This window comes from Shigella sp. FJ200513 (genome assembly GCF_040495915.1).
In the GTDB taxonomy this organism is placed as follows: domain Bacteria; phylum Pseudomonadota; class Gammaproteobacteria; order Enterobacterales; family Enterobacteriaceae; genus ECMA0423.
The window spans coordinates 1-57,671 of the sequence record NZ_JBDYCV010000011.1 but is presented as its reverse complement, the minus strand read 5'-3'; the positions used below and the strand labels follow the sequence as shown (position 1 = coordinate 57,671).

Here is a 57,671-nt window from a genome sequence, read left to right as displayed (position 1 = left end):
TCAATCACAACATGCAGATAACCGGGATTGCCCTGCATTTGCATGGAATAGAGCACGTCCGTGCTGTGACCTTTCAGGCACTCTTCAATGAAACTCCCCGACTCTAAATGAAGCGTGTTGAGATCACAAAGTTCGCGTAATTCCACTGGCAAATGTATCTCCAGAAAGTCGCGAGCCGTCTCCGCATGCATTAAAAATTGTTTAAATACCGCGTCATGCGGTGTGGTACTCGGTGCATCCATCTTCCCTGTCTTCCGTGTGGCCTTGCGTGAAGGCAGTATCCAGTCAAGGCGTGCTATCGTCAGCCACCTCTTTATTGTTTACCGAGCAGCGTTCATAAAAATATCAATTCGTTACAGGCGTTACATGGCACGCTTCGGCGCGGTACGCAAACTGCTGACGCAAATGCCATCAGATGAGTAGACACTCATCAAAAATCGGGCAATACTGCGTGAGAATTTCCTCAAAGCAGGCACCGCCTGCTTCGTTAACGACAGGGTAGAAAGGTAGAAGTTATGATTCGCACGATGCTGCAGGGCAAACTCCACCGCGTGAAAGTGACTCATGCGGACCTGCACTATGAAGGTTCTTGCGCCATTGACCAGGATTTTCTTGACGCAGCCGGTATTCTCGAAAACGAAGCCATCGATATCTGGAATGTCACCAACGGCAAGCGTTTCTCCACTTATGCCATCGCGGCAGAACGCGGTTCGAGAATTATTTCTGTTAACGGTGCGGCGGCCCACTGCGCCAGCGTCGGCGATATTGTCATCATCGCCAGCTTCGTTACCATGCCAGATGAAGAAGCTCGCACCTGGCGACCCAATGTCGCCTATTTTGAAGGCGACAATGAAATGAAACGTACCGCGAAAGCGATTCCGGTACAGGTTGCTTGATTGTTATCCCTGCGGCTGGTTACTCACCAGCCGCGACATCTTCTCCAGCGAATCCGTTCTTAAGATATAAAGTCGTTTTAGTAACAACGGATTATCCCCCGGTTTTACTTTGCCTTTCATGGTTGTCACCGCCAGGTGAAATCCGGCATCGTTTGCTGCCTTCACGGCTTTGTCATTAAAGCCGCCAAACGGATACGAAAGATACCAGACATGTGGATTAAATTGCGCCAGAGCGCGGCGTGAACGTGCAAAATCAAACAGAATATTGTGCTCACTACGGCTCAGTAATATGGGTCGGCGATAACCATCTACCCGATGCAAAAAATGGGTATGTGACTGGAAATCAAAAACATCGCGAATTTCGTTAAGCTCAGAAACGCTCATAAATTGCAGCGATTTTGGGTTCCACTTCTGCGGGTGACGTTTGATGCGTGAGGTAACAATAAACACCGTCGCCTTCATGCCATATTGTTTCAACACAGGATACGCATAGCGGCTCACCGACTTGAGGCCATCATCAAAGGTAATCACCACCGCTCGCGCAGGGAGATTGATCGTATTCTTCACGTAACCTTCCAGCTGAGCCATGCTCAGTGTCGCGTATCCCCTGTCGCGCAGCCAGGCCATTTGGTTATTGAAAGCGCGTACCGAGGTGGTCGTCGAAGTATGGCGAAAACGGGTGTTTTCTTCGTCGCGCAGAATATGGTGATAAGTTAGCACCGGCAGGCCATTATCGGGTTGGGCATCCAGCGCGCTGATATAGGCCAGTCGATCGCCAATACGGATCTGATACCAGGTTTGATTTAACCTGTCTTTCAGTTTATGCAAAATCGGGTAGCGCAAATTGTCCGCCAGTACCCCAAATGGCGCACTGCCCACACTCGGCGCGTTGTAGACCGGCGTATCTTTCCAGGTAATTAAGTTCTGATTACTCAGCGGCTTGTTGAGGTCACCCAAACCGTCTTCAACTTTTTGTCGTCCCTGAACTGGCTCGAGATGCCCTTTATCGATAAACCCTTTACCAAAGCCAAAATTAAATGCGTAATAACTTGCGGCAGTGGGCTCCACGGCAATGATTTGTCCGGCCCGAATATTCCCCACGGTCACCATCTTGTCACTAATTTGCGCCCAGACCGCAGCATTTTCGATGGTTTGCATATAACGGGCAGGTAACGCGGCACTGACACTTGCGGTAAACAGCATCAGCAGGAGAATAACAGCTTGTTTATACATGAAAAAATAACCGAGGGTGAAACAACGCTTTTATTGTAGCAAAAGCGCCATCAGAATCGCGGGTTAATACTCATACAAATTATGTTTGAGGACGAAAGGCGGATTTTTTTGTTGTTGGTGCCAAAGACTACTCACCTCCGGCCCACCCAGTTCGACAATACACTCACGAAACTCTGAACTGGTCATGGTTTCACGGCAAGCCATCATCTGTTCAATTAACGGTAACGTGACACCAGAAATCACTTCGCAACGGGAGTGTTTGTGGCTTAATAATGAAGCCACGCGATACGGTGGCGCTCCGGCTATATCGGTTAAGAAGATGACACCCTCACCAGAGTCCGCTTCATGCAGAGCATCGCACATCATGCGGCTGAGCATATTAGAGCTTAATCCGCGCCAGAAATTCACGGCCCGGCACTGAAGAAGTGCCCCATGTTTTTTCTCCAGCGCATCCAGTATCTCTTGCGCCCGGTCATCGTGACAGGTAATTACCCAACCTAACATCGCCTTCCTCCTTAGCCGAAAATCAGCCTACCCTGACCATTGTTGATAAAGGGTGATAGCCGTCAAAACTCCTCTCCCCCGAATCCAGAGGAGAGGAAATAGCCTTAGCTACGCAAACCACGTCCACGTTGGATCAGCGACCAACAGATCAAATAAAACGCCACAATAAAGACCACCAGTACGCCAAAGGTAGTGACCAGCGGCACATCATTTATACCGAGGAAGCCGTAGCGGAAACCACTGATCATATAAACGATTGGGTTCAGGTGCGACAGCCCTTGCCAGAACGGCGGCAACAAAGTCAGTGAGTAAAAGACCCCGCCCAAATACGTGAGTGGCGTTAACACAAAGGTTGGCACCAGGCTGATGTCATCGAACGTTTTGGCAAACACGCCGTTCAGCAAACCCGCAAGGGAGAATAGCACCGCCGTGAGCACCAGGGTTAAGGCAACGAATACCCACGAATGCACCTGAAACGGCACAAAAAACAGTGAAATTGCCGTCACAAGAATGCCAACAAACAGACCACGCGCCACGCCACCGCCGACATATCCGGCAATAATGACGTGAGTCGGAACCGGCGCTACCAGCAGCTCTTCAATATTACGCTGGAACTTGGCACCAAAAAATGATGACGCGACGTTAGCGTAGGCGTTGGTGATCACCGACATCATGATCAGCCCCGGTACGATGAACTGCATATAGCTGAAGCCATGCATATCGCCAATACGCGAACCTATCAGGTTACCGAAGATAATAAAGTAAAGGGTCATGGTGATGACTGGCGGCACCAGCGTCTGCACCCAGATACGCATAAAGCGATGGATCTCTTTCGCCCAGATGCTTTTTAGCGCCACCCAGTAAAGATGCATCATGCGCGATCTCCTTGTTTTTCATTAACCAGTGAAACAAACAGCTCTTCCAGACGGTTAGCTTTGTTACGCATACTTAATACCTGAATGCCCTGCTCACTTAACTGCGTAAATACGCTGTTGATCCCCTGCTCACGTAGCACTTCAACTTCCAGCGTCGCGGTATCGACCAGTCGATACTGATAGCCATCGAGCTTCGGTAACGGACTTTTCGGTGCGAGATCGAGAATAAAGGTTTCCGATTTCAGCTTCGCCAGCAGCGCCTTCATCGAGGTATTTTCCACCAGCTCACCATGTTGAATAATGCCGATATTGCGGCACAGCATTTCTGCTTCTTCCAGGTAGTGTGTGGTAAGAATGATGGTGGTGCCTTTGTCGTTTAAATCCTTCAAAAAGCCCCACATTGAGCGGCGAAGTTCAATATCCACGCCTGCGGTCGGTTCGTCGAGAATCAGTAGTTTAGGTTCATGCATTAACGCACGGGCAATCATTAAACGGCGCTTCATCCCGCCAGATAACATACGCGCACGTTCGTTGCGTTTTCCCCATAAATCGAGCTGCTTAAGATATTTTTCGCTGCGGATGTACGCCTCTTTGCGCTCCACACCGTAGTACCCTGCCTGATTCACCACAATTTGCTGCACGGTTTCAAACGGGTTGAAGTTAAATTCCTGCGGCACCAGTCCCAACTGACGTTTAGCGTTCACGACATCTTTCTCGAGATCGTAACCAAATACGCTGACCCGCCCGGAGGTTTTATTTACCAGAGAGCTGATAATACCGATAGTGGTCGATTTCCCGGCCCCGTTCGGCCCGAGAAGCGCATAAAAATCACCCGCTTCGACCTGCAAATCTATTCCACGAAGCGCCTGAACGCCGCCTGGATAGTTTTTTTTAAGCTGTTGAAGTTCCAGTGCAATGGTCATAAATTTTTACTTACCTTACGTTCTTACACTTTATCTGTGGTTTAAATCGTCCCGGAGTTGCCCTATATTAGCCAAACGTAATTATTTGGTTACAGGTCGTTAACCTCCATGAAAGACATAGATACACTCATCAGCAACAATGCACTATGGTCAAAAATGCTGGTGGAAGAGGATCCCGGGTTTTTTGAGAAACTGGCACAAGCGCAAAAACCGCGCTTTCTATGGATTGGATGTTCCGACAGTCGCGTTCCTGCAGAACGTTTAACCGGTCTTGAGCCGGGCGAACTCTTTGTTCACCGTAATGTTGCTAACCTAGTCATTCACACCGACCTGAACTGCCTTTCCGTGGTTCAGTATGCAGTGGATGTACTCGAAGTTGAACACATTATTATCTGTGGCCACTACGGTTGCGGCGGCGTACAAGCCGCCGTTGAAAACCCGGAACTGGGGCTTATCAACAACTGGCTGCTGCATATCCGCGATATCTGGTTCAAACATAGCTCATTGCTCGGCGAAATGCCGCAAGAGCGCCGTCTGGATACCTTGTGTGAACTGAACGTCATGGAACAGGTGTATAACCTGGGCCACTCCACCATTATGCAATCAGCGTGGAAACGCGGGCAGAAAGTTACCATTCACGGCTGGGCCTACGGCATTCACGACGGCTTGCTGCGTGATCTGGATGTTACCGCCACCAACCGCGAAACCCTTGAGCAACGTTACCGTCACGGGATTTCCAACCTCAAGCTGAAACACGCCAACCACAAATAAAAATGCCATGCCGGATGCAACACATCCGGCAACTTCACACTTACTCGTCCAGCAGAATCACTTTGCCAATATACGGCAGATGACGGTAACGCTGTGCGTAATCAATGCCGTAACCCACCACAAACTCATCCGGGATCGAGAAACCGATAAATTCAACCGGGACGTTCACTTCACGACGGGACGGTTTATCCAGCAGCGTACAAATCGCCAACGACTTCGGTTCGCGCAGGCTTAAGATCTCACGCACTTTCGACAGTGTATTCCCCGAGTCGATGATATCTTCAACAATCAGCACGTCCTTGCCACGGATATCTTCATCCAGATCTTTGAGGATTTTCACATCACGGGTGGTGGACATGCCGCTACCGTAGCTGGAGGCGGTCATAAAGTCGACTTCATGAGATACCTGAACTTCACGGCACAGGTCCGCCATAAACATAAATGAGCCACGCAGCAGACCCACCAGCACCATATCGCTGCCGCTGTCTTTGTAACGCTCAGTAATCTGACGACCCAGTTCGGCGATACGCGCTTTAATCTCCGCTTCGGGGATCATTACTTCTACAGTATGTTTCATATCTCTAACCATATGATTTAAAAACAAATCACTTCGCACGGGCAGGTTTTGGCACCGCAACAAAGCGCAAGACGCGCAGTATACCAGTAAAACTATTCATTCGCGGAATCTGTTAATAAAGCTCGAATTGTGATGACGGTCACACATGTTAAAACCTATAATTAATTGCTACTAAAATATTAATGAATTGAAATGGTGTCTCTTTATGGCAATTAACAATACAGCCTCGCGACGATTACTCGTCACGCTAACAGCCCTTTTTGCAGCGCTTTGCGGGCTGTATCTACTCATTGGCGGAGGCTGGCTGGTCGCGATTGGCGGCTCCTGGTACTACCCTATCGCTGGCCTTGTGATGCTCGGCGTCGCCTGGATGCTGTGGCGCAGTAAACGCGCCGCGCTTTGGCTATACGCAGCCCTGCTGCTCGGCACCATGATTTGGGGCGTCTGGGAAGTTGGTTTCGACTTCTGGGCGCTGACTCCGCGCAGCGATATTCTGGTCTTCTTCGGCATCTGGCTGATCCTGCCGTTTGTCTGGCGTCGCCTGGTCATTCCTGCCAGCGGCGCAGTTGCCGCACTGGTGGTCGCACTGCTGATTAGCGGTGGTATCCTGACCTGGGCCGGATTTAACGATCCGCAGGAGATCAACGGCACCTTAAGCGCCGATGCCACACCTGCCGAAGCTATCTCCCCCGTTGCCGATCAGGACTGGCCTGCGTATGGCCGCAATCAGGAAGGTCAACGCTTTTCACCACTGAAGCAAATTCACGCCGATAACGTCCACAAGCTGAAAGAAGCCTGGGTGTTCCGTACTGGCGATGTGAAGCAGCCGAACGATCCGGGTGAAATCACCAATGAAGTGACGCCGATTAAAGTGGGCGATACCCTTTACCTGTGTACCGCTCACCAGCGCCTGTTTGCGCTTGATGCCGCCAGCGGCAAAGAGAAATGGCATTACGATCCTGAGCTGAAAACCAACGAGTCTTTCCAGCACGTAACCTGCCGTGGCGTCTCTTATCATGAAGCCAAAGCAGAAACGGCTTCGCCGGAAGTGATGGCGGATTGCCCGCGTCGTATCATTCTTCCAGTGAATGATGGTCGCCTGATTGCGATTAACGCTGAAAACGGCAAACTGTGCGAAACCTTCGCCAATAAAGGCGTGCTCAATCTGCAAAGCAATATGCCAGACACCAAACCGGGTCTGTATGAGCCGACTTCTCCGCCAATTATCACCGATAAAACCATCGTGATGGCCGGTTCAGTCACCGATAACTTCTCAACCCGCGAAACGTCTGGCGTGATCCGTGGTTTTGATGTCAACACCGGGGAGCTGCTGTGGGCTTTTGATCCGGGCGCGAAAGATCCGAACGCAATCCCGTCAGACGAACACACCTTTACCTTTAACTCACCAAACTCGTGGGCACCAGCGGCCTATGACGCGAAGCTGGATCTGGTCTATCTGCCGATGGGCGTGACCACGCCGGATATCTGGGGCGGTAACCGCACACCGGAACAGGAACGTTATGCCAGCTCGATTCTGGCGCTGAATGCCACTACCGGGAAACTGGCGTGGAGCTACCAGACCGTTCACCACGACCTGTGGGACATGGATCTTCCGGCACAGCCGACGCTGGCGGACATCACCGTTAATGGTCAGAAAGTGCCGATTATTTACGCTCCGGCGAAAACCGGTAACATTTTTGTGCTCGATCGTCGTAATGGCGAACTGGTGGTTCCGGCCCCGGAAAAACCGGTTCCCCAAGGTGCTGCCAAAGGCGATTACGTTACCCCTACTCAACCATTCTCGGAACTGAGCTTCCGTCCGACGAAAGATTTGAGCGGTGCGGATATGTGGGGAGCCACCATGTTTGACCAACTGGTGTGCCGCGTGATGTTCCACCAGATGCGCTATGAAGGCATTTTCACGCCGCCATCTGAACAGGGTACGCTGGTCTTCCCGGGTAACCTGGGGATGTTCGAATGGGGCGGGATTTCCGTTGATCCAAATCGTGAAGTGGCAATTGCCAACCCAATGGCACTGCCGTTTGTTTCGAAACTGCTCCCGCGTGGTCCTGGCAACCCGATGGAGCAGCCGAAAGATGCCAAAGGCACGGGTACGGAATCCGGCATTCAGCCACAGTACGGTGTACCGTATGGTGTCACGCTCAACCCGTTCCTCTCACCATTTGGTCTGCCATGTAAACAGCCAGCATGGGGTTATATCTCGGCGCTGGATCTGAAAACTAATGAAGTGGTGTGGAAGAAACGTATTGGTACGCCGCAGGACAGTATGCCGTTCCCGATGCCGGTTCCGGTGCCGTTCAATATGGGTATGCCGATGCTGGGCGGGCCAATCTCCACGGCGGGTAACGTGCTGTTTATCGCCGCTACGGCAGATAACTACCTGCGCGCTTACAACATGAGCAACGGTGAAAAACTGTGGCAGGGTCGTTTACCGGCGGGTGGTCAGGCAACACCGATGACCTATGAAGTGAATGGCAAGCAGTACGTGGTGATCTCCGCAGGCGGTCACGGTTCATTTGGTACGAAGATGGGCGACTATATTGTGGCTTATGCCCTGCCGGATGATGTGAAATAACCATAATGCCCGGAGAGATCCGGGCATATTTCCGAATACGGTCTTTTTATACCGTAAACCCTAACATCATCCCCGTATCTTCATGCTCCAGCAGATGGCAGTGCGCCATATAAGCATGTTCTTTCGGTGCGTTGTGATTAAACTTCACCAGCACTTCACTGACATTGCCTTCTACCTTAACGGTATCTTTCCAGCCCGCGCGATGAGCCGCTGGCGGTTTGCCATTTTCTGACAAGATACGGAACTGCGTGCCGTGAATATGGAACGGATGCAGCATCATGTCGCCCACGCCAGAGATAACCCAACGTTCGTACTGCCCTTTCGCCGCCGCAAACATCGGCTTATTCATATCAAACGCCTGACCGTTGATTTTATTGGCATGGTGGAAATCGAACTTCCCGCCGTGGTTCATATGATTCATATTGCCGTGCCCCATATGGCCCATCATCTGGCTGTGATCCATTCCGGCCATCGCCTGATCGCCATATTTCTCCATTAGCATCTGCATCCCCATCATATCGAGCATCGGGTCCATAGAAAGTTGCAGCTTGCGTACCGTCAGCCCTTCCAGCGAAGGTAACGCAGGCAGGCTACTTAATGTGTCAGGCAAAGCACCGGAGGCACTAATAGCAATCGGCTGAATCCGCATTACCGGATGCGGCTTGTCAAACGGTGCAATCGCCATCCCCATCTGGCTGACCGGCAGCGTCACCAGGTCAAAGGGTTTGTTGTCGTTAACCTCCACCAGCACTTCAAAACGCTCGCCCATCAGCACCGGCAGCTCGCTCACCTTCACCGGTTCAGGTAGCAGACCACCGTCGCTGGCAATCACATACAGCGGGCGATTGTCGCTGGTGGCGAAATTGAGCGAGCGGGCATTACAGCCATTGAGCAAACGCAGGCGCAGCCAACCACGCGGGGCAGCGTGTTGTGGGTAGATTGCACCGTTGGTCAGCAGCGTATCGCCAAACCAGCCCACGGCGGCGGTCATCACATCCAGTTGATAATCAATCTGCCCGTCGGCGCTAAATTTCTTATCCTGAACGATCACCGGAACATCATCGATACCCCACTGTTTTGGCAGCATTAATTTCAGGATCTCGTCATCTTCAATCACCACCAGACCAGCCAGCCCCATCGCCACCTGTCGCCCGGTCTTGCCATGTTGATGTGGATGGAACCAGCAGGTAGCGGCAGGTTGATCAACGTTCAACGTCACCGAGCGCTTGCCACCTGGCGGAATAATTCCCTGTGGGCCGCCGTCGACGTCACCCGGTACTTCCAGCCCGTGCCAGTGCAACGTCGTCTCTTCCGCCAGTTGGTTGTAGATATCAACCGTTACCGCTTTGCCGCGCTGTAATTTCACCGCCGGCCCCAGCAGATTGCCGTTATAGCCCCAGGTAGTTGCAGTTTTCTCGCCAAAGGTGGACTGACCTGCGCCAATAGTTAACTGAATGCGATTACGGGCATCGGTCGTGAGCAAATCAGGGATCGGTAACGTTGGGCGTTCCGCCGCAAAGACTGCACGGCTCCACAGTGGCAAGGCTGAAGCCACACCCAGTGCGACGGAATATTTCAAGAAATCACGACGTTGCATAGTTATTTCCTTATTCTTAAGCAGGCGAAACAAAATCAAACGTTGAGCATAGTCCTTCCCCTTACGGGAAGGTCAAGCCGCAGACACAATTTAATCGACAATAATGGTCGTCGCCTCGCTCGCAGTGTGCTAACGTTTATCTTCTTTAAGCCCCTGGTAGAAGCAATGAAGACGTTTTTCAGAACAGTGTTATTCGGCAGCCTGATCGCCGTTTGCGCAAACAGTTACGCGCTCAGCGAGTCTGAAGCCGAAGATATGGCCGATTTAACGGCAGTTTTTGTCTTTCTGAAGAACGATTGTGGTTACCAGAACTTATCTAACGGGCAAATTCGTCGCGCACTGGTCTTTTTCGCCCAGCAAAACCAGTGGGATCTCAGTAATTACGACACCTTCGACATGAAAGCTCTCGGTGAAGACAGCTACCGCGATCTCAGCGGCATTGGCATTCCCGTCGCTAAAAAATGCAAAGCCCTGGCCCGCGATTCCTTAAGCCTGCTTGCCTACGTCAAATAATCCCTGATACCTTTTTGTAGAAATATTGACCGTGCATCCGCGGTCAATGTTAGCTATTATGTTGCGCCCTTTTTTTACGGGTGTTAACAAAGGAGGTATCAACCCATGGCCGAAAAAAAACAGTGGCATGAAACGCTACACGACCAGTTTGGGCAGTACTTTGCGGTAGATAACGTTCTGTATCATGAAAAGACCGATCACCAGGATCTGATCATTTTTGAGAACGCTGCATTTGGTCGCGTAATGGCGCTGGATGGCGTAGTACAAACCACCGAGCGCGACGAGTTTATCTATCATGAGATGATGACCCATGTTCCGCTACTGGCCCACGGTCACGCGAAACATGTGCTGATTATCGGCGGCGGCGACGGTGCCATGCTGCGTGAAGTAACCCGACATAAAAACGTTGAGTCAATCACGATGGTGGAAATCGATGCGGGTGTCGTGTCGTTCTGCCGTCAGTATCTGCCCAACCATAACGCCGGTAGCTACGACGATCCGCGCTTTCAACTAGTGATCGACGATGGCGTCAATTTCGTTAATCAAACCAGCCAGACCTTTGATGTCATTATCTCCGACTGCACCGATCCTATCGGTCCCGGCGAAAGCCTGTTCACCTCAGCATTTTATGAAGGCTGCAAACGTTGCCTGAATCCTGGCGGTATCTTCGTCGCACAAAACGGCGTCTGCTTTTTACAGCAGGAAGAAGCCATCGACAGCCATCGCAAACTCAGCCATTACTTCAGCGACGTTGGCTTTTATCAGGCGGCGATCCCGACCTATTACGGCGGTATCATGACTTTTGCATGGGCGACAGATAACGACGCCTTACGCCATCTCTCAACCGAAATTATTCAGGCGCGTTTTCTCGCTTCTGGCCTGAAATGCCGTTATTACAATCCGGCAATCCATACGGCAGCTTTTGCCTTACCTCAGTATCTGCAAGACGCACTGGCTTCACAGCCGTCCTAAGGAGAAGATAAGAAATTGAAAAAACTGAAACTGCATGGCTTTAATAATCTGACCAAAAGTCTGAGTTTTTGTATTTACGATATCTGCTACGCCAAAACTGCCGAAGAGCGCGACGGTTATATTGCTTATATCGATGAACTCTATAATGCCAACCGTCTGACCGAAATCCTGTCAGAAACCTGTTCCATTATCGGGGCCAATATTCTTAACATCGCCCGCCAGGATTACGAACCACAGGGTGCCAGCGTCACTATTCTGGTGAGTGAAGAACCGGTTGACCCGAAACTCATCGACAAAACAGAACACCCCGGCCCACTGCCAGAAACGGTGGTTGCTCATCTCGATAAAAGTCATATTTGCGTACATACCTACCCGGAAAGTCATCCTGAAGGCGGTTTATGTACCTTCCGCGCCGATATTGAAGTCTCTACCTGCGGCGTGATTTCTCCGCTGAAGGCGCTGAATTACCTGATCCACCAGCTTGAGTCCGATATCGTAACCATTGATTATCGCGTGCGCGGTTTTACTCGCGACATTAACGGTATGAAGCACTTTATCGACCATGAGATTAATTCGATTCAGAACTTTATGTCTGACGATATGAAGGCGCTGTATGACATGGTGGATGTAAACGTCTATCAGGAAAATATCTTCCATACCAAGATGTTGCTTAAAGAGTTCGACCTTAAGCACTACATGTTCCACACCAAACCGGAAGATTTAACCGACAGCGAGCGCCAGGAAATTACCGCTGCGCTGTGGAAAGAAATGCGCGAGATTTATTACGGGCGCAATATGCCAGCTGTTTAACGGCTCTGGCGGAGCTCCCAGGCTCCGCCAGATTTATTTACTTCTGCTGCACGAAATTGCGGTAAGCCGCCACGACCTGCAGAAAATCCTCAACGCCGCATAGCGACAGGCTTTCTTCGTCGTAGTAGTTCATCCCCTCTTCCATTTCATCGCCAGCGAATTCCAGTTGATTGGCGCGAACCATCACCTCTTCAGCGTCCATCCACAGGGTGTATTCATGCCCTGCCCGTTGCCAGGACCGTTCGCTACCTTTCAGTGCGTGCGCTGCTTGTTCCACTTCATCAAGCAAGGCCAGGTTTTCTTTCACCTCTTCATTAAACCAGTGCCCGACCACTTCATGCCCCATGGACATACGCACCTTTACCACTCCGGTAATATCGCGCAGAAATTCGTAATCCATAGTGTGTTCCTCTGCTCCCGGCAATGCGCCGAAATCGCATCGCGCCATTGATGTAATTATCGCAGCCTTACCGGAGAAAAACAGCGGAACGGCGATAGTTTAGAAATAAAAAATGCCCGGGAATCTCATTCACCGGGCATTGTGTCGTTTATGCGCAGCGCGTGCGCTTACTTATTACACCGCAGTCTGGAAAATCACCCCATCGGCTTTTTCGGTGTACTGAGAAAGCTGGTTGAAGTTCAGATAACGATAAGTATCAACGGCAGTTTTATCTACTTGCGCAACGTAGGTCTGGTACTCTTCCGGCGTCGGCAGTTTGCCAATCAGCGCCGCAACAGCCGCCAGTTCTGCAGAAGCCAGGAAGACATTCGCGCCAGTACCCAAACGGTTCGGGAAGTTACGGGTAGAGGTGGAAACCACCGTCGCACCGTCTGCTACACGCGCCTGGTTACCCATACACAGGGAACAGCCCGGGATCTCGATACGAGCCCCGCTCTTACCGAAGACGCTGTAGTAGCCTTCTTCCGTCAGTTGCGCGGCGTCCATACGGGTTGGCGGTGCCACCCACAGGCGGGTCGGCAACTGACCTTTGTGCGCATCCAGCAGTTTACCAGCGGCACGGAAGTGACCGATGTTAGTCATGCAAGAACCGATAAATACTTCGTCGATCTTCTCGCCCTGTACCGCAGACAGCGGACGTGCGTCATCCGGATCGTTCGGAGCACACAGGATTGGCTCTTTAATCTCCGCCAGATCGATGTCGATCACTGCCGCGTATTCCGCATCTGCATCGGCTTCCAGCAGCTCAGGATTCGCCAGCCATTTTTCCATGCCCTGAATACGGCGTTCCAGGGTACGACGATCGCCGTAACCTTCCGCGATCATCCACTTCAGCAGGACGATGTTGGAGCTCAGGTATTCGATGATCGGTTCTTTGTTCAGCTTGATAGTACAACCAGCGGCAGAACGCTCGGCGGACGCATCGGTTAGCTCAAAGGCCTGCTCAACTTTCAGATCCGGCAGACCTTCAATTTCCAGAATGCGACCAGAGAAGATGTTTTTCTTGCCTTTCTTCTCAACGGTCAGCAGACCTTGTTTGATCGCATACAGCGGAATGGCGTGTACCAGATCGCGCAGGGTGATGCCCGGCTGCATTTTGCCTTTGAAGCGCACCAGAACGGATTCCGGCATATCCAGCGGCATTACGCCAGTTGCGGCAGCAAACGCCACCAGACCAGAACCCGCCGGGAAAGAGATACCGATCGGGAAACGGGTATGGGAGTCACCACCGGTACCGACGGTATCCGGCAGCAGCATACGGTTCAGCCAGGAGTGAATGACGCCGTCACCCGGACGCAGCGACACACCGCCACGGTTCATAATGAAGTCCGGCAGCGTGTGGTGCGTGTTCACGTCAACTGGCTTCGGATACGCCGCGGTGTGGCAGAAAGACTGCATCACCAGGTCAGCCGAGAAGCCCAGGCACGCCAGGTCTTTCAGTTCATCACGGGTCATCGGGCCGGTGGTGTCCTGAGAGCCTACAGAAGTCATTTTCGGTTCGCAGTACGCGCCCGGACGAATGCCTTTCACGCCACAGGCACGGCCTACCATTTTCTGCGCCAGCGAGAAGCCGCGATCGCTCTCAGCGACATCTTTCGCCTGACGGAACACATCACTGTGCGGCAGACCAAGTGCTTCACGCGCTTTGGTGGTCAGGCCACGCCCGATAATCAGCGGAATACGGCCGCCAGCACGCACTTCATCAATCAGCACGTCGGTTTTCAGTTCGAAGGTCGCCAGCAGTTCGCCTGTTTCGTGGTTACGCACTTCACCTTTGTACGGGTAAACGTCAATCACGTCGCCCATGTTCAGGTTAGAGACGTTGACTTCGATTGGCAGTGCACCCGCGTCTTCCATCGTGTTAAAGAAGATGGGTGCAATTTTACCGCCGAGGCACAAACCACCGCCGCGTTTGTTCGGCACATGTGGAATATCATCGCCCATAAACCACAGAACGGAGTTCGTGGCGGATTTACGCGATGAACCCGTACCCACAACGTCACCGACGTACGCCAGCGGGAAACCTTTCTGTTGCAGAGCTTCAATCTGTTTGATCGGGCCAACAACACCTGGCTGGTCTGGCTCAATACCTTCACGGGCGTTTTTCAGCATCGCCAGCGCGTGCAGTGGGATATCCGGGCGTGACCACGCATCCGGTGCCGGAGAAAGGTCATCGGTGTTGGTTTCGCCAGTGACTTTAAAGACGGTAACGGTCAGTTTTTCAGCCAGCGCCGGGCGATTCAGGAACCATTCGGCATCCGCCCAGGACTGCATTACCTGCTTCGCATATTCGTTGCCTGCTTTCGCTTTCTCTTCTACGTCATAGAAGTTATCGAACATCAGCAGCGTGTGAGAAAGTGCTTTGGCAGCAATAGGTGCCAGTTTGGCATCATCCAGCGCGTCGATCAGCGGATGAATGTTGTAACCACCCTGCATGGTGCCCAGCAGTTCGATAGCTTTTTCCGGAGTCAGCAGAGGGGATTTAGCTTCGCCTTTAGCGATAGCAGCCAGGAAGCCTGCTTTTACATAGGCGGCTTCATCGACGCCTGGGGGAACACGGTTGGTTAACAGATCTAACAGGAATTCTTCTTCGCCCGCGGGCGGGTTTTTCAGCAGCTCTACAAGCGCGGCCATTTGGTTTGCATCCAGGGGTTTGGGCGCAATCCCCTCAGCGGCACGCTCAGCTACGTGCTTACGGTATTCTTCTAGCACGACGGTTCTCCTCGCTCTCATTGTCATAGTGCGGCAGGCGATTCTCTTCACGCTCCTGTGAGACAGCAGTTTGTAGGGTAAATGCCCAGTACCGCAACGGGCAGAATAGCAGGATTTTGACGACGTGTTAATCTGTTTACAAAAAAGCAACATAAAAAAGTGGCTGAATCGTTAAGGATGGTCTAGAGATTGTTTCCCTCCGTAAAAACTTCGTTAATTCGCATGGTGATAATCACCTTTCTCAACGAATCCCAAGATTAGTCAAAATTTAAACTACCGCCTCTTTATACTCGGATTCACAGCACCTGCGGGTGGCAGTTCGCCGACCATTGCGATTTCCTTGAGATCCGAATTATGAAAATGACTTTGCCGTTTAAACCCCATGTGCTGGCGCTAATTTGCAGTGCCGGGCTTTGTGCTGCCTCTGCCGGGCTATATATAAAAAGCCGCACAGTGGAAGCGCCTGTAGAACCGCAATCGACACAACTGGCTGTGTCTGACGCTGCCGCTGTTACGCTTCCTGCAACGGTTTCCGCACCTCCCGTAATACCCGCAGTCGTCAAATCCGCATTCAGCACTGCACAAATAGATCAATGGGTCGCACCCGTCGCGCTGTATCCCGACGCCCTACTTTCGCAGGTGCTGATGGCATCAACCTATCCGACAAACGTTGCTCAAGCAGTGCAATGGTCGCACGATAATCCACTTAAACAAGGCGATGCTGCTATTCAGGCGGTATCTGACCAGCCGTGGGACGCCAGCGTTAAATCACTGGTGGCCTTTCCACAATTGATGGCATTGATGGGCGAAAACCCGCAATGGGTGCAAAACCTGGGCGATGCTTTTCTGGCGCAGCCGCAGGACGTGATGGACTCGGTACAGCGATTGCGGCAACTGGCGCAACAAACCGGCTCGCTGAAGTCATCAACCGAACAGAAAGTTATTACCACAACGAAGAAAGCTGTACCGGTAAAACAGACAGTCACGGCACCCGTCATACCATCCAATACCGTTTTAACTGCCAACCCCGTCATTACAGAGCCGGCAACAACCGTCATTTCCATTGAGCCCGCCAATCCTGATGTGGTCTATATTCCCAACTACAACCCAACCGTGGTTTACGGGAACTGGGCCAATACTGCGTATCCGCCGGTTTATCTGCCACCACCAGCCGGAGAACCGTTTGTTGACAGCTTTGTGCGCGGATTCGGCTATAGCATGGGCGTTGCTACCACGTACGCACTATTCAGCAGCATCGACTGAGATGACGACGATCATGACCATCATCATCATGACGATGATGATTATCATCACCACGATGGCGGTCATCGTGACAGTAATGGCTGGCAACACAACGGCGACAACATCAATATCGACGTCAACAATTTCAACCGTATCACCGGTGAGCATCTTACTGATAAGAATATGGCATGGCGGCACAATCCAAACTACCGTAATGGTGTGCCCTATCATGATCAGGATATGGCAAAGCGGTTTCATCAAACCGATGTCAACGGCGGAATGAGTGCCACGCAGCTACCTGCTCCAACACGCGACAGCCAGCGTCAGGCGGCAGCAAGTCAGTTTCAGCAACGAACACACGCCGCCCCCGTCATTACACGAGATACCCAACGTCAGGCAGCGGCACAGCGGTTTAATGAAGCTGAACACTATGGGAGCTATGACGACTTCCGCGACTTCAGCCGTCGCCAACCACTGACCCAGCAGCAAAAGGACGCCGCTCGTCAGCGTTATCAGTCGGCCTCTCCTGAGCAGCGCCAGGCAGTCCGCGAGAAAATGCAGACTAACCCGCAGATCCAGCAGCGAAGGGAGGCGGCGCGCCAGCGTATTCAGTCCGCCTCGCCTGAGCAGCGCCAGGCGGTTCGCGAGAAAATGCAGACTAACCCGCAGAACCAGCAGCGAAGAGAGGCAGCGCGTGAGCGTATTCAGTCTGCAACTCCCGAACAGCGCCAGGTGTTTAAGGAAAAAGTACAGCAGCGCCCACTGAACCAACAGCAACGTGATAACGCCCGCCAGCGTATACAATCGGCATCACCTGAACAACGTCAGGTTTTTCGGGAGAAAGTTCAGGAGAGCCGCCCACAACGTCTAAACGACAGTAACCATACTGTCAGGCTGAATAACGAGCAACGGTCAGCAGTACGCGAACGTCTCTCTGAACGTGGAGCAAGAAGACTGGAAAGGTAAATTGCAGACGTAAAAAAAGCGGCGTGGTTAGCCGCTTTTTTAATTGCCGGATGTTCCGGCAAACGAAAAATTACTTCTTCTTCGCTTTCGGGTTCGGCAGGTCGGTAATGCTACCTTCGAACACTTCTGCCGCCAGGCCCACAGACTCGTGCAGAGTCGGGTGCGCGTGGATGGTCAGTGCGATGTCTTCAGCATCACAACCCATTTCGATTGCCAGGCCGATTTCACCCAGCAGCTCGCCGCCGTTGGTACCAACAATCGCACCACCGATCACACGGTGAGATTCTTTGTCGAAAATCAGCTTGGTCATACCGTCTGCGCAGTCAGAAGCGATAGCACGACCAGAAGCAGCCCACGGGAAGGTGGCGGTTTCATAGCTGATGCCTTTCTCTTTCGCTTCTTTCTCAGTCAGACCTACCCATGCAACTTCTGGTTCGGTATAGGCGATGGACGGGATAACTTTCGGATCGAAGTAGTGTTTCTTACCGGCGATAACTTCAGCGGCAACGTGACCTTCGTGAACACCTTTGTGTGCCAGCATCGGCTGACCGACGATATCGCCGATAGCAAAGATGTGCGGTACGTTGGTACGCAGCTGTTTGTCAACGCGGATGAAACCACGGTCGTCAACTTCCACGCCAGCTTTGCCTGCGTCGAGGTTTTTACCGTTCGGCACACGACCAATCGCTACCAGCACGGCGTCGTAACGCTGCGGTTCAGCTGGTGCTTTTTTGCCTTCCATCGTCACATAAATACCGTCTTCTTTCGCTTCAACGGCGGTAACTTTGGTTTCCAGCATCAGGTTGAATTTCTTGCTGATACGCTTGGTGAAGACTTTAACGATGTCTTTGTCAGCTGCCGGGATAACCTGGTCGAACATTTCAACCACGTCAATCTGTGAACCCAGCGCGTGGTAAACGGTGCCCATTTCCAGACCGATGATACCGCCACCCATTACCAGCAGGCGTTCTGGTACTTCTTTCAGTTCCAGCGCGTCAGTGGAGTCCCAGATACGCGGATCTTCATGCGGAATAAACGGCAGTTGGATCGGGCGAGAACCCGCTGCAATGATCGCATTGTCGAAGTTGATCACGGTTTTGCCGTTCTCACCTTCAACTTCCAGGGTGTTAGCCCCGGTGAATTTACCCAGACCGTTGACCACTTTGACTTTGCGGCCTTTCGCCATACCAGCCAGACCACCGGTCAGCTGATTGATCACTTTCTCTTTCCAGGTACGAATCTTGTCAATATCGGTTTTCGGTTCGCCGAAGACGATACCGTGTTCAGCCAGCGCTTTGGCTTCTTCGATAACTTTTGCTACGTGCAGCAGTGCTTTAGAAGGGATACAGCCGACGTTCAGGCAAACACCGCCAAGGGTGTTGTAACGTTCTACGATTACGGTTTCCAGACCTAAATCAGCGCAACGGAAGGCAGCGGAGTAACCTGCGGGGCCTGCCCCAAGTACCACGACCTGAGTTTTGATTTCAGTACTCATCATGACCTCTATATATTTATCTCCGGCGGTCATACCCGTCGTCTTTCAGGCCGCAGCGGCGTTAGCTTCACGCCCTCACCCCAGTCACTTACTTATGTAAGCTCCTGGGGATTCTGGCGCTTGCTACCTTGCTGCACCCAGAAATCCATAGGGTATGTGAAGTAATACCCTAACCACCACCGGGTCGTTCTATCCGTCGGTATTTTACAAAATTGTTAACAATTTTTAAACAACAAACGGCAACCGATTTGTCTATTCGCTAATAACCTCAATACATTCATGAGATTACCAGAAAAAAGCCGGCCGTTGGGCCGGCTCTTTTACTTACATCACCAGACGGCGAATGTCAGACAGCGTGTTGTTAATGATGGTAATGAAACGGGCACTATCAGCACCGTCGATCACGCGGTGGTCGAAGGAGAGAGAAATCGGCAGCATCAGACGCGGCACGAACTCTTTACCATTCCACACCGGCTCCATCGCGGACTTGGAAACGCCGAGGATAGCCACTTCCGGCGCGTTCACAATCGGCGCGAAGTGGGTAGTACCCAGGCCGCCGATGCTGGAGATGGTGAAGCAACCGCCCTGCATTTCGCCCGCAGTCAGCTTACCGTCACGCGCTTTCTTAGAAATAGTCATCAGCTCGCGAGACAGCTCGATGATGCCTTTCTTGTTGACGTCTTTGAATACCGGAACAACCAGACCGTTCGGGGTATCCACCGCCACACCGATGTTGATGTATTTCTTCAGGGTCAGACGCTGACCGTCTTCCGACAGCGAACTATTGAAGCGAGGCATCTGCTCAAGAGCTGCAGCAACGGCTTTCATGATGAAGACAACCGGGGTGATCTTCACATCCAGCTTACGTTTCGCCGCTTCTTCGTTCTGCTGTTTACGGAACGCTTCCAGCTCGGTGATATCGGTTTTGTCGAAGTGGGTAACATGCGGGATCATCACCCAGTTACGGCTCAGGTTAGCACCAGAAATTTTCTGGATACGGCCCAGTTCCACTTCTTCGATTTCGCCAAACTTGCTGAAGTCCACCTTCGGCCACGGCAGCATGCCAGGGATACCACCGCCAGTCGCCGCCGGAGCTGCTTCTGCACGTTTGATAGCTTCTTTCACGTAAGCCTGAACGTCTTCGCGCAGGATACGACCTTTACGGCCAGTGCCCTTCACTTTCGCCAGGTTAACGCCAAACTCGCGTGCCAGACGGCGGATCAGCGGGGTCGCGTGAACGTAAGCGTCGTTTTCAGCAAATTCAGATTTGCCTTCCGCTTTCGCAGCCGGAGCTTCAGCTTTTGCTGCCGGAGCCGGCGCTGCCGCTTCCTGTTTCGCAGGAGCTGCCGCAGGCGCTGCGCCTTCAACTTCGAAGATCATAATCAGCGAACCAGTTTTCACTTTATCGCCAACGTTGACTTTCAGTTCCTTCACGACGCCTGCAAACGGAGCCGGAACTTCCATAGAAGCTTTATCGCCTTCTACGGTAATCAGTGACTGTTCAGCGGCAACTTTGTCGCCCACTTTCACCATCACTTCGGTCACTTCAACTTCGTCACCGCCGATATCCGGAACGTTAACTTCTTTCACGCCAGCTGCTGGTGCAGGGGTCGCTGCCGGAGTCGCTTCCTGTTTAGCCGCCGGAGCTGCCGCGCCTGCTTCACCCGCGACTTCGAAGACCATAATCAGCGAGCCGGTAGACACTTTGTCACCCACGTTCACTTTGATCTCTTTCACGGTACCTGCAAACGGAGCCGGAACTTCCATAGAAGCCTTGTCGCCTTCTACGGTGATCAGCGACTGTTCAGCTTCAACTTTATCGCCAACTTTCACCAGGATTTCGGTCACTTCAACTTCGTCGCTGCCGATATCCGGAACGTTAACGTCTTTTGCCGCCGCAGCCGCGGGTGCTGCTGCCGGAGCTGCTTCTTTCTTCTCTTCTGCCTGAGCAGGTGCAGCGTCTGCTGCACCGTCGGCGGAATCGAAAATCATAATCAGTGCGCCGGTCTGGGTTTTATCGCCAACAGAGACTTTGATCTCTTTAACGATACCCGCCTGCGGAGATGGAACTTCCATAGAGGCTTTGTCGCCTTCTACGGTGATCAGCGACTGTTCGGCTTCAACTTTGTCGCCCACTTTGACCAGGATCTCGGTGATTTCAACTTCATCAGCCCCGATGTCCGGTACTTTGATTTCGATAGCCATTATTCTTTTACCTCTTACGCCAGACGCGGGTTAACTTTATCTGCATCGATGTTGAATTTGGCGATTGCGTCAGCAACCACTTTCTTATCGATTTCGCCACGTTTAGCCAGTTCGCCCAGCGCCGCAACCACGACATAAGAAGCATCAACTTCGAAGTGGTGACGCAGGTTCTCACGGCTGTCGGAACGACCGAAGCCATCAGTACCCAGTACGCGATAGTCGTCAGCCGGTACGTAAGTACGGACCTGCTCAGCGAACAGTTTCATATAGTCGGTAGATGCCACTGCCGGCGCGTCGTTCATCACCTGAGCGATATACGGAACGCGCGGAGTTTCCAGCGGATGCAGCATGTTCCAGCGTTCACAATCCTGACCATCACGCGCCAGCTCGGTGAAGGAGGTCACGCTATAAACGTCAGAACCTACGCCGTAATCTTTCGCCAGGATCTCTGCCGCTTCACGGACGTGACGCAGGATGGAACCGGAGCCCAGCAGCTGAACTTTACCTTTGCTACCTTCAATGGTTTCGAGTTTGTAGATACCTTTACGGATACCTTCCTCAGCACCTTCCGGCATTGCCGGCATGTGGTAGTTTTCGTTCAGCGTAGTGATGTAGTAGTAAACGTTCTCTTGTTTTTCACCGTACATACGCTCCAGACCGTCATGCATAATGACAGCAACTTCGTAAGCGTAAGCCGGGTCGTAAGAGATACAGTTCGGGATAGTCAGCGACTGAATGTGGCTGTGACCATCTTCGTGCTGCAGACCTTCACCGTTCAGGGTGGTACGACCGGAAGTACCGCCGATCAGGAAGCCACGCGCTTGCTGGTCTCCAGCCGCCCAGCACAGATCGCCGATACGCTGGAAGCCGAACATCGAGTAATAGATGTAGAATGGGATCATCGGCAGATTGTTCGTGCTGTAAGAGGTCGCCGCTGCCAGCCAGGAACACCCTGCGCCCAGCTCGTTGATCCCTTCCTGCAGAATCTGACCTTTCTCGTCTTCTTTATAGTAAGCAACCTGCTCGCGGTCCTGCGGGGTGTACTGCTGACCGTTCGGGCTGTAAATACCAATCTGACGGAACAGACCTTCCATACCGAAAGTACGCGCTTCGTCGGCGATGATCGGTACCAGACGATCTTTGATCGACTTGTTCTTCAGCATCACGTTCAGAGCACGAACGAAAGCGATAGTGGTAGAGAGCTCTTTGCTCTGCTCTTCCAGCAGCGCGCCGAAGTCTTGCAGGCTCGGCAGCTCAAGCTTCTCGGTGAAGTTCGGCTGACGGCTTGGCAGATAACCGTGCAGTTTCTGACGCTGAGCGTGCAGATAGGTATGCTCTTCAGAACCTTCCGGGAAGGTGATGTACGGCAGTTTTTCGATATCTGCATCAGACACCGGCACATTGAAACGGTCGCGGATGTGACGCACGCCGTCCATGTTCATTTTCTTAACCTGGTGCGCGATGTTTTTACCTTCAGCCGCGTCGCCCATGCCGTAACCTTTAATGGTATGAGCAAGGATTACTGTCGCTTTGCCTTTGGTTTCCTGCGCTTTCTTGAATGCAGCGTAGATTTTCTTCGGATCGTGACCACCACGGTTCAGTGCCCAGATCTGCTCGTCAGTCCAGTCTGCAACCAGTGCTGCGGTTTCAGGATATTTACCGAAGAAGTGTTCACGAACGTACGCACCATCTTTCGATTTGAAGGTCTGGTAGTCGCCGTCAACGGTTTCGTTCATCAGCTGGATCAGTTTACCGCTGGTATCTTTACGCAGCAGTTCATCCCAACGGCTACCCCACATCACTTTGATCACGTTCCAGCCAGCACCTTCGAAGATGCCTTCCAGTTCGTTGATGATCTTGCCGTTACCGGTGACCGGGCCGTCAAGACGCTGCAGGTTACAGTTGATAACGAAAACCAGGTTATCCAGTTTTTCACGGGTAGCGATGGTGATCGCACCTTTGGATTCCGGTTCGTCCATTTCACCGTCGCCGAGGAACGCGTAAACGGTCTGTTTAGAGGTATCTTTCAGGCCACGGTGTTCCAGATATTTCAGGAATTTAGCCTGGTAAATAGCACCAATCGGACCCAGACCCATAGATACGGTCGGGAACTGCCAGAATTCCGGCATCAGTTTCGGGTGCGGATAGGAAGAGAGGCCATTGCCGTGAACTTCCTGACGGAAGTTATCCAGCTGCTCCTGAGTCAGACGACCTTCCAGGAAAGCACGGGCGTAAACGCCCGGGGAGATGTGGCCCTGGAAGTAAACCAGGTCGCCGCCATCCTGCTCGTTGCGTGCACGGAAGAAGTGGTTAAAGCACACATCATAAATGGTTGCGGAAGACTGGAAGGACGCCATGTGGCCGCCCAGTTCGAGGTCTTTTTTCGACGCACGCAGCACCGTCATGATGGCGTTCCAGCGGATAGCTGAACGAATACGGCGTTCCAGTTCCAGATTACCCGGATACTCCGGTTGTTCTTCAACGGGGATGGTGTTGATGTAGTTGCTGATACCTGTGCCTGCGGCTACGTTTACACCGCCTTTGCGGGCTTCAGCAAGCAGTTGGTCGATCAGATACTGAGCACGCTCAACACCTTCTTCACGGATGACCGATTCGATCGCCTGGAGCCAGTCGCGAGTTTCGATCGGATCCACGTCATTTGGGAAACGTTCTGACATGGGTTATTCCTTATCTATCTAATAACGTTGAGTTTTCTGGAACCTGTCCCATTGAACTCTCGCCAGAAAGCTCAATAAGACAGGTTCTACGTTTAGTTACCGCGCTTTTATATGCGCTTGATTTACAACATCTTCTGGATAATTTTTACCAGAAAAATCACTAATTCTTTCGTTGCTCCAGACGACGCAGAGAACGCTCACGGCGGCTCTCTTCACGGCTTCTGTCGAGCAAAATTTCTTCGATAAAGGCCAGATGGCGATGCGATGCTTCGCGCGCTTCTTCCGGCTTACCGACCATAATCGCTTCAAATATGCGGGTGCGGTGACTACTCACCAGCGGCAGCATCTCGCGACGCGAATAGAGCAATTCGAAGTTCTGGCGGACATTCTGGGCCAACATCGGCTCCATACACCTTAGCAGATGAAGCAGAACCACATTGTGGGCCGCTTCGGTGACGGCAATCTGATACTGGAGTACGGCGTTTGATTCCGCGTCCAGATCGCCAGACTGCTGCGCCAGCTCTATGGCGTGGTGGAGTTCACGGATGCGTTCCTTGTCTTCATCGGTACTACGCAGCGCGGCGTAATAAGCGGCGATACCTTCCAGGGCGTGTCGTGTTTCGAGCAAGTCATACTGTGATTCAGGATGGTCGGAGAGCAGCTCCACCAGCGGATCGCTGAAGCTTTGCCATAGGCTGCTCTGGACAAAAGTGCCGCCACCCTGGCGACGAAGCAACAAGCCCTTCGCTTCGAGACGTTGAATCGCCTCACGCAAGGAGGGACGGGAGACGTCGAACTGTTTTGCCAGTTCGCGTTCCGGTGGGAGTTTTTCGCCCGGGCGGAGAGTGCCTTCGAGGATCAAAAACTCCAGTTGCTGCTCAATCACATCGGAGAGTTTTGGTTGGCGGATTTTGCTGTAGGCCATGAGTTCCTGTCTTAAGCCACTTGCCGAAGTCAATTGGTCTTACCAATTTCATGTCTGTGACGCTAAAGTAACAAAGTATTCACCTTATGTCCATACAGGTTTTGATTGAAATCATGAAACTGTGCACATTTTAACAACTTGACATATATAACGTTTCAAAGTTGTAACTATGCACAAATGTAGACTTTACGTAGGAAAGGGATTTTTTAACGATTATTAAACTATAAAAATCCGAATTGAACCGATTCACTTACCAATTTTTTGATTTTTAAGTCAATAAAAACGAATTTAAATTCACTCTGCATATTGAGAGGGGTTGAGGCTGAGCTTTACAAACGGTTTCTTTTTAAGCAACTCATCTTCAACCATGCATAAAGCGGGTGCATTCGCTGCCGCATACCATTATTCTTGATCTGACGGAAGTCTTTTTGTAACAATTCAAACCTCCTTGATGTAAACAAATCAATACAACAAACGGAATTGCAAACTTACACACGCATCACTGCGTAGATCAAAAAAACAATCACCGCACGAGGTTTCATGATGGAAGGTCAACAGCACGGCGAGCAGCTAAAGCGCGGCCTTAAAAACCGCCATATTCAGCTTATCGCGCTGGGTGGCGCGATAGGGACAGGGCTATTCCTAGGTAGCGCCTCCGTAATACAGTCCGCAGGGCCAGGGATTATCCTGGGTTACGCCATTGCTGGTTTTATCGCCTTTCTGATCATGCGTCAGCTGGGTGAAATGGTGGTCGAAGAACCTGTCGCAGGCTCCTTTAGCCACTTTGCTTATAAATACTGGGGCAGTTTTGCCGGTTTCGCCTCTGGCTGGAACTACTGGGTACTGTACGTTTTAGTTGCCATGGCAGAGCTGACTGCCGTGGGTAAATACATTCAGTTCTGGTATCCGGAAATCCCAACCTGGGTTTCTGCCGCCGTATTCTTTGTGGTGATTAACGCCATCAACCTGACCAACGTTAAAGTGTTTGGCGAGATGGAGTTCTGGTTTGCCATTATCAAAGTTATTGCGGTAGTAGCGATGATCATCTTCGGCGGCTGGCTGCTGTTCAGTGGCAACGGCGGCCCGCAGGCGAGCGTTAGCAACCTGTGGGATCAAGGTGGTTTCCTGCCGCACGGCTTCACCGGACTGGTGATGATGATGGCGATTATCATGTTCTCGTTCGGTGGTCTGGAACTGGTGGGGATCACCGCAGCAGAAGCTGATAACCCGGAGCAAAGTATCCCGAAAGCAACTAACCAGGTTATCTACCGCATCCTGATTTTCTATATTGGTTCGTTAGCCGTTCTGCTCTCACTGATGCCGTGGACCCGCGTTACCGCCGATACCAGTCCGTTTGTGCTGATCTTCCACGAGTTAGGCGATACCTTTGTGGCGAATGCGCTGAACATCGTGGTACTGACTGCGGCGCTCTCCGTGTACAACAGCTGCGTATATTGCAACAGCCGTATGCTGTTTGGTCTGGCACAACAGGGGAACGCGCCAAAAGCGCTGGCGTCTGTCGATAAACGCGGCGTACCGGTTAACACCATTCTGGTGTCTGCGCTGGTTACAGCATTGTGCGTATTGATTAACTATCTTGCTCCGGAATCCGCATTTGGCCTGTTAATGGCACTGGTGGTATCCGCACTGGTGATCAACTGGGCGATGATCAGTCTGGCGCATATGAAGTTCCGTCGCGCCAAGCAGGAACAAGGCGTGGTAACTCGCTTCCCTGCTCTGCTTTATCCGCTGGGTAACTGGATCTGCCTGCTGTTTATGGCGGCGGTACTGGTGATTATGCTGATGACCCCAGGAATGGCGATTTCGGTATACCTGATCCCGGTATGGCTGATCGTGTTAGGTATCGGCTATCTGTTTAAAGAGAAAACCGCCAAAGCCGTAAAAGCGCATTAATCTCTCTACGCCCTCACCCGTACAGGGTGAGGGCAATAATCTCTACACCAACGCCCCGTAAATCGTCAGTAGCGCAATCACCACCACGACCACGAACGAGGTTTTCTTCGCCATTGAAACCGCTGCCTTCGGCGTCTCCACCTTATCGACATGCGGTTCACGCGCCAGAGAGAACTGCGCCAGACGCGTTAATACCTGATATTGCGAAGTATGGAAATCACCCAGCGAAGCAAACCAGGCCGGTAACGCTTTCTCACCATGACCGATCAAGGCATATACCACACCCGCAAGACGAACCGGCACCCAATCCAGTACATGAAGCACTGCATCAATGCCGGACTGTAAACGATGATGCGGCGTCTGGTATCGCGCCAGCCAGTATTGCCATGCACGCAAGAACGCATACCCCATCAGCGTAACGGGTCCCCAGGTTCCCCCCACAATCAGCCAGAACAGCGGTGCAAGATAAAAACGAAAGTTAATCCACAGCAATGCATTTTGCAGCTCACGCAAATACTCACGTTCGTCGCAGCCTGCCGGGACGCCGTGAATCATGGTGAGTTCGCCAGCCATCGTGGCACGGGCATGGCTATCATTACGTGAAGCAGCTGTCAGATAAGCATGATAATGAAGACGAACTTTACCTGCGCCAATACACAGCAAACCAATCAGCAGCCACACCAGCAGCGTGGGAACGTTGAACAATACTCCCTGCAATGCGCGTAACAGTAAAAAAGTCACACCCATCGCAATAATGGTCATGCCTAACGTGCGCCCGAGAGAAAAATGTTTCACCCGCCGAAAGAACGCTTCAAGACGATGATCAAGCTGCCAGTGCTCGCCCAACTTAAACAGGCGCTCGAAAATTAACACCAGTAAGGTTGTAAATAGCGTCATGTTGTCTCCTTGCTGACCAGCGCACGAAACCGTGCCCAATCAAATGCAGGACCGGGATCGGTTTTCCGATCCGGCGCAATATCACAATGGCCCGTCATGTTATTAGCGATATCGGGATAGCGATCTATCAGTGCCCGCGTAACCGCCGCAAGCTGTTGATACTGCGCATCGGTATACGCCAGAGTATCGGTGCCTTCAAGCTCAATCCCAATAGAAAAATCATTGCAGCGTTCACGCCCCTGATACTGAGAGACTCCCGCATGCCAGGCACGTTTATCGAAAGGAACATACTGGACTATTTCACCATCACGGCGAATCAAACAGTGAGCGGAGACGCGCAAATGGGCGATCTCAGCAAAGAAAGGATGTGCCTGCGGATCAATAGTTCCAGTGAATAATGCGTCGATCCACGGACCGCCAAACTCGCCTGGCGGCAGGCTAATATTGTGCACCACCAGCAGGGTGGGTGTTTCGTCATCCAGGCGGCAATCGTAATGTGGTGAGGGAACGCGGCGCGCGCCAACCAGCCACCCCTGTTCTAACAACATGCAGGATCTCCTTATATGTGGTGCTAATACCCGGTTCAGAGTAGCATGTTTCTACCTTATGATTCGTTAGCTATCTGGAGTTTTAACATGCCGCCTCGCCGCTACAACCCTGACACCCGACGTGACGAGCTGCTGGAACGCATTAATCTCGATATCCCCGGCGCGGTGGCCCAGGCGCTGCGGGAAGATTTAGGCGGAACAGTCGATGCCAACAATGACATTACGGCAAAACTTTTACCGGAAAATTCTCGCTCTCATGCCACGGTGATCACCCGCGAGAATGGCGTATTTTGTGGCAAACGCTGGGTTGAAGAGGTGTTTATTCAACTGGCAGGCGACGATGTCACCATAATCTGGCATGTGGATGACGGCGATGTCATCAACGCCAATCAACCCTTGTTCGAACTTGAAGGCCCATCCCGCGTGCTGTTAACGGGCGAACGCACTGCGCTTAATTTTGTGCAAACCCTTTCAGGAGTTGCCAGTAAGGTACGCCACTATGTCGAATTACTGGAAGGCACCAACACGCAGTTGTTGGATACGCGCAAAACCTTACCTGGCCTGCGTTCAGCTCTGAAATACGCGGTACTTTGCGGCGGCGGAGCGAATCACCGTCTGGGGCTTTCTGATGCCTTCCTGATCAAAGAAAACCATATTATTGTCTCCGGCTCAGTGCGCCAGGCGGTCGAAAAAGCGTCCTGGCTGCATCCGGATGCGCCAGTAGAAGTCGAAGTAGAGAATCTGGAAGAACTTGATGAGGCCCTGAAAGCCGGAGCCGATATCATCATGCTGGATAACTTCGAAACAGAACAGATGCGCGAAGCCGTCAAACGCACCAACGGCAAGGCGCTACTGGAAGTGTCTGGCAACGTCACTGACAAAACACTGCGCGAATTTGCCGAAACGGGCGTGGACTTTATCTCCGTCGGTGCGCTAACTAAACACGTACAAGCACTCGACCTTTCAATGCGTTTTCGCTAATTGCTGACAGATTTATCCGCTCCATCGCGGGCGGATAATCTCCCCTTCCCCAACTTTCTTCGTAACGCCTCGCAAATTTCTTGTCTTTCGCTGCAACGAAATAAAAAACCTCGGAATCTGCTTTCCCGTTTCGTTTTTTGCCCCTCGCCTGTGCTGATGGCGTTTGCCAAAGTAGCACCAACCAAATCAAGGAGCGAAACAGATGGACAAGCAACGCGGTTTTACACTTATCGAACTGATGGTGGTTATTGGCATCATTGCCATTTTAAGCTCCATTGGTATTCCCGCTTATCAAAACTACCTGCGCAAAGCCGCACTCACCGACATGCTACAAACCTTTGTGCCTTACCGTACCGCCGTAGAGTTGTGCGCGCTGGAACATGGTGGATTAGATACCTGCGACGGTGGCAGCAATGGCATTCCCTCGCCTACCACCACCCGCTATGTTTCAGCCATGAGTGTGGCAAAGGGCGTGGTGTCGCTGACCGGGCAAGAAAGTCTCAATGGGCTAAGCGTCGTCATGACGCCAGGTTGGGATAACGCAAACGGCGTCACCGGCTGGGCGCGCAACTGCAATATTCAAAGTGACAGCGCATTGCAGCAAGCCTGCGAAGATGTCTTCCGCTTTGATGACGCCAACTAAGGAGCGGCAATGAATATTCCACAGCTCACGGCCCTGTGCCTGCGTTATCAGGGAGTCTTGCTGGATGCCAGCGAAGAAGTGGTTCATGTTGCGGTGGTCGATGCCCCCTCACATGAGTTGCTGGACGCATTGCATTTCGCTACCACCAAACGTATTGAGATCACCTGCTGGACGCGCCAACAAATGGAAGGTCACGCCAGTCGCACACAACAGACATTACCCGTAGCTGTTCAGGAGAAGCATCAGCCCAAAGCAGAGTTGCTGACTCGAACGTTACAATCTGCGCTGGAACAACGCGCGTCTGATATTCATATCGAACCAGCGGACAATGCCTACCGCATCCGCTTGCGTATCGACGGCGTATTGCATCCTTTACCGGATGTTTCACCGGATGCCGGAGTCGCATTAACAGCCAGATTAAAAGTGCTGGGAAACCTGGATATTGCGGAACATCGCCTGCCGCAGGACGGGCAATTCACTGTCGAACTGGCAGGAAACACCGTCTCATTTCGTATTGCGACCTTACCATGTCGGGGTGGTGAAAAGGTGGTATTAAGGTTGTTACAGCAGGTGAGCCAGGCACTGGATGTTAACACGCTGGGAATGCAGCCGTTACAACTGGCGGACTTTGCTCATGCCTTGCAACAACCACAGGGACTGGTGCTGGTAACTGGCCCTACAGGCAGTGGCAAAACGGTCACCTGGTGTTGTCCACGCTACACACCAATTCCACCACTGAAACGCTGGTACGTTTACAGCAAATGGGGGTCGCCCGCTGGATGCTATCATCGGCGCTTACGCTGGTAATAGCCCAGCGTCTGGTACGTAAACTTTGCCCACATTGTCGCCGACAGCAAGGGGAGCCCATCCATATTCCAGACACTGTATGGCCGTCGCCGCTGCCCCACTGGCAGGCACCCGGTTGTGTACATTGCTACCACGGTTTTTATGGTCGTACCGCCTTGTTTGAAGTCCTGCCCATTACACCAGCCATACGCCAGCTTATTTCCGCTAATACTGAAGTTGAATCGCTGGAAACGCACGCCCGACAGGCGGGTATGCGTACGCTTTTTGAAAACGGCTGCCTGGCCGTGGAGCAAGGCTTAACCACCTTTGAAGAGTTAATCCGCGTACTGGGGATGCCGCATGGCAAGTAAGCAACTCTGGCGCTGGCATGGCATAACCGGCGACGGCAATGCGCAAGATGGGATGCTATGGGCAGAGAGCCGTACTTTACTGCTTATGGCACTACAGCAACAGATGGTTACCCCACTAAGCCTGAAGCGAATCGCCATCAATTCTGCGCAGTGGCGAGGAGATAAAAGCGCGGAAGTCATTCATCAACTGGCGACGCTACTTAAAGCCGGGTTAACGCTTTCTGAAGGGCTGGCTCTGCTGGCGGAACAGCATCCCAGTAAGCAATGGCAAGCGTTGCTGCAATCGCTGGCGCACGATCTCGAACAGGGCATTGCTTTTTCCAATGCCTTATTACCCTGGTCAGAGGCATTTCCGCCGCTCTATCAGGCGATGATCCGCACGGGTGAACTGACCGGTAAGCTGGATGAATGCTGCTTTGAACTGGCGCGTCAGCAAAAATCCCAGCGTCAGTTGACCGACAAAGTGAAATCAGCGTTGCGTTATCCCATCATCATTTTAGCGATGGCAATCATGGTGGTTGTGGCAATGCTGCATTTTGTTCTGCCGGAGTTTGCCGCTATCTATAAGACCTTCAACACCCCACTACCGGCACTAACGCAGGGGATCATGACGCTGGCAGACTTTAGTGGCGAATGGGGCTGGCTGCTGGTGTTGTTCGGCTTTCTGCTGGCGATAGCCAATAAGTTGCTGATGCGCCGCCCGACCTGGCTTATCGCGCGGCAGAAATTGCTGTTACGCATCCCGATTATGGGTTCACTGATGAGGGGACAAAAACTCACGCAGATCTTTACGATTCTGGCGCTGACACAAAGTGCAGGCATTACTTTTTTACAGGGCGTAGAGAGCGTCAGAGAAACAATGCGCTGCCCGTACTGGGTGCAACTTCTGACACAAATCCAGCACGATATCAGTAACGGTCATCCCATCTGGCTGGCGCTAAAAAATGCCGGTGAGTTTAGCCCGCTCTGTTTGCAATTAGTGAGAACAGGAGAGGCATCCGGCTCGCTGGACCTCATGTTAGACAACCTCGCCCATCATCATCGGGATAACACAATGGCGCTGGCGGATAACCTCGCAGCCTTACTGGAACCGGCGTTGCTGATCATAACGGGAGGAATTATCGGTACGCTGGTGGTGGCAATGTATCTGCCAATTTTCCATTTAGGCGATGCGATGAGTGGGATGGGATAACGCTGGCGTGTTGCTCCACGCCAGCGTTGGGAGATTACAGGTTGTTGAAGATGCGGTTTTCTTGTTCCAGCACACGAATAAACGTGGTGCGCTTGGTCAGCTCTTTCAGGCGTGAAGCCCCAACGTATGTACAAGCTGAACGCAGGCCGCCCAAAATATCACGCGCGGTATTTTCAACCTGGCCTCGCAGCGGCAGCTTAACGGTTTTACCTTCTGCTGCGCGGTATTCCGCAACGCCGCCAACGTGACGTTTCATCGCAGACTCGGAGCTCATGCCGTAGAACAGCATAAATTTCTCGCCGTTCTCCTCAACGATGCGACCGCCGCTCTCTTCGTGGCCCGCCAGCATGCCGCCAAGCATGACGAAATCGGCACCGCCGCCAAAGGCTTTCGCCACATCGCCCGGCGTGGTACAGCCACCGTCGCTGACGATCATTCCGCCCAGACCGTGCGCCGCATCGGCACATTCGATTACCGCAGAAAGCTGCGGATAACCGACGCCTGTTTTGACGCGAGTTGTACAAACAGAACCTGGGCCAATGCCAACTTTAACGATATCAGCACCGGAGAGGATAAGCTCCTCACACATTTCACCAGTCACTACGTTGCCAGCACAAATGGTTTTGGTCGGCCACGCTTCACGCGCTTTCGCAACGAACTGCACGAAGTGTTCGGAATAACCATTCGCCACATCAATACAAACGAAGTTTAATGCCGGGTTCAGGTCGAGAATCTGTTTAGTTTTTTCGAAATCCGCATCAGACGTGCCGGTAGAAACCATCACATGTTTCAGCACATCAGCGGAAGAATTGTTGATAAACGCTTGCCACTCTTCGACAGAAAAGTGTTTATGCACAGCAGTCAGAATATCAAAAGAAGCCAGCGCAGAGGCCATAGAAAATGTGCCTACGGTGTCCATATTTGCGGCGATAATCGGCACGCCGGACCAGCTCTGACCTGAATGTTTGAAGGTGAATTGACGTTCCAGTTCAACATCGGAACGGCTTTTAAGAGTGGAGCGTTTAGGGCGGATGAGAACGTCTTTAAAACCTAACTTCAGATCTTCTTCAATACGCATGTGCGGATTCCTGGGGTTAATGGCTATAAGGGTAAGAGCGCAACTCCAGTGACGCTATCATACGCACTAATCAATGCGGCGCAAGACTGCGAAATTGTCTTTTTTTACGCTACAATCCCATAAATTTACCTGGTAAATAGTGAGCGAACGTTTCATCAATTTCACTTTCGCGCGCTCATTTTTAACGTTTTGATAATCATGATGAATTCCCGGGAATATAAATTATGGGGTATATAGTTGCCTTAACGGGAGGCATTGGCAGTGGTAAGAGTACCGTTGCCAATGCGTTTGCTGATCTCGGAATTAACGTCATTGATGCCGATATTATTGCGCGTCAGGTGGTTGAACCAGGTGCACCTGCGCTACATGCCATTGCTGATCACTTTGGCGAAAACATGATTGCTGCTGATGGAACATTGCAGCGCCGGGCCTTGCGCGAGCGGATCTTCGCCAACCCGGAAGAGAAAAACTGGCTTAACGACCTGCTGCATCCGCTGATTCAACAAGAGACGCAACACCAGATCCAGCAAGCAACTTCCCCCTATGTACTGTGGGTTGTGCCATTGCTGGTAGAAAACTCACTGTATAAAAAAGCGAATCGAGTGCTGGTGGTGGATGTCAGCCCAGAAACGCAACTTAAGCGCACCATGCAGCGCGATGATGTAACTCGCGAACATGTCGAACAAATCCTTGCTGCTCAGGCAACGCGCGAAGCCCGCCTTGCCGTGGCAGATGACGTCATTGATAATAACGGCGCACCGGATGCTATCGCATCGGATGTTGCCCGCCTGCACGCACACTATTTGCAGCTTGCGTCGCAGTTTGTCTCACAGGAAAAACCGTAATGCAGACCCAGGTCCTTTTTGAACATCCACTAAATGAAAAAATGCGTACATGGCTGCGCATTGAGTTTTTGATTCAGCAACTCACCGTTAATTTACCCATCGTTGACCACGCTGGCGCGCTGCATTTCTTCCGTAATGTCAGTGAATTACTGGATGTTTTCGAGCGCGGCGAAGTCCGCACTGAGCTGTTGAAAGAACTTAACCGGCAGCAACGTAAACTCCAGACCTGGATTGGCGTGCCTGGCGTGGACCAGAGCCGTATTGAAGCATTAATTCAGCAGTTAAAAGCGGCGGTGAGCGTATTAATTTCCGCGCCGCGTATCGGGCAATTTCTGCGTGAAGATCGTTTGATTGCTCTGGTGCGTCAGCGACTGAGCATCCCAGGCGGCTGTTGCAGCTTTGATTTACCTACATTGCACATTTGGCTGCATCTACCCCAGGCGCAGCGCGACAGCCAGGTAGAAACCTGGATTGCCAGCCTGAACCCGCTCACCCAGGCACTTACCATGGTGCTGGATTTAATTCGCCAGTCGGCCCCCTTCCGTAAACAAACCAGCCTGAATGGTTTTTATCAGGATAACGGTGGCGATGCCGACTTGCTGCGCCTGAATCTGTCGCTCGATTCACAGCTTTATCCGCAAATTTCCGGACATAAGAGCCGTTTTGCCATTCGTTTTATGCCGCTGGACACTGAAAACGGACAGGTACCGGAACGTCTGGATTTCGAACTGGCCTGTTGCTAAGGAGTAAAAATGTCAGAAACTATTACGGTGAATTGCCCAACCTGCGGGAAAACGGTGGTGTGGGGTGAAATCAGCCCGTTTCGGCCATTTTGCTCCAAACGTTGTCAGCTGATCGACCTCGGAGAATGGGCTGCTGAAGAAAAACGAATCCCCAGCAGTGGCGATCTTTCCGAAAGCGATGACTGGAGCGAAGAGCCAAAGCAGTGACATTTGTCTGATGCCTCACGTAGGCCTGATAAGACGCGGACAGCGTCGCATCAGGCATCTTGTGCAAATGTCGGATGCGGCGTGAACGCCTTATCCGACCTACAGACGCTTAAGCTTCGCAATTACCGGTTCATTGGCTGGCGGAAAATCATCGGCATTAAGACCGACCAGCGACATCCACTCACCGGGTTGCCCTTCTTTACCCCACGGCCCCCCTTCCCAACTTTCGACCAGCCAGAACCACAGAGTTATATGCCTGTCCGGGAATTCATATTCCAGTTTTTCAAATAGCGAAAAATGTTGTGGGGTAATCCCGACCTCTTCCTGAAGTTCACGCACCACCGCCTGTTCCGGCGTTTCGCCCATTTCAATTTTACCGCCGGGAAACTCCAGTTTATTCGCCATGTGCGCATCTGCTGCGCGACGTGTTATAAAGATTTCATTGTTCTCGTTGCGAATAATACCTACCGCAATTTGCAGCTTTTTCATTGTCTTAAACCTATAAAAAAGGCGCAGAATCCTGCGCCTTTTACTTCAACTGTTAGCTTTTATTGCAGGCGACCATGGCACTGCTTGTATTTTTTACCAGAACCGCACGGGCAAGGATCGTTACGTCCTACTTTGCGTTCACCGGTTTGCGCCGCCAGTGCAGCTGCGGCTGCAGAGTCGTCATCCTGATGGCTAAGCTGCTGCATTTGTGCTAAACGCTCGGCTTCCATACGACGCTGTTGTTCCAGCTCCTCAACCTCTTCAGGCATACGTACCTGAACTTTGCTCAGCGTACTGATAACTTCATATTTCAACGACTCCAGCATCGCTGCAAACATGGAGAACGATTCACGTTTGTATTCCTGCTTCGGATCTTTCTGTGCATAGCCACGCAGGTGGATACCCTGACGCAGATAGTCCATCGCTGCCAGGTGCTCTTTCCACAGGGAGTCAAGCGTTTGCAGCATGACGCCTTTCTCGAAGTGACGCATCATCTCAGCACCAACCACTTCTTCTTTACGCTGATACACTTCGATGGACTGCGCCAGAATGCGCTCACGCAGCGTCTCTTCATGCAGTTCTGGTTCTTTATCCAGCCACTCGGTAATTGGTAAATCGAGGTCGAAATCGTTCTTCAGACGTTCCTGCAGCCCCGGAATATCCCACATTTCTTCCAGCGACTGTGGCGGAATGTAGGCATCAATGGTGGCTTTGAACACATCTTCACGAATGCTGTTGATGGTTTCGCTCACATCGCTGACATCCAGCAGTTCGTTACGCTGGGAGTAAATGGCGCGACGCTGATCGTTAGCCACGTCATCATATTCCAGCAGTTGCTTACGAATGTCGAAGTTACGACTTTCAACTTTACGCTGGGCGTTGGCAATCGCTTTAGTCACCCACGGGTGTTCAATGGCTTCGCCTGGCTTCATACCCAGTTTACGCATCATGCCGGATACTCGGTCGGAAGCAAAAATACGCATCAGCGCATCTTCCATCGACAGGTAGAAACGGGAAGAACCAGCATCCCCCTGACGACCAGAACGACCGCGCAACTGGTTATCGATACGACGGGATTCGTGACGCTCGGTACCGATGATATGCAGGCCACCTGCTTCCAGTACCGCATCGTGACGTACCTGCCAGTCGGCTTTAATTTTTTCAATTTGCTCTGCGGTCGGATTTTCCAGCGCGGCAACTTCTGCCTGCCAGCTACCTCCGAGCACAATATCTGTACCACGACCCGCCATGTTGGTCGCGATAGTCACCGCAGCCGGATAACCTGCCTGAGCAACAATCGCCGCTTCGTTGGCGTGGAATTTGGCGTTCAGGACATTGTGCTTAATACCGGCTTTGGTCAGTTCGTTTGACACCAGCTCCGATTTTTCGATGGAGATAGTACCCACCAGCACCGGCTGGCCTTTCGCAGTACGTTCTTTGATATCTTCAATGATCGCCTGAATTTTTTCCGCTTCAGTCATGTAGACCAGGTCCGGCAGATCTTTACGAATCATTGGACGGTTGGTCGGAACAACGACGGTATCCAGTTTGTAGATGGAGCTAAATTCGAAAGCTTCGGTATCAGCAGTACCGGTCATCCCCGCCAGTTTTTCATACAGACGGAAGTAGTTCTGGAAGGTGATCGAAGCCAGCGTTTGGTTTTCGTTCTGGATCTGCACACCTTCTTTCGCTTCCACAGCCTGGTGCAGACCATCGGACCAGCGTCGGCCCTGCATGGTACGACCGGTGTGTTCGTCAACGATGATAACTTCACCATCTTTAACGATGTAGTCGACGTCACGGGTAAACAGCGCATGAGCGCGCAGCGCCGCCGTTACGTGGTGCATCAGCATGATGTTGGCCGGAGAGTACAGAGACTCCCCTTCATCCATGATGCCCTCTTTCACCAGCAGTTCTTCAATCAGCACCAGACCACGTTCGGTCAGGTTCACCTGGCGAGATTTTTCGTCCACCGAGAAGTGGCCTTCGCCCTGGAAGGTTTCGGAGTCTTCTTTTTCCTGACGGATCAGGTGCGGAATAATTTTATTCACGCGTTTATACATTTCCGAGCTGTCTTCTGCCGGGCCGGAAATGATCAGCGGTGTACGCGCTTCATCGATCAGGATGGAGTCCACTTCGTCCACCAGCGCATAGTGCAGTTTACGCTGTACACGTTCTTCAGGGCTGAACGCCATGTTGTCGCGCAGGTAGTCAAAGCCGTATTCGTTGTTCGTACCGTAAGTGATGTCAGCTGCGTAAGCTTCGCGCTTTGCCGGTGCTGGCATGCCCGGCAGGTTGATACCAACAGTCAGGCCAAGGAATTCAAACAGCGGACGGTTGTTTTCGGCGTCACGTTGCGCCAGGTAGTCGTTGACGGTAACTACGTGCACGCCTTTACCGGTTAGTGCGTTCAGGTAAGCAGGCAGCGTTGCGGTCAGGGTTTTACCTTCACCGGTACGCATTTCGGCGATGCAGCGTTCGTTAAGAACCATACCGCCGAGTAACTGAACGTCGAAGTGACGCATACCAAAGACGCGCTTACTTGCCTCACGCACCACGGCGAAAGCTTCCGGGATCAGATTTTCCAGCACTTCGCCTTTTTCCAGACGCGCACGAAACTCTGCGGTTTTCCCTTTCAGTTCTTCATCGGAGAGTTTTTCCATCTCCGGTTCCATGGCATTGATGATGTTGACCACTTTGCGCATCCGGCGCAGGGTGCGATCGTTACGACTACCGAAAACTTTAGTTAACAATTTGATTAGCATAATAAAATCTCAAACGCCCCGCGTTACGGAGTTAATAAAATGAAGTAAAGGTTTATTGTTGTTAGGTGAGGCGTTGAGGGCCAGCACGGATGCCTTGCGCCTGGCTTATCCAGACGGGCGTGCTGAATTTTGCTTGTGGGGTAAAATGCGCATAATCAATGCGATAACCCTTTTCAGACGGCGTGCCTTCCTGGGTCAGCAGCGCGCTGAGCGTATCCAGTAATGCAAGATGTTGCGCCTGAAGAGGCAAAGATTCTTCAGCAACGGGCAGTGTTTGCGGTGCCATTGCGAAAGAAAGATGACGGATTACCGTACGAATAGCATGTTGATGCCAGTAATCAACGGAATAGTTCGAATTCGGGCGGCGCGTGTTCGCTTCCAGCAAGGCCAATTGACCAAAGTTAACTTTGGCTGAAGGCTCGTGGTTGCGGGTTGTCGCTTTTGCGGGCGCGTTTGGTTCGGCGGCGTTGCTGAGCGCAGGCAAACCTAAACTCGCCGCGACCATCCCTAATAAGAGATGCGGCCAGAAGTAGCGTTTACCAAACTGTCGCCAGCGCGTCAGTATTCCACTCACGTTATTGCCATCCCGATCGAATTCAAACGTATTTAGCGCACAAATCTTATCATTAAAGCCTGAAGTCCACAGCACGAATGAAGATAAGTTGTGCGTAAAAGTGCTTAAGAAAACAGCGTTCGCACCGTTTTTTATAGCTCTTATAAAATTCAAAAAAAAACGACTGGTTCACCTGGCCGGAGAGAGTGCCAGATTTGCCAGTCGAATTTTATACGACAGTATAAATGTCGTTATGCCAGTACAGCTGAAGGCGCTTTGAAGGCCAACGGCAGTTCTGCGTCGTCCTGGAAGGTCACATATTCCCAGGCTTCCTGTTTCGCCAGGACAGCCTGCAGCAGTTTGTTATTCAGTGCATGACCGGATTTATAAGCGGTAAATGCACCAATAATATTGTGACCACACATGAACAAGTCACCGATCGCATCGAGCATTTTGTGACGCACAAATTCGTCTTCAAAACGCAGGCCGTCTTCGTTCAGTACGCGATAATCGTCAACAACGATGGCACAATCGAAGCTGCCGCCCAGGCACAAACCACGGGACTGCAGATATTCGATATCACGCATGAAACCGAACGTACGCGCACGGCTGATCTGGCGCATAAACGCATCAGCGGAGAAGTTCATCGCATAGCGCTGGTTGCTGGAATCAATAGCCGGATGGTTAAAATCGATGGTGAAATCCAGCGAAAAACCATTGTACGGCTTAAATTCAGCCCACTTATCGCCATCTTCGACACGAACAGTCTCTTTGATGCGAACAAATTTTTTGGCGCAGTTCAACTCGTCGATACCGGCGTCAAGCAGCAGGTATACAAACGGAGCGGCGCTGCCGTCCATGATCGGGATTTCCGGCGCGTTAACTTCGATAACAATGTTATCGATGCCCAGGCCCGCGAGAGCAGCATTGAGGTGCTCTACGGTTGAAATCCGTACATCATGCTCGTTGACCAGACACGTACAGAGCATGGTATCACGCACAGATTTGGCATCGGCCGGGAAATCTACCGGTGGATTCAAGTCGGTGCGACGATAGATGACCCCGGTGTTGGCCGGCGCAGGGCGTAACGTCAGGGTGACTTTCTTGCCGGTATGTAAACCGACACCCGTCGCCTGAACGATACGTTTAAGTGTCCTTTGTTTGATCATCGTATTATCTCGCCAAATTACCTATCCAACCGAAGTGTACTATACATTCGGCGGGCCAGTTTAGCACAAAGAGCCTCGAAACCCAAATTCCAGTCAATTCTTAATCAGCTTGCTTACGTAGGAATGCTGGGATATCCAGATAATCCGGCTCTTTCGCAGTTTGCGGCGCATTGTCATTCACTACTTTAGCAACCGGCTTCTGCTCCTGGGTCAGCGGAGCCATCCCATGCTGCTGGTAGCGATCCATCACTGGCTGCTGAACCTGCTTATTGGTCACCAGAGTGATTTCAGGACGTTTGTCCATGCCGATACCTGTCGCAACAACGGTTACGCGCAGCTCGTCATTCATATCCGGGTCAAGAGAAGTACCGATAACCACAGTCGCGTTGTCGGAAGCAAATGCACGGATGGTGTTACCTACCGTTTCGAACTCATCCAGACGCAGGTCGAAGCCCGCCGTGATGTTAACCAGCACGCCGCGCGCGCCAGACAGGTCGATATCTTCCAGCAGCGGAGAAGAGATAGCCATTTCAGCAGCTTCTTCCGCACGGTCTTCACCGCTCGCCACGCCAGAACCCATCATTGCGTAGCCCATTTCAGACATTACGGTGCGTACGTCTGCAAAGTCCACGTTCATCAAACCCGGACGAGTAATCAGTTCGGCGATACCTTGCACAGCGCCTTTCAGTACATCGTTCGCTGCGCCAAACGCATCCAGCAGGGAGATACCGCGGCCCAGAACTTTCAGCAGTTTGTCGTTCGGGATAGTGATCAGAGAGTCCACATGCTTGGACAGTTCAGTGATCCCCTGCTCGGCGAATGCCATACGCTTCTTGCCTTCAAAGTTGAAAGGCTTAGTGACGACAGCAACGGTCAGGATACCCAAATCTTTTGCCACTTCAGCGACGACTGGTGCTGCACCTGTACCGGTACCACCACCCATACCCGCAGCAATAAAGACCATGTCTGCACCTTCCAGCGCCGCACGCAATGCATCGCGATCCTCATCAGCCGCATTGCGGCCAACTTCTGGATTAGCGCCAGCGCCCAGTCCTTTGGTGATACCGCTACCGATTTGAATCGTCTGTCCAACCGCTGTTTTACGCAGCGCTTGTGCATCGGTATTTACCGCGAAGAATTCAACACCTTCAATACGCTCGCGCACCATGTGTTCAACAGCATTACCGCCGCCGCCGCCGACGCCGATGACTTTAATCACCGCGTCATTGGTAAGTTCCATTGGTTCAAACATAGTTTCTCTCCGATTTGTGCCTGTCGCCTGAGTCCGTAATCATCGTCGGCCTCATAAAAATTAAAACTCTTTTCGCAGCCAACTATTGAGTCGCTTGATCCACGAGCCAACTGATGCTGTAACACGTTTTTCTACTTCAGCTTCACCGTTAAGATGTGACTCTTTCCCATAGTGAAGCAATCCCACCGCCGTCGAATAATACGGCTCCTGAGCATAATCCGTTAAACCGGTAATGTTCAGCGGCGCGCCGATACGCACTTGCGTATGAAACACGCGCTGAGCACAGGCTGCAAGACCTTCGATCTGCGCTGCGCCACCGGTTAATACAATGCCTGCCGCCAGGTGATGTTTAACCCCTTGTTGGCGAAGCTTTTCCTGCAACTGCAATATCTCTTCGTTGACCAGGTTGAGCAACTCGGTATAGCGCGGCTCGATCACCTCTGCCAGGGTCTGACGTTGCAGACTCCGCGGCGGACGACCGCCTACGCTCGGCACTTCCACGCTCTCATCTTTTCCAACGATGGAACCCAGCGCACAACCGTGGCGAACTTTAATCGCTTCGGCGTCGCTTGGCGGCGTGCCAAAGGCGTAAGCGATATCACTGGTCACGACATTGCCAGCATAAGGAATTACCTTTGTGTGGCGCAATGCCCCACCGGTATAAACGGCGATATCCATTGTACCACCACCGATATCGACGACGCAGACACCCAGTTCACGTTCATCTTCCGTCAATACCGAATAACTTGATGCCAGTCCGGCAAATATCAGTTGGTCAACTTTCAGCCCACAACGTTCAACCGCTTTGACGATGTTTTTCGCCATATCGTTGTGACATGTGATCAGGTGCACTTTTGCCTGCATCCGCACACCCGAAAGTCCTACCGGATTCTTGATCCCTTCCTGATAGTCAATCGCATACTCTTGCGGGATCACATGCAGCACACGATGCTCATCGCGCACACGCACCGATTTCGCGGTATGGACGACGTTTTCCACATCTTCTTGCGTCACTTCTTCTTCAGAAATAGGCACCATACCAATTTCATTCTGGCAGCTGATGTGCTTACCAGAAAGCGCCAGATATACCGAAGAGATCTGACAATCTGCCATCAATTCTGCCTGGTCAATGGCGCGTTGTACGCACTTGACCACGGATTCGAGGTCGTTCACCCCGCCTTTATCCATACCACGTGACGGGCAGCTGCCCACGCCAATGATATTGACCATACCGTCGGGCAGAACTTCCCCTACTAAAGCGGCAACCTTCGCGGTACCAATTTCCAGTCCTACTACCAGTTTTCTGTCCGTCGCCTTGATCATTGTTGTTCTGCCTGTGCCTGATTTTGTTGCTGAGTAGATTCCTCTGGCGGCAAGGGCGCCCAGCCTACTGCCGCTCCAGAGTCATAACGCAAATCAACGTAGCTAATCCGTTTGCCATCGGTTTGCGCCTGCTGCTGTAAAACCGGATAAAGTTCTACAAAGCGAACCAAACGTTTCATCGTATCGCCCCGGCCAAGATTGAGCTTAATATCGTTATTCAGCGTCAACTGCCAGGAACGCCGCGCGGTCATCGCCGCTTCCTTCAGAGTAAATCTGTCCTTTGCCAGCATCTGCCCCATTTCGCGATAGCCCTGCAACACTTCATTAGCGCTGCCTTCCGGGCCATACAGCATTGGAAGCACCTGCTTGCTGGTGCGATCTGGCGGCACGCTGAAGGTGTTTCCTTCCGCGTCTACCATGTGTTGATCATTCCACCGCGCAATCGGCACATATTCAACCAGATGAATCTTCAATTCATCAGGCCACTGCTTTCTGACGCTCACCTGCTTAATCCACGGCAGGCGTTGTTCTATTTGCGTCTGGATGATGTTGACATCCTGGGTCATAAAGGTACCCGGCTCACCCAATGCCAGGATCGACTGCCGGATATCGTCATTACGCGTGTAATGGCGTTCACCGGTCAACACCAGCTTTGAGAGCGGCAGGCGTTGCGCATCTTCCATCCAGCTCAACACGACCCAGCCGCTCACCAACACTGTCGTTAAAACGGTCAGCAGGAAAAGGATCCCCGCCAGACGCGTTCCATTATTGCGGCGAGAAGAAACCTCTTCTTCGCTGTTTCGCGTGTTCAGAGCAGCCTGCGACATATTAGTCCGCCAGTTCCAGAATTCGTACTACCAACTGCGAGAAGCTCATACCTGCCTGACGTGCCGCCATCGGCACCAGGCTGTGGCTGGTCATACCCGGTGAGGTATTGGCTTCCAGCAGATAAAACTGTCCATCACTGTCCAGCATAACGTCAATACGTCCCCATCCTTTGCAACCTAACGTCGTCCATGCTTTCAGCACTAATGCCTGCAAATTGGCCTCTTGTGACGCTTCCAGACCTGCGGGGCAGAAATACTGTGTCTCATCAGAGAGATACTTCGCCTCATAATCATAGAAGGTTCCGGACGGTTGAATACGTATTGACGGTAAAATTTCTTCACCGAGTATCGCAACCGTGAACTCCGGCCCACTTAGCCATTTTTCAATCAATACTTCTTCATCGTGCTGAAATGCCAATCTTAATGCATCTTGTAGAGCATTTTCTGCTACTACTTTTGACATTCCCACACTGGAACCTTCGCGGCTCGGCTTAACGATAACCGGCAAACCCAGAGCAGAAATTTCTGCTAACTGCTTATCGCTCAGGCCTTTTTCAAACTCTGCGCGGGTTAACGCTACCCACGGCGCGACCGGTAAACCGGCACCTTGCCACAGAAGTTTGCTGCGTAGTTTATCTATTGAAAGCGCAGATGCCATCACTCCGCTGCCGGTATAAGGCAAGCCCATCAGCTCGAGCATGCCCTGCAGCGTACCATCTTCACCGCCGCGACCGTGTAGCGCGATAAACACTTTCTGAAAACCCATCGACTTCAGTTGCGTCACGTCGACTTCTTTCGGGTCGACAGGATACGCATCAATACCGCCTTCACGCAGCCCGGCTAACACCGCTGCGCCAGAATTCAGAGAAACTTCCCGCTCAGCGGAAGTCCCGCCCAACAGGACCGCGATTTTATCAGTCATGTTGTTCTTCCTCCGGAGTTTGCGGCTTCAGTTTGATTTCAGCTAAAGAACGGGCAATTTTTCCGATATTACCAGCCCCCTGAACGAGAATCAGGTCGTTACCGGTTAATACCGGTGCCAGCATCTCGGCTACCTGCGCAGGGTCCGGCACCAGAATGGGATCAATTTTCCCACGTCCACGAATTGTGCGACACAGCGAACGGCTGTCCGCTCCCGGAATTGGCGCTTCGCCAGCCGGATACACTTCCAGCATCAACAGGGTATCAACCTGCGTCAGCACATTGGCGAAATCATCATACAGGTCGCGCGTACGGGTAAAACGGTGCGGCTGAAACAGCATTACCAGGTTTTTATCCGGCCAGCCTGCGCGCGCCGCTTTAATGGTGGCGTCAACTTCCGTCGGGTGGTGGCCGTAGTCATCGACCAGCATTGCCGTACCGCTTTTACCATTCACTGGCTCCAGCGGGAATTCACCGAGGAAATCAAAACGGCGACCAGTCCCCTGGAAGCTCTCCAGCGCACGCAAAATAGCCTCGTCGTCAATTCCCTCTTCCGTAGCAACCGCAACCGCAGCTGCGGCGTTCAGCGCGTTATGACGGCCTGGCGCATTCAGGGTGACGCACATCGGCTCTTTGTCCTGACGCAGCAGCGTAAAGTGCCCCTGCGGGCCAATCTGCTGATAATCTTCTACACGCACGTCGGCATCTTCGCTGAAGCCGTAAGTTGTGGTCTGACGTCCCACACGCGGTAACAATTCGCGGATCACCGGATCATCAACACACATCACCGCACGACCGTAAAAAGGCAGGTTGTGCAGAAAATTAATAAAGGTCTGTTTTAAATTCTCAAAGTCGCCCTGGTAGGTATCCATGTGGTCGGCTTCGATATTGGTGACAATCGCCACCATCGGTTGCAGATGCAGGAACGATGCATCACTCTCATCTGCTTCGGCAATCAGGTACCGACCATGCCCCAAACGCGCATGAACCCCCGCCGCTTTTACCAGCCCGCCGTTAACGAAGGTTGGGTCGAGCCCCGCTTCTGCGTAGATGCTGGAAACCATCGCGGTAGTTGTCGTTTTGCCGTGCGTTCCTGCAATGGCGATGCCATGACGAAAACGCATTAACTCAGCCAGCATTTCGGCACGACGGATCACCGGAATACGCGCTTCATGAGCTGCGACAATTTCCGGGTTGTCGGCAGAAATGGCGCTGGAAACAACGACCACGCTGGCATCACGTACGTTTTCCGGGCGATGGTTGAAATAAATCGTCGCACCCAGATTCAGTAACTGCTGCGTGACCGGATTTGGCGCTAAATCGGAACCACTGATCTGATAACCTTCATTGGCCAGAACTTCGGCAATACCGCCCATACCGGCACCACCAATGCCGACAAAATGTATGTGCCGAACGCGACGCATTTCGGGCACGATGGAACGCAGTTTTGCCAATTGTTGTGTATTCATTCTTTACGCCATTAACTTCTTAAATTCATACGATGCAAAAGGCATCGCTACAATTACGCCCGGGCAGCCCGGCTCACTTCATTTGCCACTCGCTCGGTGGCATCCGGAATGGATGCAGCGCGGGCGCGTTCTGCCATGGTTAATAAGGTTTCTCGCGACCACCCGGCCAGGGTGTTGGCGACAGCATCCACGCTAAGCTGTGGCTGCTCGATAATTTTGGCTGCGCCCGCTTTTTCCAGCGGTAGCGCATTCCAGTATTGCTGGCGGTCTTTATGTTGAAACGGCACAAACAACGCCGGTAGTCCTGCCGCGGCGATTTCACTCACAGTTAAAGCACCGGAGCGGCAAACGACGACATCCGCCCACGCATACGCCGCCGCCATATCATCAATAAATTCAGTCACTTTATGCTGCGGTTGCCCCGCTTCGGCATACGCCTGTTCAACGGATTGTTGCGAACCTTTGCCGCTCTGATGCCAGATAGTGACTGAATCACCCAGTTTCGCAGCAACCTGCGGCATTGTCTGGTTAAGAATGCGTGCGCCCTGGGAACCACCCACTACCAACACACGAACCGGACCTTCACGTCCAGCCAAACGTTGCTGCGGCAACGGCAGCGCCAGCACATCGGTACGCACCGGGTTACCCACCACTTCCGCATTAGGGAAAGCGCCTGGAAACGCCTGCATCACTTTGGTAGCAATCTTCGCCAGCCATTTATTGGTTAAGCCCGCAATACCGTTTTGTTCATGAAGTACAACCGGAATGCCTAACGACCACGCGGCCAGACCACCTGGACCTGATACATAGCCGCCCATACCGAGTACCACGTCAGGTTTGTACGCTTTCATAATCGCCCGCGCCTGACGCCAGGCGTTGAAGATACGCAGCGGCGCAGCTATCAGTGCTTTTATACCTTTTCCACGCAAACCAGAGATACGAATGAAATCAATTTCGATGCCATGTTTTGGCACTAAGTCCGCTTCCATACGGTCGGCAGTCCCCAGCCAGCGAACTTGCCAACCCTGAGCCATTAGATAGTGCGCAACCGCCAGTCCCGGGAATACATGTCCACCGGTTCCGCCTGCCATCACCATTAATCGCTTTCCTTGACCACTCATCGTGAACCTCGTACAAACGCCTGCGCTTTCTCCAGACGCGTTTCATAATCAATACGCAACAGCATCATGATGGCTGTCGACATAATCAGTAAGCTCGAACCACCGTAACTGATTAGCGGCAATGTCAGACCTTTGGTCGGTAACATCCCCGCCGCCGCGCCTACGTTAACCAGCGCCTGGAAGCTAAACCAGATGCCAATAGAACAGGCGAGAAAACCGGAAAAACGGTGGTCAATTTCTAATGCTTTGCGGCCAATCGACATCGCACGAAAAGCGACGAAGAATACCATTAAAAGTGCTAGTACCACACCGACATAACCTAATTCTTCGCCGATAATGGCGAAAATAAAGTCAGTGTGCGCTTCCGGCAGATACTCCAGTTTTTGTACCGAATTACCTAAACCTTGCCCCCAAAGTTCGCCGCGACCAAACGCCATCAGCGATTGCGTTAACTGATAGCCGCTGCCAAAGGGATCTTCCCACGGGTTCCAGAATGCGGTAACACGGCGGATACGGTACGGTTCGGCGAGGATCAGCAACACAACCGCTGAAATGCCCATACCGATAATGGCAATGAACTGCCACAATTTCGCTCCCGCCAGGAACAACATCGCCAGCGTAGTCACAAACAACACCACCACCGTACCAAGGTCTGGCTGTGCCAGCAGTAACACTGCCAACACCAGAATCACGCCCATCGGTTTCAGGAAGCCGCGCAGGTTATTACGTACTTCGTCGCCTTTACGCACCAGATAGTTGGCGATATAGCAAAACAGCGACAGTTTTGTCAGCTCCGCAGGCTGGATACGCAGCAAACCGAGATCGATCCAACGCGATGCCCCTTTAACAGCGCTACCCACTACCAGCACGATCATCAGCAGGATGATAGATCCGAGCAGCATCGTGGCACTGTAGCGTTGCCAGAACTCCATCGGCAGACGCAGCGTAATGATCGCCAGAATAAACGCCAAAATCAGATAGACACCATCACGCTTCGCGAAGAAGAACGGATCGTTGGTTAAGCGTTGCCCTATGGGCATTGACGCCGAGGTCACCATGATAAAGCCAATCGCCGCGAGGCCGAAGGTCAGCCACAGTAAGGTGCGATCGTACATGATCAGGCTGTCGGTATCTTTTTCCCGCGAGCCCATCACCCAGCCCTTTAGCGCCGTGGAGATCCAGACCAGGATACTGAATCCTGGCAGGCGCGGCATTTTCAGGCGAGGGAGAGATAAACGCATCAACCTAACTCCTTCGCCAGACGGGCAAACTCATTGCCTCGTTGTTCAAAGTTCTTGAACTGATCAAGGCTGGCACAGGCCGGGGAGAGCAGAACCATATCGCCCGGCTGAACACGCGGAGCCAGCAAGCGCATAGCCTGTTCCATAGTTTCGGTTTGTTCTGCCACTTCCGGGCGTAGCGCCGCCAGCTGCGCGCCGTCACGACCGAAACAATACAGACGTACGTTATCGCCATTCAGGTAACGCACCAGTGGGCTAAAGTCCGCCGATTTACCATCGCCGCCCAGCAACAAATGCAGCGTGCCGTCTACGTGCAGGCCATTCAGCGCCGCTTCCGTACTGCCGACGTTGGTCGCTTTTGAATCGTTAATCCAGCGCACACCGTTATGCTCCAGCACCACTTCAAAGCGATGCGGCAGACCGGTGAAGGTGGTTAACGCTTTCAGGCTGCTGGCGCGCGGTAACCCTGCGGCATCTGCCAGCGCCAGCGCCACCAGCGCATTGGTGTAGTTATGCTGCCCGGAAAGTTTCATCTCTTTCACATTCAGCACTTTCTCGCCTTTAACCCGCAGCCAGGTTTCGCCCTGCTGATGATTCAGGTGATAGTCACCCATGTTGACGCCAAAGCTGACGCAGCGTTCATCCGCACCGCGAATCGGCATTGTTAAGGCATCATCAGCATTAACCACGCAAACTTTCGCGTTTTCGTAAATGCGCAGTTTTGCTGCACGATACTGTTGTAAACCAAACGGGTAGCGATCCATATGATCTTCAGTCACGTTCAGAATGGTCGCTGCTACCGCCTGTAAGCTGGAGGTGGTTTCCAGCTGGAAGCTCGACAGTTCCAGCACGTACAGTTCACACTCATCATCCAGTAGCATCAACGCAGGCAGGCCAATATTGCCACCCACACCAACGTTAACCCCCGCCGCTTTCGCCATTTCACCCACTAGCGTGGTGACCGTGCTTTTGCCGTTAGAACCGGTAATCGCCACAATCGGTGCTTGTGCTTCGCGACAAAACAGCTCGATATCGCCAACGATTTCGATTCCGGCATCAGCGGCAGCGCTTAAGGATGGATGCGCCAGTGCAATACCGGGACTGGCGACAATCAGATCTGCCGCCATCAGCCATTCATCATTCAGACTGCCCGTGTGGCGTTCTACGGCTTCGGGTAATTTATCCAGGCCAGGCGGTGTCATACGCGTATCCATAACGCGCGGCGTCACACCGCGAGCGAGGAAAAAGTCCACGCAGGAAAGCCCGGTGAGGCCCAGGCCGATAATGACAACATTTTTACCCTGGTAATCAGCCATGATTAACGTACCTTCAGCGTTGCCAGACCAATCAGGACCAGCATCAGCGAAATAATCCAGAAACGCACAATGACGCGCGGTTCCGGCCAGCCTTTCAGTTCATAGTGGTGATGAATCGGTGCCATGCGGAAAATACGTTGTCCGCGCAGTTTAAAGGAGCCGACCTGCAGGATGACAGAAAGCGTTTCTACCACGAACACGCCCCCCATAATCACCAGCAGGAATTCCTGACGTAGCAGTACGGCGATAATGCCTAACGCACCACCTAACGCCAGCGAACCGACATCGCCCATAAAGACCTGCGCCGGATAGGTGTTAAACCACAGGAAGCCCAGTCCTGCCCCGACTATCGCGGTACAGACAATAACCAGTTCCCCGGCGTGTCGCAGATACGGTATGTGTAAATAGCTGGCAAAGTTCATGTTGCCGGTCGCCCACGCCACCAGCGCAAAACCACCGGCGACAAATACGGTCGGCATAATTGCCAGACCGTCAAGACCATCGGTCAGGTTTACCGCGTTGCCAGTACCCACAATGACGAAGTAAGCCAGCAGAATGTAGAACAGCCCCAGTTGCGGCATCACATCTTTAAAGAATGGGACCACCAGCTGCGTTGCGGGCGTGTCTTTGCCGGCAAGGTACAAAGCGAAAGCAACACCCAGCGCAATGACCGACATCCAGAAATATTTCCAACGAGCGATCAACCCTTTGGTGTCTTTACGCACCACTTTGCGATAATCATCAACAAAGCCAATAACACCGTAACCTACCAGCACCACCAACACGCACCAGACGTACGGATTGGACGGGTAAGCCCACAGCAGCACGGAGATCACAATCGCTGTCAGGATCATAATCCCGCCCATGGTCGGCGTACCGCGCTTGCTGAAGTGTGATTCAGGACCGTCGTTACGCACTACCTGACCAAAGGAAAGTTTTTGCAAATGAGCAATCATGCGCGGGCCCATCCACAATGAGATGAACAGCGCGGTCAGCAGGCTGACGATGGCGCGAAACGTCAGATAGGAAAAGACGTTAAAGCCGGAATAATATTTGACCAAATGTTCGGCCAGCCAAACTAACATGTCCCATTCTCCTGTAAAGCGCGTACTACCTCTTCCATGGCAGCACTACGTGAACCCTTAACTAAAATCGTAATTACCTGTTGCTCAGCAATCAGTGATTTAAGACGCGTAATTAACGCAGTTTTATCAGCAAAATGTTCGCCAACGCCGCTGGCGGTGCTGATAGCATGGCTTTGTTTACCCATGCTTAACACGCGGTCAATACCAGCAGCTTTTGCCGCCTCACCCACCTGTACATGGCAGGCTTCGCTTTCAGCGCCCAGTTCCGCCATATCGCCCACCACCAGCACGCGGTAGCCCGGCATTTCAGCCAGTACCTGAACAGCTGCGGTCATTGAACCGACATTGGCGTTGTAGGAGTCGTCGAGCAGCAACTGGTTTTCTGCCAGTTGGATGGGGAACAGACGGCCAGGAACAGCTTTCAGATTTGCCAGCCCCGCTTTGATAGCATCAAGCGTTGCGCCCACGGACATGGAGAGCGCAGCGGCTGCCAGCGCATTCGCAATATTGTGACGCCCCGGCAACGGCAGCAGAACATCGACGCTACCGGTTGGGGTTTGTAGGGTAAATTCCATACCGTGCGAGGTCACATGGATATTGGTGGCGGTGAAATCGCTGTTGGCGGCATTGGGTGAGAAACGCCACACTTTGCGTGAGCCAATTACGCTCTGCCAGTTCAGCCAGTCGTTGTTGTCGGCGTTCATAATGGCGATACCGTTTTCCGGCAGGCCGCTAAAGATTTCACCTTTCGCTTTCGCGACACCCGCAAGCGAGCCAAAACCTTCCAGATGCGCCGCTGCCAGGTTGTTGACCAGCGCCGCTTCCGGGCGAGTCAGACTCACAGTCCAGGCAATCTCGCCCTGATGGTTCGCGCCAAGTTCAATAACTGCGTAATCGTATTCCGGCGTTAAGCGCAACAGCGTCATCGGTACACCGATGTCGTTGTTGAGATTGCCTGCCGTATAAAGCGTGTTGCCGCACTGGCTTAAAATCGCCGCCGTCATCTCTTTAACGGAGGTTTTGCCGGAGGACCCCGTCAGAGCAACCACGAGCGCCGGAACTTGCTGGCGAACCCATGCAGCCAGTTCACCAAACGCCAGACGCGTATCCTTGACGATTAACTGCGGCAGGTCGATGTCCAGCGGACGGCTAACCAGTAGTGCGCCTGCGCCGCCAGCTTTCGCCTGGTCGGCAAAATCGTGGGCATCAAAACGTTCACCTTTCAGGGCAACAAACAGGCAGCCCGGCGTCAGTTTTCGGGTATCAGTGGTTACAGCATCAAGGGTGATATCTGCACCTTGCAGTTCACCGTTGAGAATATCGGTAAGTTGGCTAAGGGTTACGCTAATCATGCAATCCCCCCCAGCAGACGCGCCACCGTGACGCGATCGGAGTAGTCCAGACGCTGATTGCCAACAATCTGGTAATCCTCATGGCCTTTGCCCGCGACCAGTACCACATCATTCTCTTTAGCCTGCATAACGGCGCAAGTCACCGCTTCAGCACGGCCTTCCATCACTTTGGCATGTCCGGCATCTAACATTCCCGCCAGAATATCGTTGATGATGGCACGCGGTTCTTCGGTACGCGGGTTATCGTCCGTCACCACCGCCACGTCAGCAAACTCTTCGGCAATTGCGCCCATCAGTGGACGCTTACCTTTATCGCGATCGCCACCACAGCCAAAGACGCACCACAGCTTGCCCGCACAGTGCAGGCGCGCCGCCTGTAAGGCTTTTTCCAGTGCATCCGGCGTATGCGCGTAATCCACCACCACCGTCGGTTTGCCTGGCGCAGTGAACACTTCCATACGTCCGCAAACCGGTTGCAGACGCGCGGCGGTTTTCAGCAGATCAGCCAGTGGATAGCCCAGCGCCAGCAGTGTTGCCAGCGCGAGCAACAGGTTGCTGACGTTAAAAGCGCCCATCAGATGGCTTTCAATTTCGCCATCGCCCCAGCTTGAACTAAAGCGAATGGTCGCGCCGCTGTCGTGATAGTTCACTTCGGTCGCTTTCAACCAGCGTCCGTGACAGTTCGGATTGATATGATCTTCCATTGATACCGCAACCGCGTCCGGCAGTTTTGCCAGCCAGCGGCGGCCCACTTCATCGTCGGCGTTAATAATCGCCTGACCGCAATGATGTTCAGAATAAAGCAGCCATTTCGCAGCTTCGTAGTGTTCCATATCACCATGATAATCAAGGTGATCGCGGCTTAAGTTGGTAAAGACCGACGCCGGAAATTTCAATGCCGCCACACGGTGCTGTACCAGCCCGTGGGAGGAAACTTCCATTGCGCAAAAAGTCGCGCCCTGATCCACCAGCCCCGCCAGCTCATGCTGAACATCAACTGCCGAACCGGTAGTATTTTCTGTCGGGATCACTTTCCCCAGCAGACCGTTACCAACGGTGCCCATTACCGCGCTGGTTTCGCCAAGCAGTTGGCTCCACTGCGCCAGAAGCTGGGTCGTCGTGGTTTTGCCGTTGGTGCCCGTTACGCCTACGAGACGTAAATTGTCAGAGGGTTCATGGTAAAAGCGGCCCGCCAGTGCAGATAAACGCTCGTTGAGCTGGCTGAGATAGATGACCGGTACGCCGTGCATTTCACGGATTTCACCGTCGGTCGCCTCATCTTTCGCCTCTGCAATAATGGCAGCCACACCTTGCGCTATCGCCTGCGGGATATATCGACGCCCGTCCGCCTGATGACCTACTACAGCTACAAAGAGATCGCCCGCCGCAGCCACACGGCTGTCGAGTGTCATCTCTCGCAGTGCTCGCGAAGGTGCGTCTGGCACCCACGGAGCAAGAAGGTCGCGCAAATTACGATCTGCCACCTGTCCCCTCGCCTTGATTAATCACAAATTCATTTTTATCGCCCGTTGTCAGCGCATCCGGCTCGATGTTCATGGTACGCAATACGCCGCCCATGATGGCACCAAAGACCGGCGCGGAAACGGCGCCGCCGTAGTATTTACCCGCCTGCGGATCGTTGATAACAACAACCAGCGCGAAGCGCGGCTGACTCGCAGGCGCAACGCCTGCGGTATAAGCAATATATTTATTGATGTAGCGACCGTCCGGCCCGACCTTTTTCGCGGTACCGGTTTTAATGGCGATACGATAGCCTTTAATCGCCGCCTTCACGCCGCCGCCGCCTGGTAGCGCCACGCTTTCCATCATATGCACCACGGTGCGAACAATGGATTCCGGGAAGACACGTTCACCGGGAACCGGGGGGTCAACTTTGGTAATCGACAGTGGGCGATAAATGCCGTAGCTGCCGATAGTTGCGTAGACTCGCGCTAACTGTAACGGTGTTACCATTAGCCCGTAGCCGAAAGAGAAGGTGGCCCTCTCTATGTCAGACCACCGTTGTTTTTGAGGATATAAGCCACTGCGTTCTCCGACCAACCCCAAATTGGTCGCTTTTCCCAGTCCAAAACGTGAGTAAGTATCTACTAACGCTGAGGACGGCATCGTTAACGCCAGCTTGGAAACACCGACGTTACTCGACTTCTGTAATACCCCGGTCAGGGTTAATTCGCTGTAGCGTGCCACGTCTTTGATTTCGTGGCCGTTAATTCGATAAGGAATGGTATTGAGTACCGAGTTTTCCCGCACCACGCCACGTTGCAACGCGGTCATCACCACCATCGGTTTAACCGTTGAGCCCGGTTCAAACACGTCGGTGATGGTACGGTTACGCATCGCCTCTTTCGGCGTGCCGCTCAGATTGTTAGGGTTGTATGACGGGCTGTTAGCCATCGCCAGCACTTCACCTGTGTTGACATCCACCAGCACGGCGCTACCAGATTCAGCCTTGTTAAAGGCCACCGCGTTGTTCAGTTCGCGATAAACCAGCGCCTGCAGGCGTTCATCAATACTCAGCGCCAGGTTGTGCGCTGCCTGGCTGTCAGTAGAAGAAATATCTTCAATTACGCGACCATAGCGGTCTTTACGCACAATGCGCTCACCCGGCTGCCCGGTAAGCCATTTATCGAAACTCTTCTCAACGCCCTCAATCCCTTGACTATCGACGTTAGTAAAGCCGATGAGGTGAGCAGTCACTTCGCCGGACGGATAGTAACGGCGAGACTCTTCACGCAGATGAATCCCCGGCAGTTTCAGTTTTTTGATGTAGTCCGCCATGTCAGAGTTTACCTGACGCGCCAGATAAATAAAGCGCCCTTTCGGGTTGGCGTTAATGCGGGCAGAAAGCTGATCCAGCGGAATATTGAGCGCGTTAGCCAGCGCCTTCCAGCGGTCACCGACGCTGATACCGCCAGCGTCATGCACTTCTTTCGGGTCAGCCCAAATCGCTTTTACCGGCACGCTCACCGCTAACGGGCGACCAGAACGGTCAGTAATCATGCCGCGGGAGGTGGAAACTTGCTGAACGCGAAGAGAACGCATGTCGCCCTCTTTCACCAGCATATCCGGGGAGATAACTTGTAACCACGCTACGCGTCCGAGCAGAAAAGCCAGCGCCAGGAGAATACAGCCGCATAACAACGCAAAACGCCAACTGATAAAGTTGGCATGTTCTTCCTGACGTTTTGGTTTCTGCGTTTTCGCCGCTGCTTTCATGCGTCGCGTTTATCCTTATTTTTGCACTACGATATTTTCTTGTGACGGATCAACATGCTGCATTTGCAGCTTTTCCGTGGCGATCCTTTCCACCCGGCTATGGTCGCCGAGCGCATTCTCTTCAAGGATCAGGTTGCGCCATTCAATGTCTAAAGCATCTCGCTCCAGCACCAGTTGTTCGCGCTGAGCGGTCAGTAAACGGGTATGGTGCGCCGTGGTTACCACGGTCACCGCCGTCAAAATAATGCAAATGAACAGGCAGAGTGGCAGCTTCCCAAATCGCAAAAGATCGTCACCGATAACACCAGGCAATGCATGGCGCTCGTGGCTTCCCATCGATCCTTTAACTTTGCTTAGAGCTTCTGTCACTCTGCTGATCATGCGTTCGTCCTCTCTGCAATACGCAGAACTGAACTACGGGCACGAGGGTTCTCAGCCACCTCTTCTTCGCCCGGCATTAACTTGCCTAGTGCTCGCAGCTGACGGCCACCCAGTTTTTTGAGCTGCTCTTCAGTCATCGGTAACCCTGCCGGAACTTGCGGACCGCGGCTGTTTTCACGCATAAAACGTTTCACAATACGGTCTTCCAGCGAGTGGAAGCTGATGATCGAAAGCCGCCCACCCGGGGCCAGCACGTTGAGCGAGCTTTTTAGCGCCTGCTCTATCTCCTCCAGTTCACTGTTTACCCAAATGCGCACCGCCTGGAAGGTACGGGTCGCGGGATGTTTAAACTTATCTTTCACCGGCGTTGCAGCAGCCACGACTTCCGCCAGTTCTTTGGTGCGGGTCATCGGCTGTTCGCGGTTACGCTCGACAATGGCGCGGGCAATGCGTTTGGCAAAATGCTCTTCACCATAGGTTTTCAATACCCAGGCGATATCGGCTTCTTCTGCGGTTTGTAGCCATTCAGCGGCTGACTGCCCACGGGTTGGGTCCATACGCATGTCCAGCGGACCATCGCGCATAAAGGAAAAGCCGCGTTCAGCATCATCAAGTTGCGGTGAAGAGACGCCAAGATCGAGGAGAATGCCGTCGATCTTGCCAATAAGATCGCGCTCGGCAACGTATTCGCCCAGCGCGGAGAAAGGTCCGTGGATGATGGAGAAGCGCGGATCATCAATAGTCTTCGCAACGGCGATAGCCTGCGGGTCGCGATCGATCGCCAGCAAACGCCCCTCTTCGCCAAGCTGCGAGAGGATCAGACGTGAGTGACCACCGCGACCAAAAGTCCCATCAATGTAGATGCCATCAGGACGGATATTGAGGCCATTAACGGCTTCATCCAGCAGCACCGTAGTATGTTTATAGTTTTCCATCATTTTATAGAGACAAGTCCTGCAGTCGCTCCGATAAGTCTCCGGTAGCCAACTGCTCTGCGTCGATATCTTCCTTGACCTGTTGATGCCAGGTTGTTTCATCCCACAGCTCAAACTTGTTGAACTGTCCAACCAGCATCACTTCTTTTGTCAGCCCGGCATGTTGCCGCAGTACTGGCGCGATTAACAATCGACCTGCGCCATCCATCTGACATTCGCTGGCATGACCTAACAGTAGGCGCTGCACACGGCGCTCAACCGGGTTCATGCTCAACAGACGCGATAATTTTTGCTCGATAATTTCCCATTCAGGCAGGGGGTAAAGCAGCAGGCACGGGTGATGAATGTCAATGGTGCAAACCATTTGACCGGCAGCGTTCTCAAGCAGCTGTTCCCGATAACGGGTAGGCACTGATAAGCGCCCTTTGCTGTCGAGATTGACTAACGTTGCTCCCCGGAACATGCCAGCCTCACCCCTTATTCCCACTTTGCCCCACAATTTCCCACTGAAAGGAGTTTACGGAGCGGAGGAAAAGCTTGTCAAGCCAGTCACAAGGCATACCGAGGTAAAAAACCCGATGTTTACGGCTAATATCAGCGTTGTTTATTTTACGTCCAACGTGCGAAGCAAATTAACGTTATGAATAGCTGTAAGAAAAAATCCCTCATCGTCATCACTGTTTTAAAATGACTCACTATTTTCCACAGCAAATATAAAGTGTCAGTTTGCGACGCGAGCGGCATTTTAGGACATATCTTCCCCGGTTAACAGTCCTTGTTACGTCTGTGTGGCGCTTGATGCCAGCGGGTTTGCGCAAAAGCAAAGAAAAGTGTTTGTTAAATCGGCAATTCATCGCCGCATGTAACAAAATAATGCAAAAACGCGCTGTCGATATCACTTAATTATTGTGAATTTCAGCTGGTGAGTTAATTAACGGGCGGGTTTAAAACCATTTATCAATAATAGTCAGGAATAGTCTTATTTACTTTAAGGATATTGATGTCCGGTAATGACTCCAACTTACTGATAGTGTTTTATGTTCAGATAATGCCCGATGACCTTGTCATGCAGCTCCACCG

The 57,671-nt window shown here is 52.4% G+C and carries 49 protein-coding genes and 3 pseudogenes (1 of these 52 running past the window's edge); 15 read left to right on the top strand and 37 right to left on the bottom strand.

Annotation, left to right across the window (positions count from 1 at the left end):
- Nucleotides 1-242, bottom strand: partial view of a recombination-promoting nuclease RpnC gene (gene rpnC / locus ABZJ92_RS04320; RefSeq protein ID WP_000339937.1) — the beginning only. 661 nt of this gene lie to the left of the window's left edge; the window shows 242 of its 903 coding nt (coding positions 1-242); it begins with the start codon at nucleotides 240-242; its stop codon lies off the left edge, out of view.
- A 273-nt stretch (nucleotides 243-515) separates the two neighbouring features.
- Between rpnC and panD the strand changes: the two genes are divergently transcribed.
- Nucleotides 516-896 carry an aspartate 1-decarboxylase gene (gene panD, locus ABZJ92_RS04315; RefSeq protein ID WP_000621515.1) on the top strand — a complete coding sequence of 127 codons (381 nt, stop codon included), beginning with the start codon at nucleotides 516-518 and terminating at the stop codon, nucleotides 894-896.
- A gap of 3 nt (nucleotides 897-899) precedes the next feature.
- Here panD and ABZJ92_RS04310 read toward each other — a convergent pair whose 3' ends face one another.
- The 4 genes from ABZJ92_RS04310 to ABZJ92_RS04295 form a co-directional block, all read right to left on the bottom strand.
- Nucleotides 900-2,129: a polysaccharide deacetylase family protein gene (locus ABZJ92_RS04310; RefSeq protein ID WP_000277944.1), complete on the bottom strand. Its 1,230-nt coding sequence runs from the start codon at nucleotides 2,127-2,129 to the stop codon at nucleotides 900-902.
- Between the two features lie 63 nt (nucleotides 2,130-2,192).
- Nucleotides 2,193-2,633, bottom strand: a complete 441-nt coding sequence (locus ABZJ92_RS04305; protein WP_000901986.1) for a PTS sugar transporter subunit IIA — start codon at nucleotides 2,631-2,633, stop codon at nucleotides 2,193-2,195.
- A 104-nt stretch (nucleotides 2,634-2,737) separates the two neighbouring features.
- On the bottom strand, nucleotides 2,738-3,508 hold the full coding sequence (locus tag ABZJ92_RS04300) for an ABC transporter permease (RefSeq protein WP_000972203.1): 771 nt from the start codon (nucleotides 3,506-3,508) through the stop codon (nucleotides 2,738-2,740).
- Nucleotides 3,505-4,431, bottom strand: coding sequence for an ABC transporter ATP-binding protein (locus ABZJ92_RS04295; RefSeq protein WP_000150612.1), 927 nt, complete (start codon nucleotides 4,429-4,431; stop codon nucleotides 3,505-3,507). Before ABZJ92_RS04295 ends, ABZJ92_RS04300 begins: the two co-directional genes overlap by 4 nt.
- Before the next feature lie 108 nt (nucleotides 4,432-4,539).
- On the opposite strand from ABZJ92_RS04295, the gene can reads away from it, so the two are divergent.
- Nucleotides 4,540-5,202 (top strand): carbonate dehydratase, encoded by a 663-nt coding sequence (gene can / locus ABZJ92_RS04290; RefSeq protein WP_000651599.1) that lies wholly within the window; start codon nucleotides 4,540-4,542, stop codon nucleotides 5,200-5,202.
- A gap of 40 nt (nucleotides 5,203-5,242) precedes the next feature.
- On the opposite strand, the gene hpt is transcribed toward can, so the two are convergent.
- Nucleotides 5,243-5,779 (bottom strand): hypoxanthine phosphoribosyltransferase, encoded by a 537-nt coding sequence (gene hpt / locus ABZJ92_RS04285; RefSeq protein ID WP_000683335.1) that lies wholly within the window; start codon nucleotides 5,777-5,779, stop codon nucleotides 5,243-5,245.
- Nucleotides 5,780-5,984: 205 nt separating this feature from the next.
- Between hpt and gcd the strand changes: the two genes are divergently transcribed.
- Nucleotides 5,985-8,375: a quinoprotein glucose dehydrogenase gene (gene gcd, locus ABZJ92_RS04280; RefSeq protein WP_005053495.1), complete on the top strand. Its 2,391-nt coding sequence runs from the start codon at nucleotides 5,985-5,987 to the stop codon at nucleotides 8,373-8,375.
- A 46-nt stretch (nucleotides 8,376-8,421) separates the two neighbouring features.
- Here the strand turns inward: gcd and cueO are convergent, their stop codons facing one another.
- Nucleotides 8,422-9,972, bottom strand: coding sequence for a multicopper oxidase CueO (gene cueO, locus ABZJ92_RS04275; protein ID WP_001189592.1), 1,551 nt, complete (start codon nucleotides 9,970-9,972; stop codon nucleotides 8,422-8,424).
- Between the two features lie 165 nt (nucleotides 9,973-10,137).
- On the opposite strand from cueO, the gene ABZJ92_RS04270 reads away from it, so the two are divergent.
- The 3 genes from ABZJ92_RS04270 to speD all read left to right on the top strand — a co-directional run bounded on the left by ABZJ92_RS04270 (nucleotide 10,138) and on the right by speD (nucleotide 12,267).
- Nucleotides 10,138-10,485 (top strand): YacC family pilotin-like protein, encoded by a 348-nt coding sequence (locus tag ABZJ92_RS04270; RefSeq protein WP_005094211.1) that lies wholly within the window; start codon nucleotides 10,138-10,140, stop codon nucleotides 10,483-10,485.
- A gap of 105 nt (nucleotides 10,486-10,590) precedes the next feature.
- Nucleotides 10,591-11,457 carry a polyamine aminopropyltransferase gene (gene speE / locus ABZJ92_RS04265; RefSeq protein WP_000818422.1) on the top strand — a complete coding sequence of 289 codons (867 nt, stop codon included), beginning with the start codon at nucleotides 10,591-10,593 and terminating at the stop codon, nucleotides 11,455-11,457.
- 15 nt (nucleotides 11,458-11,472) lie between these two features.
- Nucleotides 11,473-12,267, top strand: coding sequence for an adenosylmethionine decarboxylase (speD, locus tag ABZJ92_RS04260; RefSeq protein ID WP_000734287.1), 795 nt, complete (start codon nucleotides 11,473-11,475; stop codon nucleotides 12,265-12,267).
- Between the two features lie 37 nt (nucleotides 12,268-12,304).
- Here the strand turns inward: speD and yacL are convergent, their stop codons facing one another.
- Both yacL and acnB read right to left on the bottom strand, forming a co-directional pair.
- Entirely contained in the window at nucleotides 12,305-12,667 is a 363-nt protein-coding gene (gene yacL / locus ABZJ92_RS04255) for a protein YacL (RefSeq protein WP_005053505.1), read from the bottom strand.
- Nucleotides 12,668-12,841: 174 nt separating this feature from the next.
- Nucleotides 12,842-15,439 carry a bifunctional aconitate hydratase 2/2-methylisocitrate dehydratase gene (acnB, locus tag ABZJ92_RS04250; protein ID WP_011110534.1) on the bottom strand — a complete coding sequence of 866 codons (2,598 nt, stop codon included), beginning with the start codon at nucleotides 15,437-15,439 and terminating at the stop codon, nucleotides 12,842-12,844.
- 354 nt (nucleotides 15,440-15,793) lie between these two features.
- Between acnB and ABZJ92_RS04245 the strand changes: the two are divergent.
- Nucleotides 15,794-17,647 (top strand): annotated as a pseudogene (locus tag ABZJ92_RS04245) (DUF3300 domain-containing protein).
- A 70-nt stretch (nucleotides 17,648-17,717) separates the two neighbouring features.
- On the opposite strand, the gene lpdA reads toward ABZJ92_RS04245, so the two are convergent.
- The 4 genes from lpdA to pdhR all read right to left on the bottom strand — a co-directional run bounded on the left by lpdA (nucleotide 17,718) and on the right by pdhR (nucleotide 24,950).
- The gene (lpdA, locus tag ABZJ92_RS04240; protein WP_000102485.1) at nucleotides 17,718-19,142 is read right to left on the bottom strand and encodes a dihydrolipoyl dehydrogenase; all 1,425 of its coding nucleotides are present in this window, start codon (nucleotides 19,140-19,142) and stop codon (nucleotides 17,718-17,720) included.
- A 324-nt stretch (nucleotides 19,143-19,466) separates the two neighbouring features.
- Nucleotides 19,467-21,347: a pyruvate dehydrogenase complex dihydrolipoyllysine-residue acetyltransferase gene (gene aceF / locus ABZJ92_RS04235; RefSeq protein ID WP_353765426.1), complete on the bottom strand. Its 1,881-nt coding sequence runs from the start codon at nucleotides 21,345-21,347 to the stop codon at nucleotides 19,467-19,469.
- Between the two features lie 14 nt (nucleotides 21,348-21,361).
- Nucleotides 21,362-24,025: a pyruvate dehydrogenase (acetyl-transferring), homodimeric type gene (gene aceE, locus ABZJ92_RS04230; protein WP_000003825.1), complete on the bottom strand. Its 2,664-nt coding sequence runs from the start codon at nucleotides 24,023-24,025 to the stop codon at nucleotides 21,362-21,364.
- Nucleotides 24,026-24,185: 160 nt separating this feature from the next.
- Nucleotides 24,186-24,950, bottom strand: a complete 765-nt coding sequence (gene pdhR, locus ABZJ92_RS04225; protein WP_000331777.1) for a pyruvate dehydrogenase complex transcriptional repressor PdhR — start codon at nucleotides 24,948-24,950, stop codon at nucleotides 24,186-24,188.
- 540 nt (nucleotides 24,951-25,490) lie between these two features.
- Here pdhR and aroP point away from each other — a divergent pair.
- A complete protein-coding gene (gene aroP, locus ABZJ92_RS04220) occupies nucleotides 25,491-26,864 on the top strand; it encodes an aromatic amino acid transporter AroP (protein ID WP_000969912.1) in 1,374 nt (457 codons plus the stop codon).
- Nucleotides 26,865-26,906: 42 nt separating this feature from the next.
- On the opposite strand, the gene ampE is transcribed toward aroP, so the two are convergent.
- Together ampE and ampD are read right to left on the bottom strand one after the other, a co-directional pair.
- Complete coding sequence (gene ampE / locus ABZJ92_RS04215) at nucleotides 26,907-27,761, bottom strand: beta-lactamase regulator AmpE (RefSeq protein ID WP_000172005.1); 855 nt, start codon at nucleotides 27,759-27,761, stop codon at nucleotides 26,907-26,909.
- Entirely contained in the window at nucleotides 27,758-28,309 is a 552-nt protein-coding gene (gene ampD / locus ABZJ92_RS04210; protein WP_000923711.1) for a 1,6-anhydro-N-acetylmuramyl-L-alanine amidase AmpD, read from the bottom strand. Before ampD ends, ampE begins: the two co-directional genes overlap by 4 nt.
- Nucleotides 28,310-28,396: 87 nt before the next feature.
- On the opposite strand from ampD, the gene nadC reads away from it, so the two are divergent.
- The 4 genes and pseudogenes from nadC (at nucleotide 28,397) to hofC (ending at nucleotide 32,282) form a co-directional block, all read left to right on the top strand.
- A complete protein-coding gene (gene nadC, locus ABZJ92_RS04205) occupies nucleotides 28,397-29,290 on the top strand; it encodes a carboxylating nicotinate-nucleotide diphosphorylase (RefSeq protein WP_001135171.1) in 894 nt (297 codons plus the stop codon).
- Between the two features lie 202 nt (nucleotides 29,291-29,492).
- On the top strand, nucleotides 29,493-29,933 hold the full coding sequence (gene ppdD, locus ABZJ92_RS04200) for a prepilin peptidase-dependent pilin (protein ID WP_000360918.1): 441 nt from the start codon (nucleotides 29,493-29,495) through the stop codon (nucleotides 29,931-29,933).
- Nucleotides 29,934-29,942: 9 nt separating this feature from the next.
- Nucleotides 29,943-31,090 (top strand): annotated as a pseudogene (locus tag ABZJ92_RS04195) (ATPase, T2SS/T4P/T4SS family).
- Nucleotides 31,080-32,282 carry a protein transport protein HofC gene (hofC, locus tag ABZJ92_RS04190; protein ID WP_000157258.1) on the top strand — a complete coding sequence of 401 codons (1,203 nt, stop codon included), beginning with the start codon at nucleotides 31,080-31,082 and terminating at the stop codon, nucleotides 32,280-32,282. Before ABZJ92_RS04195 ends, hofC begins: the two are co-directional and overlap by 11 nt.
- A 34-nt stretch (nucleotides 32,283-32,316) precedes the next feature.
- Here the strand turns inward: hofC and guaC are convergent, their stop codons facing one another.
- Nucleotides 32,317-33,360 (bottom strand): GMP reductase, encoded by a 1,044-nt coding sequence (guaC, locus tag ABZJ92_RS04185; protein ID WP_001217323.1) that lies wholly within the window; start codon nucleotides 33,358-33,360, stop codon nucleotides 32,317-32,319.
- Nucleotides 33,361-33,521: 161 nt separating this feature from the next.
- Nucleotides 33,522-33,560 (bottom strand): annotated as a pseudogene (locus tag ABZJ92_RS04180) (hypothetical protein).
- A 24-nt stretch (nucleotides 33,561-33,584) separates the two neighbouring features.
- On the opposite strand from ABZJ92_RS04180, the gene coaE reads away from it, so the two are divergent.
- From coaE to yacG, 3 genes are read left to right on the top strand one after another with little or no spacing between them, the layout of a single operon-like run.
- Nucleotides 33,585-34,205 (top strand): dephospho-CoA kinase, encoded by a 621-nt coding sequence (coaE, locus tag ABZJ92_RS04175; RefSeq protein WP_000540596.1) that lies wholly within the window; start codon nucleotides 33,585-33,587, stop codon nucleotides 34,203-34,205.
- Nucleotides 34,205-34,948, top strand: coding sequence for a cell division protein ZapD (zapD, locus tag ABZJ92_RS04170; RefSeq protein WP_001194738.1), 744 nt, complete (start codon nucleotides 34,205-34,207; stop codon nucleotides 34,946-34,948). Before coaE ends, zapD begins: the two co-directional genes overlap by 1 nt.
- Before the next feature lie 9 nt (nucleotides 34,949-34,957).
- Entirely contained in the window at nucleotides 34,958-35,155 is a 198-nt protein-coding gene (yacG, locus tag ABZJ92_RS04165; RefSeq protein ID WP_000005042.1) for a DNA gyrase inhibitor YacG, read from the top strand.
- A 99-nt stretch (nucleotides 35,156-35,254) separates the two neighbouring features.
- Here the strand turns inward: yacG and mutT are convergent, their stop codons facing one another.
- The 20 genes from mutT to ABZJ92_RS04065 all read right to left on the bottom strand — a co-directional run bounded on the left by mutT (nucleotide 35,255) and on the right by ABZJ92_RS04065 (nucleotide 57,669).
- Nucleotides 35,255-35,644 (bottom strand): 8-oxo-dGTP diphosphatase MutT, encoded by a 390-nt coding sequence (mutT, locus tag ABZJ92_RS04160; RefSeq protein WP_000736025.1) that lies wholly within the window; start codon nucleotides 35,642-35,644, stop codon nucleotides 35,255-35,257.
- A gap of 59 nt (nucleotides 35,645-35,703) precedes the next feature.
- Nucleotides 35,704-38,409: a preprotein translocase subunit SecA gene (gene secA, locus ABZJ92_RS04155; protein ID WP_000905790.1), complete on the bottom strand. Its 2,706-nt coding sequence runs from the start codon at nucleotides 38,407-38,409 to the stop codon at nucleotides 35,704-35,706.
- 61 nt (nucleotides 38,410-38,470) lie between these two features.
- On the bottom strand, nucleotides 38,471-38,983 hold the full coding sequence (gene secM / locus ABZJ92_RS04150) for a secA translation cis-regulator SecM (RefSeq protein WP_000014321.1): 513 nt from the start codon (nucleotides 38,981-38,983) through the stop codon (nucleotides 38,471-38,473).
- Between the two features lie 230 nt (nucleotides 38,984-39,213).
- Complete coding sequence (lpxC, locus tag ABZJ92_RS04145) at nucleotides 39,214-40,131, bottom strand: UDP-3-O-acyl-N-acetylglucosamine deacetylase (protein WP_000595482.1); 918 nt, start codon at nucleotides 40,129-40,131, stop codon at nucleotides 39,214-39,216.
- Between the two features lie 100 nt (nucleotides 40,132-40,231).
- On the bottom strand, nucleotides 40,232-41,383 hold the full coding sequence (ftsZ, locus tag ABZJ92_RS04140) for a cell division protein FtsZ (RefSeq protein ID WP_000462776.1): 1,152 nt from the start codon (nucleotides 41,381-41,383) through the stop codon (nucleotides 40,232-40,234).
- 60 nt (nucleotides 41,384-41,443) lie between these two features.
- Nucleotides 41,444-42,706, bottom strand: coding sequence for a cell division protein FtsA (gene ftsA / locus ABZJ92_RS04135; protein ID WP_000588474.1), 1,263 nt, complete (start codon nucleotides 42,704-42,706; stop codon nucleotides 41,444-41,446).
- Nucleotides 42,703-43,533, bottom strand: a complete 831-nt coding sequence (ftsQ, locus tag ABZJ92_RS04130) for a cell division protein FtsQ (RefSeq protein ID WP_000075755.1) — start codon at nucleotides 43,531-43,533, stop codon at nucleotides 42,703-42,705. The genes ftsA and ftsQ overlap by 4 nt, the downstream gene beginning before the upstream one ends.
- Nucleotide 43,534: 1 nt before the next feature.
- Entirely contained in the window at nucleotides 43,535-44,455 is a 921-nt protein-coding gene (gene ddlB / locus ABZJ92_RS04125) for a D-alanine--D-alanine ligase (RefSeq protein WP_000130035.1), read from the bottom strand.
- On the bottom strand, nucleotides 44,448-45,923 hold the full coding sequence (gene murC / locus ABZJ92_RS04120; protein WP_001096032.1) for a UDP-N-acetylmuramate--L-alanine ligase: 1,476 nt from the start codon (nucleotides 45,921-45,923) through the stop codon (nucleotides 44,448-44,450). The genes ddlB and murC overlap by 8 nt, the downstream gene beginning before the upstream one ends.
- Before the next feature lie 53 nt (nucleotides 45,924-45,976).
- Complete coding sequence (gene murG / locus ABZJ92_RS04115; protein ID WP_000016582.1) at nucleotides 45,977-47,044, bottom strand: undecaprenyldiphospho-muramoylpentapeptide beta-N-acetylglucosaminyltransferase; 1,068 nt, start codon at nucleotides 47,042-47,044, stop codon at nucleotides 45,977-45,979.
- A complete protein-coding gene (gene ftsW / locus ABZJ92_RS04110) occupies nucleotides 47,041-48,285 on the bottom strand; it encodes a cell division protein FtsW (RefSeq protein ID WP_001239796.1) in 1,245 nt (414 codons plus the stop codon). Before ftsW ends, murG begins: the two co-directional genes overlap by 4 nt.
- Entirely contained in the window at nucleotides 48,285-49,601 is a 1,317-nt protein-coding gene (murD, locus tag ABZJ92_RS04105; protein ID WP_000796484.1) for a UDP-N-acetylmuramoyl-L-alanine--D-glutamate ligase, read from the bottom strand. The genes ftsW and murD overlap by 1 nt, the downstream gene beginning before the upstream one ends.
- Before the next feature lie 2 nt (nucleotides 49,602-49,603).
- Nucleotides 49,604-50,686: a phospho-N-acetylmuramoyl-pentapeptide-transferase gene (gene mraY, locus ABZJ92_RS04100; protein WP_000964131.1), complete on the bottom strand. Its 1,083-nt coding sequence runs from the start codon at nucleotides 50,684-50,686 to the stop codon at nucleotides 49,604-49,606.
- Nucleotides 50,680-52,038 (bottom strand): UDP-N-acetylmuramoyl-tripeptide--D-alanyl-D-alanine ligase, encoded by a 1,359-nt coding sequence (gene murF / locus ABZJ92_RS04095; RefSeq protein WP_000626666.1) that lies wholly within the window; start codon nucleotides 52,036-52,038, stop codon nucleotides 50,680-50,682. The genes mraY and murF overlap by 7 nt, the downstream gene beginning before the upstream one ends.
- Nucleotides 52,035-53,522 carry a UDP-N-acetylmuramoyl-L-alanyl-D-glutamate--2,6-diaminopimelate ligase gene (murE, locus tag ABZJ92_RS04090; RefSeq protein ID WP_000785134.1) on the bottom strand — a complete coding sequence of 496 codons (1,488 nt, stop codon included), beginning with the start codon at nucleotides 53,520-53,522 and terminating at the stop codon, nucleotides 52,035-52,037. The genes murF and murE overlap by 4 nt, the downstream gene beginning before the upstream one ends.
- Nucleotides 53,509-55,275: a peptidoglycan glycosyltransferase FtsI gene (gene ftsI, locus ABZJ92_RS04085; protein ID WP_000642215.1), complete on the bottom strand. Its 1,767-nt coding sequence runs from the start codon at nucleotides 55,273-55,275 to the stop codon at nucleotides 53,509-53,511. The genes murE and ftsI overlap by 14 nt, the downstream gene beginning before the upstream one ends.
- A 15-nt stretch (nucleotides 55,276-55,290) precedes the next feature.
- Nucleotides 55,291-55,656: a cell division protein FtsL gene (gene ftsL, locus ABZJ92_RS04080; protein WP_000625658.1), complete on the bottom strand. Its 366-nt coding sequence runs from the start codon at nucleotides 55,654-55,656 to the stop codon at nucleotides 55,291-55,293.
- Nucleotides 55,653-56,594: a 16S rRNA (cytosine(1402)-N(4))-methyltransferase RsmH gene (gene rsmH / locus ABZJ92_RS04075; protein ID WP_000970469.1), complete on the bottom strand. Its 942-nt coding sequence runs from the start codon at nucleotides 56,592-56,594 to the stop codon at nucleotides 55,653-55,655. The genes ftsL and rsmH overlap by 4 nt, the downstream gene beginning before the upstream one ends.
- A gap of 1 nt (nucleotide 56,595) precedes the next feature.
- The gene (gene mraZ, locus ABZJ92_RS04070; protein ID WP_005053563.1) at nucleotides 56,596-57,054 is read right to left on the bottom strand and encodes a division/cell wall cluster transcriptional repressor MraZ; all 459 of its coding nucleotides are present in this window, start codon (nucleotides 57,052-57,054) and stop codon (nucleotides 56,596-56,598) included.
- A gap of 558 nt (nucleotides 57,055-57,612) precedes the next feature.
- A complete protein-coding gene (locus ABZJ92_RS04065) occupies nucleotides 57,613-57,669 on the bottom strand; it encodes an IS1 family transposase (RefSeq protein WP_003032489.1) in 57 nt (18 codons plus the stop codon).
- Nucleotides 57,670-57,671: the final 2 nt, after the last annotated feature.

Coding starts and splice junctions, on each gene's coding strand:
- murF (WP_000626666.1), bottom strand. CDS start 52,038: ATGATTAGCGTAACCCTTAGCCAACTTACCGATATTCTCAACGGTGAA.
- ftsI (WP_000642215.1), bottom strand. CDS start 55,275: ATGAAAGCAGCGGCGAAAACGCAGAAACCAAAACGTCAGGAAGAACAT.
- lpxC (WP_000595482.1), bottom strand. CDS start 40,131: ATGATCAAACAAAGGACACTTAAACGTATCGTTCAGGCGACGGGTGTC.
- ppdD (WP_000360918.1), top strand. CDS start 29,493: ATGGACAAGCAACGCGGTTTTACACTTATCGAACTGATGGTGGTTATT.
- hofC (WP_000157258.1), top strand. CDS start 31,080: ATGGCAAGTAAGCAACTCTGGCGCTGGCATGGCATAACCGGCGACGGC.
- guaC (WP_001217323.1), bottom strand. CDS start 33,360: ATGCGTATTGAAGAAGATCTGAAGTTAGGTTTTAAAGACGTTCTCATC.
- aceE (WP_000003825.1), bottom strand. CDS start 24,025: ATGTCAGAACGTTTCCCAAATGACGTGGATCCGATCGAAACTCGCGAC.
- pdhR (WP_000331777.1), bottom strand. CDS start 24,950: ATGGCCTACAGCAAAATCCGCCAACCAAAACTCTCCGATGTGATTGAG.
- zapD (WP_001194738.1), top strand. CDS start 34,205: ATGCAGACCCAGGTCCTTTTTGAACATCCACTAAATGAAAAAATGCGT.
- ddlB (WP_000130035.1), bottom strand. CDS start 44,455: ATGACTGATAAAATCGCGGTCCTGTTGGGCGGGACTTCCGCTGAGCGG.
- speE (WP_000818422.1), top strand. CDS start 10,591: ATGGCCGAAAAAAAACAGTGGCATGAAACGCTACACGACCAGTTTGGG.
- ftsQ (WP_000075755.1), bottom strand. CDS start 43,533: ATGTCGCAGGCTGCTCTGAACACGCGAAACAGCGAAGAAGAGGTTTCT.
- can (WP_000651599.1), top strand. CDS start 4,540: ATGAAAGACATAGATACACTCATCAGCAACAATGCACTATGGTCAAAA.
- ABZJ92_RS04310 (WP_000277944.1), bottom strand. CDS start 2,129: ATGTATAAACAAGCTGTTATTCTCCTGCTGATGCTGTTTACCGCAAGT.
- ABZJ92_RS04270 (WP_005094211.1), top strand. CDS start 10,138: ATGAAGACGTTTTTCAGAACAGTGTTATTCGGCAGCCTGATCGCCGTT.
- aroP (WP_000969912.1), top strand. CDS start 25,491: ATGATGGAAGGTCAACAGCACGGCGAGCAGCTAAAGCGCGGCCTTAAA.
- yacL (WP_005053505.1), bottom strand. CDS start 12,667: ATGGATTACGAATTTCTGCGCGATATTACCGGAGTGGTAAAGGTGCGT.
- secA (WP_000905790.1), bottom strand. CDS start 38,409: ATGCTAATCAAATTGTTAACTAAAGTTTTCGGTAGTCGTAACGATCGC.
- ampE (WP_000172005.1), bottom strand. CDS start 27,761: ATGACGCTATTTACAACCTTACTGGTGTTAATTTTCGAGCGCCTGTTT.
- lpdA (WP_000102485.1), bottom strand. CDS start 19,142: ATGAGTACTGAAATCAAAACTCAGGTCGTGGTACTTGGGGCAGGCCCC.
- coaE (WP_000540596.1), top strand. CDS start 33,585: ATGGGGTATATAGTTGCCTTAACGGGAGGCATTGGCAGTGGTAAGAGT.
- panD (WP_000621515.1), top strand. CDS start 516: ATGATTCGCACGATGCTGCAGGGCAAACTCCACCGCGTGAAAGTGACT.
- murC (WP_001096032.1), bottom strand. CDS start 45,923: ATGAATACACAACAATTGGCAAAACTGCGTTCCATCGTGCCCGAAATG.
- yacG (WP_000005042.1), top strand. CDS start 34,958: ATGTCAGAAACTATTACGGTGAATTGCCCAACCTGCGGGAAAACGGTG.
- aceF (WP_353765426.1), bottom strand. CDS start 21,347: ATGGCTATCGAAATCAAAGTACCGGACATCGGGGCTGATGAAGTTGAA.
- gcd (WP_005053495.1), top strand. CDS start 5,985: ATGGCAATTAACAATACAGCCTCGCGACGATTACTCGTCACGCTAACA.
- mutT (WP_000736025.1), bottom strand. CDS start 35,644: ATGAAAAAGCTGCAAATTGCGGTAGGTATTATTCGCAACGAGAACAAT.
- ABZJ92_RS04300 (WP_000972203.1), bottom strand. CDS start 3,508: ATGATGCATCTTTACTGGGTGGCGCTAAAAAGCATCTGGGCGAAAGAG.
- ftsL (WP_000625658.1), bottom strand. CDS start 55,656: ATGATCAGCAGAGTGACAGAAGCTCTAAGCAAAGTTAAAGGATCGATG.
- ABZJ92_RS04305 (WP_000901986.1), bottom strand. CDS start 2,633: ATGTTAGGTTGGGTAATTACCTGTCACGATGACCGGGCGCAAGAGATA.
- hpt (WP_000683335.1), bottom strand. CDS start 5,779: ATGAAACATACTGTAGAAGTAATGATCCCCGAAGCGGAGATTAAAGCG.
- nadC (WP_001135171.1), top strand. CDS start 28,397: ATGCCGCCTCGCCGCTACAACCCTGACACCCGACGTGACGAGCTGCTG.
- ftsW (WP_001239796.1), bottom strand. CDS start 48,285: ATGCGTTTATCTCTCCCTCGCCTGAAAATGCCGCGCCTGCCAGGATTC.
- murD (WP_000796484.1), bottom strand. CDS start 49,601: ATGGCTGATTACCAGGGTAAAAATGTTGTCATTATCGGCCTGGGCCTC.
- ftsA (WP_000588474.1), bottom strand. CDS start 42,706: ATGATCAAGGCGACGGACAGAAAACTGGTAGTAGGACTGGAAATTGGT.
- mraZ (WP_005053563.1), bottom strand. CDS start 57,054: ATGTTCCGGGGAGCAACGTTAGTCAATCTCGACAGCAAAGGGCGCTTA.
- ftsZ (WP_000462776.1), bottom strand. CDS start 41,383: ATGTTTGAACCAATGGAACTTACCAATGACGCGGTGATTAAAGTCATC.
- rsmH (WP_000970469.1), bottom strand. CDS start 56,594: ATGATGGAAAACTATAAACATACTACGGTGCTGCTGGATGAAGCCGTT.
- ABZJ92_RS04295 (WP_000150612.1), bottom strand. CDS start 4,431: ATGACCATTGCACTGGAACTTCAACAGCTTAAAAAAAACTATCCAGGC.
- murG (WP_000016582.1), bottom strand. CDS start 47,044: ATGAGTGGTCAAGGAAAGCGATTAATGGTGATGGCAGGCGGAACCGGT.
- ampD (WP_000923711.1), bottom strand. CDS start 28,309: ATGTTGTTAGAACAGGGGTGGCTGGTTGGCGCGCGCCGCGTTCCCTCA.
- mraY (WP_000964131.1), bottom strand. CDS start 50,686: ATGTTAGTTTGGCTGGCCGAACATTTGGTCAAATATTATTCCGGCTTT.
- cueO (WP_001189592.1), bottom strand. CDS start 9,972: ATGCAACGTCGTGATTTCTTGAAATATTCCGTCGCACTGGGTGTGGCT.